The 57,295-nt window shown below is 66.0% G+C and carries 50 protein-coding genes (1 of these 50 cut by a window edge); 24 read left to right on the forward strand and 26 right to left on the reverse strand.

Annotated features, from left to right (window positions below):
* Positions 1-205: 205 nt before the first annotated feature.
* Positions 206-3,205: a TonB-dependent siderophore receptor gene (locus tag FHW97_RS20380; protein WP_171799632.1), complete on the reverse strand. Its 3,000-nt coding sequence runs from the start codon at positions 3,203-3,205 to the stop codon at positions 206-208.
* Positions 3,206-3,522: 317 nt separating this feature from the next.
* On the opposite strand from FHW97_RS20380, the gene FHW97_RS20385 reads away from it, so the two are divergent.
* Complete coding sequence (locus tag FHW97_RS20385) at positions 3,523-4,017, forward strand: gluconokinase (protein WP_082209292.1); 495 nt, start codon at positions 3,523-3,525, stop codon at positions 4,015-4,017.
* Between the two features lie 28 nt (positions 4,018-4,045).
* Here FHW97_RS20385 and FHW97_RS20390 read toward each other — a convergent pair whose 3' ends face one another.
* The 3 genes from FHW97_RS20390 to FHW97_RS20400 form a co-directional block, all read right to left on the reverse strand.
* Positions 4,046-7,072, reverse strand: a complete 3,027-nt coding sequence (locus FHW97_RS20390; protein ID WP_171799654.1) for a glycosyl hydrolase family 28-related protein — start codon at positions 7,070-7,072, stop codon at positions 4,046-4,048.
* Between the two features lie 114 nt (positions 7,073-7,186).
* Positions 7,187-7,864, reverse strand: a complete 678-nt coding sequence (locus tag FHW97_RS20395; RefSeq protein ID WP_062787197.1) for a FadR/GntR family transcriptional regulator — start codon at positions 7,862-7,864, stop codon at positions 7,187-7,189.
* 14 nt (positions 7,865-7,878) lie between these two features.
* Positions 7,879-9,222 carry a gluconate:H+ symporter gene (locus tag FHW97_RS20400; protein WP_171799633.1) on the reverse strand — a complete coding sequence of 448 codons (1,344 nt, stop codon included), beginning with the start codon at positions 9,220-9,222 and terminating at the stop codon, positions 7,879-7,881.
* A gap of 334 nt (positions 9,223-9,556) precedes the next feature.
* Between FHW97_RS20400 and FHW97_RS20405 the strand changes: the two genes are divergently transcribed.
* Positions 9,557-9,766 (forward strand): helix-turn-helix transcriptional regulator, encoded by a 210-nt coding sequence (locus FHW97_RS20405; protein ID WP_210427002.1) that lies wholly within the window; start codon positions 9,557-9,559, stop codon positions 9,764-9,766.
* Positions 9,767-9,961: 195 nt separating this feature from the next.
* Here FHW97_RS20405 and FHW97_RS20410 read toward each other — a convergent pair whose 3' ends face one another.
* On the reverse strand, positions 9,962-11,656 hold the full coding sequence (locus FHW97_RS20410; RefSeq protein WP_171799634.1) for an acyl-CoA dehydrogenase family protein: 1,695 nt from the start codon (positions 11,654-11,656) through the stop codon (positions 9,962-9,964).
* Positions 11,657-11,756: 100 nt separating this feature from the next.
* Between FHW97_RS20410 and FHW97_RS20415 the strand changes: the two genes are divergently transcribed.
* Entirely contained in the window at positions 11,757-12,395 is a 639-nt protein-coding gene (locus FHW97_RS20415) for a TetR/AcrR family transcriptional regulator (RefSeq protein WP_171799635.1), read from the forward strand.
* A gap of 28 nt (positions 12,396-12,423) precedes the next feature.
* On the opposite strand, the gene FHW97_RS20420 is transcribed toward FHW97_RS20415, so the two are convergent.
* On the reverse strand, positions 12,424-12,993 hold the full coding sequence (locus FHW97_RS20420) for a bacterioferritin (RefSeq protein ID WP_183533850.1): 570 nt from the start codon (positions 12,991-12,993) through the stop codon (positions 12,424-12,426).
* A 190-nt stretch (positions 12,994-13,183) separates the two neighbouring features.
* Between FHW97_RS20420 and FHW97_RS20425 the strand changes: the two genes are divergently transcribed.
* The 4 genes from FHW97_RS20425 to FHW97_RS20440 all read left to right on the forward strand — a co-directional run bounded on the left by FHW97_RS20425 (position 13,184) and on the right by FHW97_RS20440 (position 15,817).
* Positions 13,184-14,101: a heme o synthase gene (locus FHW97_RS20425; RefSeq protein WP_028657435.1), complete on the forward strand. Its 918-nt coding sequence runs from the start codon at positions 13,184-13,186 to the stop codon at positions 14,099-14,101.
* Positions 14,102-14,117: 16 nt separating this feature from the next.
* On the forward strand, positions 14,118-14,291 hold the full coding sequence (locus tag FHW97_RS20430) for a hypothetical protein (RefSeq protein WP_166643350.1): 174 nt from the start codon (positions 14,118-14,120) through the stop codon (positions 14,289-14,291).
* A gap of 39 nt (positions 14,292-14,330) precedes the next feature.
* Positions 14,331-14,885 (forward strand): cytochrome c oxidase assembly protein, encoded by a 555-nt coding sequence (locus tag FHW97_RS20435; RefSeq protein ID WP_022674740.1) that lies wholly within the window; start codon positions 14,331-14,333, stop codon positions 14,883-14,885.
* A gap of 107 nt (positions 14,886-14,992) precedes the next feature.
* On the forward strand, positions 14,993-15,817 hold the full coding sequence (locus tag FHW97_RS20440; RefSeq protein ID WP_022674741.1) for a cytochrome c oxidase subunit 3: 825 nt from the start codon (positions 14,993-14,995) through the stop codon (positions 15,815-15,817).
* Between the two features lie 107 nt (positions 15,818-15,924).
* Here the strand turns inward: FHW97_RS20440 and FHW97_RS20445 are convergent, their stop codons facing one another.
* Complete coding sequence (locus FHW97_RS20445) at positions 15,925-18,612, reverse strand: M1 family metallopeptidase (RefSeq protein WP_171799637.1); 2,688 nt, start codon at positions 18,610-18,612, stop codon at positions 15,925-15,927.
* Between the two features lie 202 nt (positions 18,613-18,814).
* On the opposite strand from FHW97_RS20445, the gene FHW97_RS20450 reads away from it, so the two are divergent.
* Positions 18,815-19,396, forward strand: a complete 582-nt coding sequence (locus FHW97_RS20450) for a hypothetical protein (RefSeq protein WP_022674743.1) — start codon at positions 18,815-18,817, stop codon at positions 19,394-19,396.
* Positions 19,397-19,635: 239 nt separating this feature from the next.
* On the opposite strand, the gene FHW97_RS20455 is transcribed toward FHW97_RS20450, so the two are convergent.
* Complete coding sequence (locus FHW97_RS20455; RefSeq protein WP_022674744.1) at positions 19,636-21,210, reverse strand: helicase HerA-like domain-containing protein; 1,575 nt, start codon at positions 21,208-21,210, stop codon at positions 19,636-19,638.
* Between the two features lie 106 nt (positions 21,211-21,316).
* On the opposite strand from FHW97_RS20455, the gene pabB reads away from it, so the two are divergent.
* From pabB to arfB, 4 genes are read left to right on the forward strand one after another with little or no spacing between them, the layout of a single operon-like run.
* A complete protein-coding gene (gene pabB / locus FHW97_RS20460; protein ID WP_054132373.1) occupies positions 21,317-23,158 on the forward strand; it encodes an aminodeoxychorismate synthase component I in 1,842 nt (613 codons plus the stop codon).
* 6 nt (positions 23,159-23,164) lie between these two features.
* Positions 23,165-24,340, forward strand: coding sequence for a pyridoxal phosphate-dependent aminotransferase (locus FHW97_RS20465; protein WP_022675179.1), 1,176 nt, complete (start codon positions 23,165-23,167; stop codon positions 24,338-24,340).
* A 54-nt stretch (positions 24,341-24,394) separates the two neighbouring features.
* Positions 24,395-25,048, forward strand: coding sequence for an RluA family pseudouridine synthase (locus FHW97_RS20470; RefSeq protein ID WP_022675180.1), 654 nt, complete (start codon positions 24,395-24,397; stop codon positions 25,046-25,048).
* A 32-nt stretch (positions 25,049-25,080) separates the two neighbouring features.
* A complete protein-coding gene (gene arfB / locus FHW97_RS20475; protein ID WP_043607770.1) occupies positions 25,081-25,464 on the forward strand; it encodes an alternative ribosome rescue aminoacyl-tRNA hydrolase ArfB in 384 nt (127 codons plus the stop codon).
* Between the two features lie 13 nt (positions 25,465-25,477).
* On the opposite strand, the gene fumC is transcribed toward arfB, so the two are convergent.
* From fumC to FHW97_RS20490, 3 genes are all read right to left on the reverse strand, one after another.
* Positions 25,478-26,857 (reverse strand): class II fumarate hydratase, encoded by a 1,380-nt coding sequence (fumC, locus tag FHW97_RS20480; protein WP_022675182.1) that lies wholly within the window; start codon positions 26,855-26,857, stop codon positions 25,478-25,480.
* 46 nt (positions 26,858-26,903) lie between these two features.
* Positions 26,904-27,164 (reverse strand): hypothetical protein, encoded by a 261-nt coding sequence (locus FHW97_RS20485; RefSeq protein ID WP_022675183.1) that lies wholly within the window; start codon positions 27,162-27,164, stop codon positions 26,904-26,906.
* A gap of 92 nt (positions 27,165-27,256) precedes the next feature.
* Complete coding sequence (locus tag FHW97_RS20490; RefSeq protein ID WP_171799638.1) at positions 27,257-27,562, reverse strand: hypothetical protein; 306 nt, start codon at positions 27,560-27,562, stop codon at positions 27,257-27,259.
* Between the two features lie 105 nt (positions 27,563-27,667).
* On the opposite strand from FHW97_RS20490, the gene FHW97_RS20495 reads away from it, so the two are divergent.
* From FHW97_RS20495 to FHW97_RS20520, 6 genes are all read left to right on the forward strand, one after another.
* The gene (locus tag FHW97_RS20495) at positions 27,668-28,870 is read left to right on the forward strand and encodes a cation:proton antiporter (protein WP_022675185.1); all 1,203 of its coding nucleotides are present in this window, start codon (positions 27,668-27,670) and stop codon (positions 28,868-28,870) included.
* Positions 28,871-28,894: 24 nt separating this feature from the next.
* Complete coding sequence (locus FHW97_RS20500) at positions 28,895-29,374, forward strand: DUF3592 domain-containing protein (protein WP_022675186.1); 480 nt, start codon at positions 28,895-28,897, stop codon at positions 29,372-29,374.
* A gap of 72 nt (positions 29,375-29,446) precedes the next feature.
* On the forward strand, positions 29,447-31,249 hold the full coding sequence (gene recQ, locus FHW97_RS20505) for a DNA helicase RecQ (RefSeq protein ID WP_171799655.1): 1,803 nt from the start codon (positions 29,447-29,449) through the stop codon (positions 31,247-31,249).
* 181 nt (positions 31,250-31,430) lie between these two features.
* Positions 31,431-32,369 (forward strand): hypothetical protein, encoded by a 939-nt coding sequence (locus FHW97_RS20510; protein ID WP_043608310.1) that lies wholly within the window; start codon positions 31,431-31,433, stop codon positions 32,367-32,369.
* Positions 32,370-32,406: 37 nt separating this feature from the next.
* Positions 32,407-32,766 (forward strand): hypothetical protein, encoded by a 360-nt coding sequence (locus FHW97_RS20515; protein ID WP_171799639.1) that lies wholly within the window; start codon positions 32,407-32,409, stop codon positions 32,764-32,766.
* Between the two features lie 69 nt (positions 32,767-32,835).
* On the forward strand, positions 32,836-33,135 hold the full coding sequence (locus FHW97_RS20520; protein WP_054132376.1) for a hypothetical protein: 300 nt from the start codon (positions 32,836-32,838) through the stop codon (positions 33,133-33,135).
* Between the two features lie 70 nt (positions 33,136-33,205).
* Here FHW97_RS20520 and ribA read toward each other — a convergent pair whose 3' ends face one another.
* From ribA to FHW97_RS20560, 8 genes are all read right to left on the reverse strand, one after another.
* Entirely contained in the window at positions 33,206-34,282 is a 1,077-nt protein-coding gene (gene ribA / locus FHW97_RS20525) for a GTP cyclohydrolase II (protein WP_171797624.1), read from the reverse strand.
* Entirely contained in the window at positions 34,279-35,070 is a 792-nt protein-coding gene (locus FHW97_RS20530) for an exodeoxyribonuclease III (RefSeq protein ID WP_022675645.1), read from the reverse strand. The genes ribA and FHW97_RS20530 overlap by 4 nt, the downstream gene beginning before the upstream one ends.
* Before the next feature lie 455 nt (positions 35,071-35,525).
* Complete coding sequence (locus tag FHW97_RS20535; protein WP_022675644.1) at positions 35,526-36,188, reverse strand: outer membrane lipoprotein carrier protein LolA; 663 nt, start codon at positions 36,186-36,188, stop codon at positions 35,526-35,528.
* A 135-nt stretch (positions 36,189-36,323) separates the two neighbouring features.
* Positions 36,324-36,491, reverse strand: coding sequence for a 50S ribosomal protein L33 (gene rpmG, locus FHW97_RS20540; RefSeq protein ID WP_011446825.1), 168 nt, complete (start codon positions 36,489-36,491; stop codon positions 36,324-36,326).
* 182 nt (positions 36,492-36,673) lie between these two features.
* Entirely contained in the window at positions 36,674-36,952 is a 279-nt protein-coding gene (locus tag FHW97_RS20545; protein ID WP_022675643.1) for a hypothetical protein, read from the reverse strand.
* Positions 36,953-36,990: 38 nt separating this feature from the next.
* Positions 36,991-37,257, reverse strand: a complete 267-nt coding sequence (locus FHW97_RS20550; protein WP_022675642.1) for a GlsB/YeaQ/YmgE family stress response membrane protein — start codon at positions 37,255-37,257, stop codon at positions 36,991-36,993.
* Between the two features lie 187 nt (positions 37,258-37,444).
* On the reverse strand, positions 37,445-38,260 hold the full coding sequence (locus FHW97_RS20555; protein ID WP_022675641.1) for an undecaprenyl-diphosphate phosphatase: 816 nt from the start codon (positions 38,258-38,260) through the stop codon (positions 37,445-37,447).
* A gap of 116 nt (positions 38,261-38,376) precedes the next feature.
* A complete protein-coding gene (locus FHW97_RS20560) occupies positions 38,377-40,098 on the reverse strand; it encodes an ABC transporter transmembrane domain-containing protein (protein WP_051146280.1) in 1,722 nt (573 codons plus the stop codon).
* Positions 40,099-40,486: 388 nt separating this feature from the next.
* On the opposite strand from FHW97_RS20560, the gene FHW97_RS20565 reads away from it, so the two are divergent.
* Positions 40,487-41,767, forward strand: coding sequence for a polyhydroxyalkanoate depolymerase (locus FHW97_RS20565; RefSeq protein WP_171799656.1), 1,281 nt, complete (start codon positions 40,487-40,489; stop codon positions 41,765-41,767).
* Between the two features lie 63 nt (positions 41,768-41,830).
* On the opposite strand, the gene FHW97_RS20570 is transcribed toward FHW97_RS20565, so the two are convergent.
* Positions 41,831-43,189: a putative O-glycosylation ligase, exosortase A system-associated gene (locus FHW97_RS20570; RefSeq protein WP_171799640.1), complete on the reverse strand. Its 1,359-nt coding sequence runs from the start codon at positions 43,187-43,189 to the stop codon at positions 41,831-41,833.
* A complete protein-coding gene (locus tag FHW97_RS20575; protein WP_171799631.1) occupies positions 43,182-43,388 on the reverse strand; it encodes a hypothetical protein in 207 nt (68 codons plus the stop codon). The genes FHW97_RS20570 and FHW97_RS20575 overlap by 8 nt, the downstream gene beginning before the upstream one ends.
* 107 nt (positions 43,389-43,495) lie before the next feature.
* Here FHW97_RS20575 and FHW97_RS20580 point away from each other — a divergent pair, with 107 nt between their 5' ends.
* The 4 genes from FHW97_RS20580 to FHW97_RS20595 all read left to right on the forward strand — a co-directional run bounded on the left by FHW97_RS20580 (position 43,496) and on the right by FHW97_RS20595 (position 52,565).
* Positions 43,496-44,764 carry a TIGR04063 family PEP-CTERM/XrtA system glycosyltransferase gene (locus FHW97_RS20580; protein ID WP_168353157.1) on the forward strand — a complete coding sequence of 423 codons (1,269 nt, stop codon included), beginning with the start codon at positions 43,496-43,498 and terminating at the stop codon, positions 44,762-44,764.
* A 94-nt stretch (positions 44,765-44,858) separates the two neighbouring features.
* Positions 44,859-46,274 (forward strand): hypothetical protein, encoded by a 1,416-nt coding sequence (locus tag FHW97_RS20585; protein WP_171799641.1) that lies wholly within the window; start codon positions 44,859-44,861, stop codon positions 46,272-46,274.
* Between the two features lie 203 nt (positions 46,275-46,477).
* Positions 46,478-51,118 (forward strand): glutamate synthase large subunit, encoded by a 4,641-nt coding sequence (gene gltB, locus FHW97_RS20590; RefSeq protein ID WP_062787086.1) that lies wholly within the window; start codon positions 46,478-46,480, stop codon positions 51,116-51,118.
* A 13-nt stretch (positions 51,119-51,131) separates the two neighbouring features.
* Positions 51,132-52,565: a glutamate synthase subunit beta gene (locus tag FHW97_RS20595; protein WP_171799642.1), complete on the forward strand. Its 1,434-nt coding sequence runs from the start codon at positions 51,132-51,134 to the stop codon at positions 52,563-52,565.
* Positions 52,566-52,620: 55 nt separating this feature from the next.
* Here the strand turns inward: FHW97_RS20595 and FHW97_RS20600 are convergent, their stop codons facing one another.
* Complete coding sequence (locus FHW97_RS20600) at positions 52,621-53,661, reverse strand: aromatic ring-hydroxylating dioxygenase subunit alpha (protein WP_022677462.1); 1,041 nt, start codon at positions 53,659-53,661, stop codon at positions 52,621-52,623.
* A gap of 71 nt (positions 53,662-53,732) precedes the next feature.
* Here FHW97_RS20600 and FHW97_RS20605 point away from each other — a divergent pair, with 71 nt between their 5' ends.
* Positions 53,733-54,290 (forward strand): TetR family transcriptional regulator, encoded by a 558-nt coding sequence (locus tag FHW97_RS20605; protein WP_171799643.1) that lies wholly within the window; start codon positions 53,733-53,735, stop codon positions 54,288-54,290.
* Positions 54,291-54,295: 5 nt separating this feature from the next.
* Here the strand turns inward: FHW97_RS20605 and FHW97_RS20610 are convergent, their stop codons facing one another.
* The 4 genes in view from FHW97_RS20610 to FHW97_RS20625 are tightly spaced (at most 43 nt apart) and all read right to left on the reverse strand, a layout consistent with a single transcriptional unit that may run on beyond the window.
* Positions 54,296-54,958: a M24 family metallopeptidase gene (locus tag FHW97_RS20610; protein ID WP_171799644.1), complete on the reverse strand. Its 663-nt coding sequence runs from the start codon at positions 54,956-54,958 to the stop codon at positions 54,296-54,298.
* Complete coding sequence (gene ung, locus FHW97_RS20615; protein WP_171799645.1) at positions 54,955-55,644, reverse strand: uracil-DNA glycosylase; 690 nt, start codon at positions 55,642-55,644, stop codon at positions 54,955-54,957. Before ung ends, FHW97_RS20610 begins: the two co-directional genes overlap by 4 nt.
* A gap of 43 nt (positions 55,645-55,687) precedes the next feature.
* On the reverse strand, positions 55,688-56,494 hold the full coding sequence (locus tag FHW97_RS20620) for a class I mannose-6-phosphate isomerase (protein ID WP_171799646.1): 807 nt from the start codon (positions 56,492-56,494) through the stop codon (positions 55,688-55,690).
* A protein-coding gene (locus FHW97_RS20625; protein WP_171799647.1) for a mannose-1-phosphate guanylyltransferase crosses the window boundary here: on the reverse strand, positions 56,491-57,295 show its 3' portion. 230 nt of this gene lie beyond the right edge of the window; the window shows 805 of its 1,035 coding nt (coding positions 231-1,035); the start codon falls outside the window, past its right edge — the gene reads right to left on this strand; the stop codon is at positions 56,491-56,493. Before FHW97_RS20625 ends, FHW97_RS20620 begins: the two co-directional genes overlap by 4 nt.

The raw sequence follows: 57,295 nt of genomic DNA on the forward strand, positions 1-57,295 counted from the left end.
GCTCAGACCCTCGCCAAGCTCGCCAGCAGTCATCCAGCCAACGCCGTCGGCGAACTCATGCCCTGGATCGCCGTGGCCTGAGAACGTCGCTTACCGCTCTCGACGACGCGGCTATCGCGTTCCTGATTGCCTAGGTCTGTAGGAGCACCGGACAAAAAGAACCGCCGGTCCCTGGGAGCGGGACCGGCGGCGAGGGAGGGTCTGGTCAGAAACTGGCGCGCACGCCGATACGATACATCCGGCCGATGACGTCGTAGAGCAGCGGGTTCACGTCGATCCCGGTGTTGGTCTGTGGCGACGCGGCTGGATCGTGGTTGAACAGATTGTCCACCTTGGCATAGGCCGTGATCGCCTTGGTCACGTTGTACGTGGCGCCCACGTCGAAATAAAACGCGCCGGGCATGCGGTTGTTGTCGATCGTGGGGTGCAGCGTGGCCTGCTGTGCGGTCTGCACCGGACAGTTGGTCTGGCACTCGATATATTCGTTGCTGATCTTGCCGGCGCTGAACCAGCGCTGGGTGAAGGTCAGGCTGAAGTTGTCGGTATCCCAGCTTTCGGTTGCCAGCACTTTCCACTTGGGCGTGGCCCCGGCGTTGACCCCGGCGCCTTGCGTGGGGATCGTGTTGGGCAGACCGATATCGGTGATATAGTTGCGCACATTGGTGGCTAGTGCGCGCAAGGTCAGGTTGCCAGGCAGCTTGAGGCTGTCGAGCCGGAACTGATAGCTTGCCTCGATATCGAAGCCGTCGGTGAAAATCGAGGCGAGGTTGAACGCCTGCACGTTGACATAGGGCGTGGCGGCATTGAGATCGAAGGCGCTGCACAGTTGCGTCACCCCGCCATAGCAGTAGTTCACTTCCTGCTGCGCGCTGAGTGAGGACACCACGCCTTTTACCTTGATGCGATAGTAATCGACCGAGAGGTTGAGGCCTGGCGCCCAGCCCGGGCGCGACAGCACGACCCCGGCCTCGGTATTGCGCGCGATTTCCGGCTTGAGTGCGGTGTTGCCGATCGTGTTCTGCTGCACGGTGACAGGCTGGTTGTTGTTGAACGGATTGGTCAGCCCCGGAACGGTAACCGTGATCGGCGCGGCATAAAGTTCGCTCAGGTTGGGTGCGCGCACGTCGCGCGAGGTGACCGCGCGCAGGCGGATGCCGTCCACCGGCGTTTGCCAGGTGCCGCCGATCTTCCACGTGTAGACCGTGCCCGAGGTGCTGTAGTGCGTGGCGCGACCCGCCAGGTTGAGATTGGCCTTGCCAGCGCCGGGCGTGTCGACCAGCGGCAGGTTCGCTTCGAGGAAGCCTTCATAGACCGAATACTTGCCGCTGCCGTCGTGATAGTTGCCCGCGTACCAGTTGTTGCCAGCGGTGTTGAGCAGCGGATCGGCCGGGTAATCGGCGGTGTTGGGATTGCTGGCGGTGACCCCGTTGCCATAGGGATCGCCTTTCACGCGGTAGTATTCGCGGCGCCATTCGCCGCCGAATGCCAGCGAAACCGGGCCGGCCCAGGTGGAAAAGGGCTGGTTGTTGAACGCGATGCTGGCCACGTCCTGGGTCTGGCGGGTGTGCTGGTGCGGGCCATGGGCAGGGGTGATATAGGCAAGCGTCGCCGCGCTGGGGGTGGCGCCGCCAATGATGTTGAGCGGTACGCAGCCACTGGCGCGTGCGGCCGGATCGGCGCAGGCGATGGTGCCGTCGTTCAGGCGCACCGCCTGGATCGCGGCGTTGTATCGGGCGTTGAGCGTGATGTTGCTCACCGTGATGTCGGTGATGTTCTCGCCATGCTCGACATAGGCGTCATAGTGCAAGTCGCTGCCCAGGAACGGGATCTTGCCCTTGGCTCCGGCGACGAAGCGATATTGCTCGCGCACCGGATTGACGTTGATGAACTTCGGCAGCACCGCGTTGCTGACGCCATACTTGAAGCTGGTGATGCCGTTGGCCGCGCACAGATCCTGGATCGAGGTGGGCACGAACGGGTTGGAGCATTGCAGGGTGAGCGAATTGGCCTTGGCCGCGCCCGGATTGGGTGTGTTGTTGGAGGTGACGCGCGCCACATTGACCGTGGCATAGACCTCGTTGTCATTATCAATATCGAAGCCGATGCGGCCATAGCCGTTGGTGCGGGTGATTTCCGATTGCAGGCTGGTGCCGTTGCCGACGTTGCCGGAAAGATCGCCGCCCACGCAGAAGCCGTTGTTGCAACCGGTCACGGTGCCGGCGGCGTTCTTGTCGGGCACGCCATTGGAGCCATAGACGAAATTGAACGGCTTGCCGCTCTGGTCGAAGGCGATGCCCTGGAGCGGGCCGGCCGTGATCAGGCCATACTTGGTGTATTGATAGGCCTGGGCATGCTTGCTGTTGCGGTATTGCGGCCTGCCATCGGTGTGCAGGCCGGTGTTGATCAAGGTTTCGGTCTCGTACCAGTCGCGCCCATTGGGGCCGGGGCCTTCGCCGAAACCATAGGCGGGAACGCCGTTTTCATGGCTGTATTCGCCGCTGACCACCACATGCAGGCGGCCATCCATGAAGGATTTCCCGGCTGCGGCCTGGAACGTGTAGTTGTAATCATCACCATAGGTGGTGATGCCGTTCTGCGCGTTGGCCTTGAAACCTTCGAAGTGCGTGTTGGTGACGAAGTTCACCACGCCGCCTACTGCGTCCGATCCATAGGATGCCGATGCGCCGCCAGTGACCACGTCCACCCGATCGACCAGCAATTGCGGGAACAGGCTGATATCAGGCACGCCGGTGACATTGGCGCCGACCACGCGCTGGCCGTCGAGCAGGGTAAGCGTGCGGATCGGCCCAAGGCCGCGCAGGCTGAACGAGCTGAGCCCCTGGGTGCCGCTGGACGTGCTGTTGGTGCCATAGGTGGCACCGGTGCTGCCCTGGAGCGAGGGCAACTGGGCGATGGTGGTGAAGATGTTGGGCTGCGCGCTCTTGGCGATCACCGCGGCGCTGAGCACTTGCGTGGGGGTCGGCGCGCTGAAGCCGCTGGAGGTGATGCGCGAACCGGTGACGACGATTTCCCCGGTGCTGGGGGCGGGCGCCGCTGCTGGGGCAGGGGTTTCGGGCAAGGCGGTCGGTGCGGCCTGTTGCGCGAGCACTGGGCAGGCCCAGGCCAGCGCCACGAGCGCGGTGCCCTTGGCCAGGACGGTGCGCAGCGGCCTGCTACTCGACGTGGCGGTTGGCGTGGTGGTCATCGAAATCTCCCCCATGGCTGGTCCCTTGGCCGGTGACGTTGCTTTGGCCAGGGCTGGTATCGCTAACAATCTTGTGCGTGGTCCTGGCGTTGGCAGCCGGGTTTCCGTGGTGAGGGCATAGGACCGCGGGGCGCCTGGCGCAGCCGCGACCATGGTCCTAATTGGGCGGGCGCCGGCGACGCGGTTAAGGACGCTGTTGACATGGCTGTCAGGCAACCCGCGCGGCGCACGCCATGCGGGGACGGCAAAGCAGGAAGGACAGAAGCGTGTCGGGCAAGATTGCAGGCCACAGCGTGGCGCCGCTGGCCATCGTGGTGATGGGCGTGAGCGGCAGCGGCAAATCGACACTGGGCGCGGCGCTGGCGGCGCGGCTGGACTGCCCATTCCTGGAAGGCGATGGATTCCATTCGGCGGCAAACGTCGCCAAGATGCGCGAGGGCATCGCCCTGACCGATGCAGACCGCTGGCCCTGGCTCGATCACCTGGGCGCGGCGATGGGCCAAGCGGTGCGGCAAGGCGGCGTGGTGGTCGCGGCCTGTTCTGCGCTGAAGCGCGCCTATCGCGAGCGGCTGGCTACCGCGACAGCCGAGCCGATCGCCTTTGCCCTGCTCGATGCGCCCTTGGCCGAACTGGCCCGGCGCATGGGCAACCGGCCCGGGCACTACATGCCGCCGAGCCTGCTCGATAGCCAGTTGGACACGCTGGAGCGACCCGGCGCGGATGAGCCGGCGCTTACTCTCGATTCCACGCAGGGCCAGGATCGGCTGGCCGATGCGATCCTGGCCTGGATCGCCCAGCGCCTCGCAGCTTAGTTGCAGGGCGCTTACAGGTTCCGTTCCCTCAGGGCCGTGCGGCAAAGAGGGCGTGGTGGGTGAGAATGTAGAGCGTGCGTCCGTCCTTGCCGCCAAACAGCAATTGCAGGGGGCGTTCGGGCACGTCGATCCGGTCGATCGGGCGGCCTGCTGCGTCGTAGACGAAGACTTGGCCATTGGCGATGTAGACGCGTCCGTCTGGCCCTGATGCCACACTTTCCCCGCCGCGATCGGCAAAGGGTTGCAGGTCTGTCACTGTGCCGCCGGCGCCCACGCGGGCGGAATAGGTCCGGTCTTCTGACTCGTTGCTCAGGAACACCCGCGCGTCGGGTCTGGCGGTGACTAGGCCATAGGCATCGAGCGAATCGGAAAAGCGCCAGCCGAGATGGTCAGCCGGGCCTTGCTGGAACACGCGATAGGCGGGGACGGCAAGGCTGCCATCGGGCGAGACATATTCCTGCGCCTTGGGCAGCGCCACATCGCGGGCGAACATCTCTGCCAGGGTGGTGAAGCGGTAGGTTGCGGGATCGAGCTGGCTGCGAAACTCACCGTTGACCCAGAGGTTGCCGGGCAGGGCGGTGAGCCGGTCGGGGGCCGGTGTGGTGGCGGCGGCGGTGGGCGGGATCACCGTCAGCGCCTGCGCCGATGTGCCGGGTTTGAACGCATAGACCGTGCCGTTGCGGCCGAGCGCGGAGAGCACGATCAGGTTGCCCGCCCGGTCCATTGTCAGATTGACCGGATCGAGCGGGGCGTCGCGTTCGGTGGTCAGCCCTTCGGTCTCGCTCCAGCCGTGAATGCGCTGCTGGAAATGATTGATGAAATAGAGCTTGCCCTGCGCATCGACCACGCCGCCGCTGGCGGAGAAGAATCCGTCGGCGAGCTTGGTCACCGGCACCCTGGTCGCTGCCGGCGCAACCGGATTGGCGGGCACGTCGAGCACGGCAAATTCGCGTTCGCGCACTTCCAGGCCATGCGTCACGTCGAGCAGCGCGTTTTCGAACGGAAACTTGCTGGCGCGCAGGAACGTGGCGCAGCCGTTTTCGTCGCAGGTGGCAAAGCCGCTTTCGGCGTTCACGTGCACGTTGCGCAGGCGGATGTCGGCCGAACGCTCGATCCGTACGGCGGCACGGGCGGGCTGGCGCGAGCGGGTGACGCGATAGGCGTGGAGATTGGCGATCAGGATATTGCGGGATTCGCGGATGTCGAACGAGACGGCATCGGGGCTTTCGCCGGCTTCCTCCTCGGTCTGTGGTGCCAGGAATTCCCAGTTGGCGACGCGGGTGAGGCCGAATTCAGTGCGGACATGGTGCTCGGCCGAAATCTGGTAGACATGGCCGGGCGTCTGCGTGTCGGACACGACCATGCCGGCCTGGGCATAAGTATTGGGCGTCCAGATATTGGCGAAAGTGCCGCCACCGCCCGCGTTGACCCACAGGCTGGGATACTGGCCGCCCCAGCGCCGGCGCGGGTCTTTGTCGGCGGTATGGGTGTCGTTGTAGGGATCGAAGCGGGTGCCATCGGCCGCCAGGGTGCCGTGGCCGCCCTGGAATTTCACGTCTTCGACCAGCGAGCCGGCGCCCGATTGCCACGACAGCGCGGTGGCGCGCGGGTTGATGCCGCCGGTGAACAGGCCCAGCCCAGTGACGATGGCCTCTCCCCCGGCAGGCGCCAGGACCAGCGCGCGCGGGGCGCCGACGCCCTGGAATGCGGGCGTGCCATCGGGCAGCACGATCTGGGTGAGATCGGGATGCAGGCCGATCAGCACGCTGTCGGGCCGCAGCGTCAGCGTATCGGTGACGACATAGCGGCCAATCGGGAAATAGAGCACGCGGTGCGTGGCGATCGCGCGTTGCAGGGCGGCGGTATCGTCGGTCCGGCCATCGCCGCTGGCGCCCAGTGTGCGCACGTTGGTCCATTGCGCCGGGCGGGGCAGCGCGCGGATCGCCGGGGCACGCGGCCGGGGCAAGGCGGCGAGCGCGGCCTGGTCCATGCGCGTTTCAACCGCGCCGGGCACACCCAGGCCGGGCAGGGTGATGCCGTGGGTGAAGCTCTTCACCCGATAAACCGGCGCGGCCCCGGCCACGGTCTTGCCGCTTTCGCGAAAGCGGGCGAAGACCGGGGTGTGGGTGGCCACGGCGTTGTCGAAGCCGATCTGGGTATAGGCGTTGCCTTCATTGGCGATGACCACCCCAGCCTGGCTGACGTTTTCAAAACGGACGTCCTTGCCCCACAGCCAGTCGCCATAGTCCTCGTCGATGGCGATCCCCACCGGCACGTTGCGCAGCGCGACGTTGACCAGGGTGAGTCCGGCCTCGTGCTCGCGAATGGCGGCCTCGCGCTGGCCGTCGAATGTGGCGTCGAGCAGCGTGAACGGCCAGGCGGGGGAGGTCTTTTCGCTGAGAATGCCATAGCGGCCGCCGTGGAAATGCACGTCCTGCGCCATGTTGCCCACCTGATAGGCGCCGGCGAGGCCTGAACCTACCGCAAAATCCATGTGCCGCAGATAGGCGTGCTGCGCGGCGTGGAAACGCACGCCTACTGCCGCCGGATTGCCCGCGCCGATGGCAATGTCGATATTGGCCATGGCTGAATAGAACGCATCGGAATTGGCGTCGGCGATCGCGGGATTGAACGGCACCGCGTCGGGCGGGGGGAACGGCACTTTGCCCTCGCCGGCAGTGGGGCTGCCCTTGGGACCGCGCCCGGTGAAGATCACCATGGTGGCCACACCCTGCTGGAAGCCCGGCGTGGCATCGCCGAGCATCAGCACCGGCCGGGTCTTGCCCGTGCCGATTAGGCGCAGGCCTGGCCAAAGGAACAGCGAGCGGGTGATGCGATAGCGCCCGCTGGGCAGGAATACCACGCCTTCGCCGCGCGCCCCGGCTTGGTCCAGCGCCTGCTGGATCGCGGCGCTGTCGTCGGCCTTGCCATCGCCCACCGCGCGCACCGTGATCGCCTGGGTATCGCCGGGCACCTGGTCGAACACCGATGGCGCCTTGGCCTGTGCCAGGGTTGGGGCGAGCGCGATGGCTGCCAGAATGCTTGATCCGATCATCCAGGCCTGCCGTGGCACCACGTTTCCTCTCCTCACACGATCGGGCCGGGATAGCGGCTGGCGCGCGCCGGGGCAGGCGCGACCATAGTCTTAAGTGTGTGGAATTTCAGGCGCTCAGGGCATCAGCCGCTTGCGCCCCTGCCACAGGTGCCAGCGCATCGCGAGCGCAGCAGCATCGCCATCCTGGGCGCGGATCGCGTCGACGACCAGCTCGTGCTCCTCAATCATGGCGTTGATCGCGGCGGGCGGGCGGGAGCGCGAGATATCGACCCCGGCGCGCAGGATGCGGTCGATCTCGTCATGCATGTGATCGAAGCTGGAGACGAAGATCGGGTTGGCGGTCGCTTCGAAAATGGCGCGGTGCAGTTCCATGTCTTCCACATGGGCCGGGCCACTCGCTTGCAGGGCGGCGCGCAGCGCGTCCATCGCGCGCTCGATCACCAGCATCTGTTCGGCCGAGCGGCGCTGCGCGGCCAGGCGTGCCGCTTCTGCCTCGAGCACCAGGCGCACCTCATAGCTGCCCATGGTGGCGGCCAGGTTCTGCATCGGCAGATGGCTGCCCAGCCTTTCGGACGGACGCCGCTTGACGAACGAGCCGGCGCCGCGCCGCGCTTCGGTAAAGCCGTCGGAGGCGAGGCGGACCAGCGCCTCGCGCACCACGGTGCGCGACATGCCGAACATTTCCGCCAGGCGCGTTTCGGAGGGCAGGCGGTCGCCGATCTGGAGATCGTCGGTGTTGATCAGTTCGACGATCCCGGCATAGGCGCGATCGGCCAGGCGTTCCTCGTGCATGGTCCTCCCCTTCTTCAGACGAGCCATCCGGCGGCCAGCACCAGCACCAGGCCTACCACCGAAATCAGCGTTTCCAGCACCGACCAGGTGCGGAACGTGTCGGGCGTGCTGGCGCCGAGATAGCTGCGCACCAGCCAGAACCCTGGATCGTTGACGTGGGAGAAGAACACCGAGCCAGCGCCGATGGCAAGCACGGTCAATTCCGGCGAGGCGCCGGTGGCGGCGACCACGCCGGGCATGATGCCGGCGGCAGTGATCGTGGCGACCGTGGCCGATCCGGTGGCCAGGCGGATGCACACCGCCACGGCCCAGGCCATCGGCAGTGCGGGAATGCCGCCGTGGGCGGCGAGGTGGGCCAGGAAATCGGCCAGGCCGGCCGAGACCAGCACCTGCTTGAGCGCGCCGCCCGCGCCGATCGCCAGGATGATCGCTCCGGCCGGGGCCATCGCTTCCTTCCAGATCGCGCTCTGGATCGCCGGGGCGCTGAACCCGCGGCCGAACAACAGCGGCAGGGCAACGAGATTGGCGAGCACCAGCGCGAGCACCGGATTGCTCGCGAGGCCGAGCCAGGCAAGATGCGGGGCCAGGGCTGGCGGCGCCACGGCGGCGATCTGCTCGGCGGCGATCAGTACCACCGGCAGCAGCACGCACAGCAGTGCGCGGCCCACGCCGGGCGCGGTGACGATTGGCGCGGCCGGCGTCATCACCGGGGCATCGGGCCGAACCCGGCGCGCGATCCACAGCGCGAACAGCGGGCCAGCCACGATCGCCGTGGGTACGCCGATCAGCAGGCCATAGAGCATCGTGCGCGGCAGGCTGGCGTGCAGTGCGTCCACGGCCAGCAGCGGGCCGGGATGGGGCGGCACCAGGGCATGCAGGGTGGAGAGGCCTGCCAACGCCGGGAGGAGCAGGCGCAGGCGTGTGGTGCCCGCATCTGCCGGCCCGGTCATCGCTGCGGCTGCCGCCGCCGCGATCGGTAGCAGCAGCACCACGCCGGTTTCGAAGAACAGCGGCAGGCCGATCAACAGCGCGACCGCCATGCTCAGCCAAGGGGCCGCTGCCGGCCGGCCATGGTGCAGCGCCATGCGGGCCAGCACGCCCGCCCCGTCTGACAATTGCAGCATGGCACCGAGCGAGAGGCCCAGCGCCACGACGAGGCCGGTACCGCCCAGCACGTCGCCTGCGCCTTTCTGCACGGCCTTGGCAGTTTCGGCGACGGGCATGCCGACCGCGATGCCCACGGCAAAGGCGCCGCAGAGCAGGGCGAGAAAGGGATGGAACCGCCCACGCGCGATCAGGGCGATGGCGAGGCCAATGCCGAGCAGCGCGGCCAGGACCAGGCGCAGATCGTCGCTCATCGCGCTGCCGCCGTCCGGGTGGTGGTGATTCGCCCCGACCTGCCTTGCCCCGATCCGTGATGGCCCATCCTGCTCTCCTCTCGCGCCACGGCGCTGCCTGCCTGCGCTGGTTCTGTGGAAAGTTGTATAACAGGTATGCGCCGATTTCAGCAATAAATCGTGTATTGACGGAATAACTCCGGCATAATATCAGAAAGCTGTCTAACTGATATTGGATTTCGCCATGCCGATCCGAGCATGGACGCACGGTAGATGCCGCAACGGTAGGCGATAGGGAGAGACAACGGTGACCGACTTTGCCCCTGCCAGTGTTCCGAACCAGCCGGCGCAGCGCCTGTCAGAGGCGCCCGCCGTCCGCCTGACTCCTACCCAGTTCAAAGTGATGCAGGGCGTGCGCTCGGGCCAGCTCAACAAACAGATCGCCTATGACCTGGGCATCGCGGAAAAGACCGTTAAGGCCCATATGACCGCGCTGATGCGCAAGCTCAACGTGCGCAACCGCACCCAGGTGGCGATCGCCGCCCAGTCGATCCTCGCCCAGTAAGTTTCCGCCTAATTAGTTTTCGGCAGCAGGTTTCGAGGCGTGTGGCAGCAAGGGAGCGTTTGCGGGAAAAGGCGGAATCGTCGGCAGCGCGTCTGATGTACGCCGACGCCGCCCAGGCAAATCCTGCCCTCAACCATCTCTCAACATCACGACACAACAGCCCCAGCCGAACAACGGCGTGGGGCTTTTTCACGTTCAGCCCAGATAGCCGCGATCGACATCATCGAATGCCGCCACCAAGGCGTGCCCGTGGGATGTGAGTGCCGCTTCGGCCAATGCCTGCGCCTGCGCCAGCAGCAGCCAATGGCGGCCCAGCGCGGCGAGGTGATCGTGCACCGGGCTACCCGACAGTGCCGCCAGCCGGGCGGCGATCCATCCTGTCGTGGCCAGGGATGCCAGTTGCAGGAACGGATAGGCGACGACCGTTGCCGTCGGCTTGTCGAGGCTCGATGCGACCTGCTCGAGCATGTCGAGCAGCGCCCCCAGGGTGGCATTACCGAGCCGGTCCGCATCACCGCGGGCCTTTGCCAGGAAGGCGCGATAGGCGCGGCCTTCATCGCCGAGCACGCGGCGCAGGGCGAGGTCGAGCGCCTGCATGCCGCTGGTGCCCTCGTAGATCGCCAGCACGCGGGCATCGCGCAGATAGCGTTCGGCTGGCCATTCGCGGGTGTAGCCGGCGCCGCCGAGAACCTGGATGGCGTCGTTGGCGCACAGGCTCGCTGCCTCGGCCGCGAAATTCTTGGTGATCGGCAGCAGCCAGGCCAGCACCAGTCCCGCTTCGGTGCGCGCCCCCTCGTCCTCTTCCCTTGCCTGGAGGTCTGACAGTGCCGCGGCGGTCAACACCAATCCGCGGGTGACTTCGGCACGCGCGGCAAGGCCCAGCAGCATGCGCTGCACATCACCGTGCTGGTCGATGGTGACCGGCGGGGCATCGGCCCTGCCGCCCTGCCGCCGCTCTGCAGCATAGCGCCAGGCGAGACTGGCTGCGGCACCCGACAGGCCCGCCCCTTGGCTGCCGACCGACAGCCGCATGCCGATGATCATTGTGAAAAGCTGCGCCAGACCGCGCCCCGGCGTGCCGATCAGGTGGCCCGTCGCCGCCTCGAACCCCAGGGCGCAGGTGGGCGAGCCGTGCAGGCCAAGCTTTTCCTCGATGCGCCGCACCACCACGGCATTGCGTTGGCCCGCGATATCGGATGGCACCAGAAACAGGCTGAGGCCTGCCGGACCATGCGCCCCCTCTGGTGTGCGCGCCAGCACCATGTGGGCGATGCGCGGGGTAAGGTCGTGATCGCCAAAGCTGATCCAGATCTTTTCACCCGTAATCCGCCAGGTGCCATCGGCATGGGGCACTGCGGCAGTGCGCAGTCGCGGCACGTCTGACCCGGCGTCGGGCTCGGAAATGCAGATCGTCGCGGCCCAGCTGCCATCGACCAGGCGCGGCGCCCATTCGGCGCACAGCGCCGGGTCGGCATAGCGTTCGATCACCTTTGTCGCGCAGCGCATCGGCGTGGGCAGCATGCCGAAGGCGGGCGAGGCGCGGTTGAGCAGTTCCTCGCACGCACTGTGCACAAGCATCGGCAGACCCGCGCCGCCCCATTGCGGTGCCCCTTCGATCGTGGTCCAGCCACCGGCAACAAAGGCCTGCCAGGCGTCGTGATGGCCCGGCGCCAGGCGCACGCGGCCCTGTTCCAGGCTGCAGCCGACCTGATCGGCCTGGGCGCTGAAAGGCTCGATCACACCCTCGGCCAGTTCGCCGGCGCTACCGATGATTTCCAGCAGCGTCGCTTCGTCCAACCCGGCATCGGGAAACAGTGCCTGCACCCGCGCGAATTCGGGCAGGGCGAGGATCTGGGCGACGATCGTGCCGGCGGCATCGGCGTAGGACATCTTGGGTTCCTCTCTCTATACGCTACCGTATGGTTTGAGGAGGGGCCGGGGTCAAGGCCGGTTCTGGACGGAACATGGCAAGGCGCCTAAGCCGCATGGCATGACGTCGTCCCCGTCCAATCCAGTGTCCGATCCCGCCGCAGCGCCAGCAGCGGCCGCGCCATTGGCACACAGCAAGCGTCTGGGCCGCGCCGACTGGATCGCCGCAGCGATCCAGGTGATGGCCGACAGCAGCGTGGAACAGGTCCGCGTGGAAAAGCTGGCGATCGACCTCAAGGCGTCGAAGGGCAGCTTCTATTGGCATTTCAAGGATCGCAATGCCTTGCTCGACGCCGTTCTGGAGGAATGGCAGGCACGATCGACGCTGATGGTGCAGGAGCGGCTGATGCGGGACGAGCCCGATGTGCCCACCCGGATCAGGCGACTGATGGAACTGCCGTTTCATTCCGGTGCCGCAGCGCGCGCGGCCGATCTGGAACTGGCCATCATGGGCTGGGCACGCCGATCAGCGGCAGCACGGGCCGCAGTTGGCGCGGTGGACGCGGCGCGCACGGCTTATCTGGTGGACCAGTTCGTGGAACTGGGTTGCGCGGTGGCGGACGCGCAATGGCGCGCGCACCAGGCCTACGCCCTCTTGCGCTATGTCGCGCAGCGCACCGATCTTGCGCTGGCCGATCGGCAGCAGATGATTGCCAAACTGCATGCCCGGCTGACGCAGGACTGCGCCGCCGGGCATTGATCGACACATTCAGGACAAGGCGGCGGGATTATTCCCCCTGCCAGCCTTCGAGCAGATCGCGGAATTCGTCGGCGTGGTTTTCTTCCTGCGCCAGAATCCCTTCCAGCATGATCCGCGTGGTGGGATCGCGATCACCGACATAGGCGATCAGTTCGCGATAGGCTTCCACCGCGATGCGTTCGGCGATGAGGTCTTCCTTGACCATGTCCTTGAGCGTCTTGCCCACCTGGTATTCGGCATGGCTGCGCTGGGTCAGCGTGGCAGGATCGAGATCGGGTTCGCCGCCCAGCTGGACGATGCGTTCGGCCAGCTTGTCGGCATGGGTGCGCTCTTCGTTGGCATGCTCGAGGAAATGCGCCTTGATCGGTTCCGAAACCAGGCCATCGGCAGTGTAATAGTGCCGCATATAGCGCAGCACGCAGACCCATTCGGTCGCCAGCGACTTGTTCAGCTGGGCGATGATCACCTCGCGGTCCTTGGGGAAGGACTGGGTGACCGGGCCCTGGTCGATATGCTTGCGGGCCTGGGCACGCAGGGTGGCGGTGTCGGTAAAGCTGGCGTCAGACTTGGCCGGCTTGGCGGCGGTGGCAGTGGCCATGGAACATGCTCCTGCAATGGGGGATGGCATGGATCGAGGTGGCCATGCCGTGACACCGGGCAAATGATCGGGCCGCCCTCCGGTTCCATTGCCCGACAGGGCGGGTGTGATCGCCGGGGATGATCGCGCGTGACGCTCGCTGTCCTTGAACACTTTCCCTCATGGCCCGGGCTGCTATAGCCGCGTCACGATGGACCTAGTAACGACTCCCCTGCGCATGCCCGCCGATTGGCGTGATTTCTTTGCTCTGACCAAGCCGCGCGTGATGACGCTGGTGATCTTTACCGGGCTGTGCGGCCTGCTCGCCGCGCCGGGAGAGATTCATCCGGTCTTGGGGTTTGCGGCGATTCTGTGCATTGCTGTGGGCGCCGGGGGCGCTGCCGCGCTCAACCAGTGGTGGGAGGCAGACCTCGACGCCGGGATGAAGCGCACCGCGCGCCGTCCGGTTCCGGCCGGGCGCATGGACCGCGAATCGGCACGCGATTTCGGCTTTGCGCTGTCGGGCGGATCGGTGGTGGTCATGGGCCTGGCGATCGGTTGGCTGGCGGCCGCGATCCTGGCGATCTCGATCTTCTATTATGCCTGGGTCTATACCGTGTGGCTCAAGCCGCGCACCCCGCAGAACATCGTGATCGGCGGTGGGGCCGGTGCCTTTCCGCCGCTGATCGGGTGGGTGGCCGTGACCGGGCACATCACCTGGATGCCGGTGGTGCTGTTCCTGATCATCTTCCTGTGGACGCCGCCGCACTTCTGGGCACTCGCCCTGTTCGTACAGACCGATTACGCCAAGGTCGGCATTCCGATGCTGCCGGTGGTGGCGGGTGAAAAGGCGACGCGCCGGCAGATCCTGTTCTATACCCTGGTGCTCGTGCCCGTGAGCCTGGTGCCATGGGCGCTGGGTGGCGCCGGGCTGGTCTATGGCGTGGCGGCGGCGCTGCTCGGCCTGGGTTTCCTGGTGCTGGCCATGCGGGTGGGCCTGCGCGACAGCGTGGCCAATGACAAGATGAAGCCGGAAAAGCGGCTGTTCGGCTATTCGGTGCTCTATCTGTTTGCATTGTTCGCCGCGCTGGTGCTGGATCGGTTTGCCGGGCTCCAGGGGTGGGCCTGAGCGGAGAGGAAACAACGTGGGCGACAAGCCGGAAAATATTGACCTGAAAGCCTTTCGTGCGCGACAGAAAGCGCGCAACCGCGCTTTGGGACTGGTACTGGGGGCTTTGGTGGTGCTGTTCTTTGCCATCACCGTCGTGAAACTGGGTGTGCAGGCCGCACACCGCAACGAAAGCGCGCAGCACGCCTGACCCGGACAATGCCGGGCGGGCGGATAAGGGAGAGATAGCGTGGCAGCGGCAATCGACAAAACCACCCGGGCCAACCGCAAGGTGGCGATCATCGCCGGCGCGGCGGCCTTGGGCATGCTGGGCATGGGCTATGCCGCCGTGCCGCTCTATCGCATGTTCTGCCAGGCCACGGGCTTTGCCGGCACGACCCAGCGCGCCACTGCAGCCCAGGCGGCCAAGGTCAAGCCTACGCTGCGCCCGATCACCATCCGCTTCGATGCCAATGTCGCGCCCGGCCTGCCGTGGACGTTCAAGCCCGAGCAGGTGACGCAGGATGGGCGAATCGGCGAGCGCAAGATCGCTTTCTTCACCGCCCGCAACAATTCCGACCAGCCCATCGTGGGCCGCGCGGTGTTCAACGTGACACCCGAGCAGACCGGCTCCTACTTCCACAAGATTCAGTGCTTTTGCTTCAATTATCAGAAGCTTATGCCGGGTCAGGAAGTGCGCATGCCGGTGGTCTACTACGTGGACCCGGCTATGTTGGATGACGCGAACACGCGCGATATCCCGGAAATCACGCTCAGCTATACGTTCAACAAGGCCGCAAATTGACTGGACCGGGCCAGATGTGCCCGATAGACATTGCAGCCACCACAAAAATGGCTCCCGTCGCTGTACGCACGAGGATGCTGGTTAAGCCTTGGGGGAAGTAGACGATCATGGCCGGCGCCAAGAACCACGATTATCACATCCTGCCGCCCGATATCTGGCCGTTCATGGGCGCTATGTCAGCCCTGGTGATGACCAGCGGCGGCGTTTTCTACATGCACAAGATGGCTGGCGGCACGCAGATCATGCTGCTGGGCCTGCTGGGCGTCTTGCTCACCATGTTTTCGTGGTGGGGCAAGGTAATCAAGGAAGCCCACGCCGGCGATCATACCCCGGTGGTGCAGTTGCACCAGCGCTATGGCATGATCCTGTTCATCGCTTCGGAAGTGATGTTCTTCGTCGGCTGGTTCTGGGCGTTCTTCGATTTCTCGCTGTTCCCCAGCAAGCTCAACACCGACGTGATCGGCGGCGTGTGGCCGCCCAAGGCGATCGAGGCGGTCATCAACGCGTTCGACCTGCCGCTGCTCAACACGCTGATCCTGCTGTGCTCGGGCACCACGCTGACCTGGGCCCATCACGCGCTGATCCATGGCGATCGCAAGGGCCTCAAGCTGGGCCTGACGGCCACGATCCTGCTCGGCCTGCTGTTCACCTCGATCCAGGCCTATGAATACGTCCATGCCCCGTTCGCCTTTGGCAAGAACACCTATGGTTCTGCCTTCTTCATGGCGACGGGTTTCCACGGCTTCCACGTGATCATCGGCACGATCTTCCTGATCGTGTGCTGGATCCGCGCCGAGCGGGGCGAGTTCACGCCGCGCCAGCATTTCGGCCTGGAGGCGGCGGCCTGGTACTGGCACTTCGTCGACGTGGTCTGGCTGTTCCTGTTCGTGGCCATCTACGTCTGGGGCAACTGGGGCGCGGTGGTCGAATAACCGCCCACGCCTGCCTATAGCCCACAAAAAGGGGCGCCTTCCGGGTCTGGAAGGCGCCCCTTTTTTGTGGGTGCCACCCCGGGATAGCCCAGGGTGGCGGCTCGGCGTTACTTCACTGCGGCCAGTTCGGCCGAGAGCGCGGCCGAGCGCTGCTCCTTGAGCACGGCGCAATCCTGCACCCGCTCGATCGCTCGGTCGAGTTCGAGCGCGCCCGAGTTGTTGGCAAAGTGCGGGCGCCAGGCGGCAATGGTCTTGGCCTTGTCCACCGAGCAGAATCCGCTCACCGCCTGGGGCAGGCTGCGCGCCAGGAAGATGCCGCCGCCGCTGGAGAGCAGAGTGTCGACGTGGGCATTGGCCCAGGCAAACGCATAGTCAGCTGTCTTGGGCGAGGCGATGGCCAGCGAAATGCCGGTCAGCTTTTCCGAAAGGCGCAGGCGCTTGTCGGAAAACTCTTCGATCAGCCACTTGGCCACGGCCGGATCGTTGCTGCGGCCCACGGCGCGCAGGGCGGCCGGGCGCAGCAGAGGATCTTCCGTCGACAGTGCCTTTTCCATCAGCACCTTGGCGCCTTCCAGGCCGCGCGGCTTGAGCCAGGCCTTAAACGCGCTGTTGTAGAAGGCGGGATCGAGCGCCCTGGCATCGCCGGCCAGCAGGCTGTCGACCGCCTTGGCCAGCTTGGCATTGAGCGCGGCATCCTCGGCCACTCCCGACATTTCCGCCACCAGGGCAACGCGGCGCTGCTGCTGATCGGGATCGTCACCCGCATGCGCGCCGGCGCGCGGATCGAAGCCCAGCTTGGCGAGCTGCGGACCACGCACTTCGGCCACCAGGCGGCGCAGGCCGTCGTGGGCAGCCGGGGACAACATGCCGCGATCGTCGAATGCTTCAAGCTGGCCGGTCGCACCATCGCTGGCGTAGCTGTCGGGATTGGCGGCAAAGCTGCGCGCGGCCGCCACCAGTTGCGCTGGCGTGGCACGCCCCGCCAGGAAGCTGGCTTCCAGGCTGTCGATCGCGGCCAGGGCTTCGCCGCCGGGCAGGGCGGAACCCTGCGCGATTAGGCTGTCCCACTGCGCCGCGGGCAGCTCGAAACGGTAATAGCCGGTGCCGCCCGCGTTGGGCATCAGCGCGCCGTTGCCGGCGATGGCAACCGTGCCGCTCTTGTCCACCAACAGCTGGCAGACGCGGGCATCGCCCTGGCGCAGGCACAGTGGCACGCCCCAGGTCTGGGCCAGGGCTTGCGCCGGGGCCTGGGTGCCGAGCCTGACATAGCGGCTTTGCGTCACGTTCCATTTGCCTTGCCCGGCTGGGGCAAACGTCACCAGCGGCACGCCCTGTTGGTCGGTAAAGCTTTGCATGGCCGGCAGAATGCGCGGATCACCGGCGGCATCGGCCATGGCGCCAAAGAAATCGGCGGTGCTGGCGTTGCCGTACTTGTGCTTGGCCATGTAGCCGCGGACGCCGTCGCGGAACTTGGTATCGCCCATGAACGCGGCGATCATCGATACCACGTGGCCACCCTTGCCATAGGTGATGGTGTCAAAGGCTGCGTCGATCTGGCTGTTGCGCTCGATCTTCTGGTGGATGGGCCGGCCGACGATCAGCGCGTCGGTGTTCATCGCGGCAAAGCCTTCTTCCAGCGCGCCGGCGCCGATGTTGAGATCGGGGCGCCATTCGTTGCCGATGCGGAAGCCCATCCAGTTGGCAAAGCTTTCGTTGAGCCAGATATCGTCCCACCAGGCCGGGCTGACCATATCGCCAAACCACTGATGCGCCAGCTCGTGCGCCACGACCATGCCGAAGTTGCGCTTTTGCGCGGTCGAGGCCTTGTCATCGAGCACGAGGAGCGAATCCTCGTAAAGATCGGCCCCGGCATTTTCCATGGCGCCCGGCATGATCGGCGCGGTGATCTGGTCCAGCTTGGGGAAGGGGAAGGCCTGGCCGAAATAGTTCTCCAGGTGGCTGACGATGCCCTTGGTGCCATCGCGGGCAAAGGCCAGCTTGTCGGCATTGGGCTTGGTCGAAATCACGCGCAGCGGCAGCGGGGTGACGCGCTGCGGCGTGGCCGGCACGGCGCCATCCACGCTCACGAACGGACCGGCCATCACCGCCACGAGGTAGCTGGGCAGCGGCAGGGTCGGGGCAAAGCGGTGCACGGTCTGGGTGCCGTGCGTTTCGGTCGCCACTTCGGGCGCGTTGCTTACCGCGCGCTGGCCCGCCGGCGTGGTGATGGTGACGGTATAGGGCGTCTTGAAGCCGGGCTGGTCGAACGAAGGGAACGCGCCGCGCGCATCGATCGATTCGAACTGGCTCCAGCTGTACCACTGGTTGTCCACGTGCACGCGGAACAGCCCGGTGGGGCCATCGTTGAAGCCGGCTTCATAATCGAACGCCAGCGTCGCGGCGCCCTTGGGCAGCGGCTGGGCAAAGGTGACCAGCGCCACGCCGGTGGGATCGGCCTGCTGGAACGTGCCGGCAATCGTCTTGCCACCCACCTTGGCGACAACCTGCTTCACCTTGAGATCGAGCCCGTGCATCCACACATAGCGGCCGCCCTGGTTCACGGTCACGTCGATCTCGGTATGGCCGGTAAAGCGCGGCTGGGCCGGATCGAGCGTGAAATCGAGGCGATAGGCGCGGGGCACCACGGCATTGCCGAGCTTGCCCACGGGCATCACGCCAGCGGCGGCGGGAATGGCCACGGCCTTGGCATCGGCGGAAGCAGCGGGGGCGGCAAGTGCCGGGGCGGCGGCAAGGGTGCCGGCCAGCATCGTGGCGGCAAGAAGCAGAGCGCGCATGGGATCCTTTCACGCGAAAAGAGGCTGGGCGCCTGCTTGCGCCCGGCTCGTTGCACGTGCAACCGGTTTCGACGAACCGCCGGGAATGATCTGCCAACGGCTTGGTGGTGTCTGAGTCAATGGCACGCTTTCCATTGCGTTGGCTGAAAGCCATTCCATCTACACCGCGAGATTTCCATCGACAGGCCGGTTCAAATCCGGAATGTCGGCAGACATGACGCAGTGGCGGCCCCAGTTCCAAGCAGCACTTGAAAAGCTGGCAGAAATCAGTTCGGCCATGGATGAGCTTGGACTAAATCCGCCAATCCTTGTGGGCGGCGGTGCGGTGGAGCTTTATACTCAAGGTGCCATCAACACTGGTGATTTCGATCTCGTCACCTCCCAGCAATCCGCGCTTGAAAGTGTTATGGTCGAACATGGGTTTGTGCGGCCCCGAGGCGCCGGTCGGTTGACGCGGGGGTGGATCCATCCTTCTCTCAAACTGGGATTTGAAGTGGTGGGAAGCCGTTTGCTCGACGGACATGCCGACACCAGCCTGCTGCAGTTAATCGAAGTGGGAGCCCACGGGACTGTTGCGGTAATTTCCATTGAAGACCTGATCGCCGATCGCATGGGCCAATATGCTTCCGGCGCTGCGCACGATATGATTGGTCAGGCTCAGGCGCTGTTCACCCTTTCTGAAGGGCTCGACACGGATTATATGGAGCGCCGAATTCGCGAAGAGACGATCGACACATATGGCGTTCAAGACCTTAAAGCCGACGCGCGGGACGATCAGTCTTGACGCACTGGGCGAACGTATAGCCGCACGGCGGAGTGTTGTCGGTGATGTCGCTGTGCCGCGCAACGCTGGCAACCGGCGCACGCCGTCAAAGCAAGCCTTGCTCGATGCTATTGCCGAGACAGGCGCAGATTGGTGATTGCGTGCGGTGAACGTCTATTGGGATGACGTTTACTGACAGGCAAGTGCAGCGGCTGGGCATGTTGGCTCAGACCCGTGGCGATCCAGCCGCTGCTGGCATCTTACCGCAACAACCCACCCAGAAGCCCGCGCGCGAAGCGGCCCAAGGCTTCGCCGCCCAGGCTCGTCGCGATCGAGCCAACCATTGCAGTAACCCCGCTGGCCACCGGCGCGGCGCGGGATTTCTTGCCGGCGATCTGGGCGGCGACCATCGCACCGGCCGATGAGGCGACAGCGCCCATCGCGGCCTTGCCCGCACGGCCCCACAGTGTGGGGGACTGGCGCGGCTGGGCACGCTGGGCGTCTGCGCCCTGTTCCTGCACGGTTTGTGCCGCGGCGGCGGCGTCTGCTGCTTTTTGTGCCAGCACTTCGGCCGCGCTCTCGCGGTTGACGGCGGTATCGTACTTGCCGCCGAACGGGCTGGCGGACTGGATGGCAGCACGCTCGGCCGGGCTGACCGGCCCCAGGCGCGAGCGCGGCGGGGCGATCAGGGTGCGTGCGACCATGCCCGGCGCGCCATCGGCGTCGAGCATCGAGACCAGCGCTTCACCCACTTTGAGCTCGGTAATCGCCTGGCCCACGTCAAGATCGGGGTTGATGCGAAAGGTTTCAGCCGCGGCGCGGATCGCCTTCTGATCGCGCGGGGTGAACGCGCGCAGCGCATGCTGCACGCGGTTGCCCAACTGGCCCGCCACCTTTTCGGGAATATCGATCGGGTTCTGCGTGACGAAATAGACCCCCACGCCCTTGGAGCGGACGAGGCGGACGACCTGCTCCACCTTGTCCATCAGCGCATCGGGTGCATCGTCGAACAACAGGTGGGCTTCATCGAAGAAGAACACCAGGCACGGCTTTTCCGGGTCGCCCACTTCGGGCAGCGCCTCGAACAGTTCCGACAGTAGCCACAGCAGGAACGTGGCATAGAGCTTGGGGCTCTGCATCAGCTTGTCGGCGGCGAGCACGTTGACCATGCCGCGGCCCTGTTCGTCCACCTGCAGGAAATCGTGGATCTCAAAGGCCGGCTCGCCAAAGAAGCGATCGGCACCCTGGCTTTCCAGGCCGAGCAGCTGGCGCTGGATCGCCCCGACGCTGGCCTTGGTCACGTTGCCATACTTGGTGGCCAGCGCGCCAGCGTTTTCGGCGCAGGCGGCCAGCACGGCCTGCAGGTCGGCCAGGTCCACCAGCAGCAGGCCGTTGTCGTCGGCATAGCGGAAAGCGATGGTCAGCACGCCTTCCTGGGTTTCATTAAGGCCCATCAATCGTGCGAGCAGCAGCGGCCCCATTTCGGAAATCGTGGTGCGGATGGGGTGGCCCTGCTCGCCATACAGATCCCAGAACACCGCCGGATTGTCGGCATAGGCATAGTCGGCAATGCCCAGGTCCTTGGCGCGCTGTTCCAGCGAGGCGGCGTGCTTGAACGTGGGGCTGCCAGGCATGGCGATGCCGGAAAGATCGCCTTTCACGTCGGCCAGGAACACCGGCACCCCGGCGCGGCTGAATTGTTCGGCCATGCCTTGCAAGGTCACAGTTTTGCCGGTGCCGGTGGCCCCGGCGACCAGGCCATGGCGGTTGGCCCGGCCCAGCAACAGCACTTCGCGTTCGCCCTTCGCGCCCAGGCCCAGGAAAATCTCGTCCATCCGCCGCACTCTCTCTCGATTTGTTGCCTTGCTGTGTAGGATGAGCCGCGATTGCCCGCGAGGGCTTTTTGCATCCGCATCGGCTTGTCGCTATGCGCGTGGGGTCATGACACGCGCCCCCTTTCTTTTGCTCGATGATGCCCGCCAAGGCGATCACGGCTCGGCCCGCCTCTATGAAGCGCCGCTGGAGATCGTGGTGGCGCGCCGGCCCGAAGAGGTGGACGCGGCCCTGGCGCGGATCGGCGCAACGCCGGGATGGTGGGCCGGCGCGCTGGCCTATGAAGCCGGGCTGGCACTGGAAGAGCGGCTGCTGCCGCGCGCGGCGGCGCGCAGCGGCAGTGCCGGGCCGCTGGTGTGGTTTGCCCGCTTTGCGCAGATGACGCCGATGGCCAGCGCAGACGTGGCAGCCTGGCTGGCGCGCGAAAGCGCCGGGCAGGGCAGCGGCGGCCGGCTGGGTCCGCTAGGCCCGACGCATTCAACCGGCGGCTATGCCCGCGCCTTTGCCCAGGTGCAGGAAGCGATCCGCAGCGGCGATATCTATCAGGCCAACCTGACGTTCCAGCTGGCCGGTTCCTGGCAGGGTGATCCGCTGGCGATCTATGCCGCGCTGCGTGGTGATGCGCTGGCCGGGCATGGCGCCGTCTTGTGGGATGGATCGCACTGGCATCTCTCGGTCTCGCCCGAGCTGTTTTTCGAATGGCGCGGCGATCGTGTGACCGTGCGCCCGATGAAAGGCACGGCGCCGCGCGGCGCCACTCCGCAGGAAGATGCCGCGCTCAAGGCCGCGCTCGCTGCCAATCCCAAGGATCGCGCTGAAAACCTGATGATCGTTGACCTGATGCGCAACGATCTGTCGCGCGTGGCCGTGCCCGGCACGGTCAAGGTGCGCGATGCCTTTGCCGTGGAAAGCTATCCCACCGTGCACCAGATGGTCACCACAGTGACCGCGCAGATGCAGCCCGGCGTGGCCGTGGCCGATGTGTTGCGCGCCATCTTTCCCTGCGGATCGATCACCGGCGCGCCCAAGATTCGCGCGATGGAGTGGATCGACATAGCCGAACGCGATGCGCGGGGACTCTATTGCGGGTCGATCGGCTTTGTCGATGTGCCCGACACTGCGGCGCCTGATCGCGGTGATGCGCCGGGGGCTGGCAGCGCGGCGTTCAATGTGGCAATCCGCACCGTGCGCCTGGTGCCAGACCATCCCGGCGCGGCCGGCGGGCGGGCGACCATGGGGGTCGGCTCGGCCGTGGTCGCGGATTCCGTCATGATGGGCGAATGGCGCGAATGCGTGGTAAAGGGGAATTTCTTGCGCCTGAACGCCGGCAGTGCCGATCTGATCGAGACCATGGCCTTTGATCCGACGGCGGGGATCCCGCTGCTGGAGCGGCATCTCGAGCGGATGAAGCAAAGTGCGCAGGCATTGGGCTTTGCGTTCGATCGCCATGCCTTGCGCAACGCCATCCATGCGCTGTGTTTCGATCTCGATGCCCCGGCCAAGGTGCGCCTGGTGGTGGCGCGCAGCGGCGCCCATGCGCTGGAGGCAGCGCCGCTGCCGCCTGCCTTTGCTGGGCCGGTTACCTGCGCCGTGCTGCCCCTGCCGGTCAGCACCGGCGACTGGCGCCTGCGCCACAAGACCACCGATCGCGGCTTTTACGAGGCCGGCCTCAAGGCGGCGCGTGGTGTTGGCGCGAAGGAAGCCCTGTTGCGCCGCGACGATGGGCTGATCACCGAAGGCTGCTTTACCTCCGTGTTCGTGGAGCGCGACGGCGTGCTCGTCACCCCGCCGGCCGATCTGGGCCTGCTGCCCGGTGTGCTGCGCGCGCAATTGCTGGAAGAAGGCCGCGCGGTGGAGGGCGAGGTTCGCCTGGAAGACCTGGCGCAGGGCTTTTTCCTGGGCAATGCGTTGCGCGGCCTGATGCCAGCGCGCCTCCTGGGCCAGGGCTGAGCCATCATGGACAGCCACGCCACCAGCGCCGCGCTGGGCCGCATCGCGCCTTCGCGCACCAATGCGATGACCGACCGCGCGATCGAACTGCGCGCCGCCGGGCGTGACATCATCTCGCTGTCGGTGGGGGAACCCGATTTCCCCACGCCGCCCCATGTGATCGCGGCGGCCAAGGCGGCGCTCGATACCGGGCAGACCCGCTATACCGCCGTGCCTGGCACCCTGGCCTTGCGTGAAGCAGCCGCTCTGCATTTCCAACGCGACCTTGGCCTTGCCGTGCCACCAAGCCAGGTGATCGTGACGGCAGGTGGCAAGCAGGCGATCTTCGAGGCGCTGCTTGCCACGCTCAATCCGGGTGATGAGGTGCTGATTCCCTCGCCTTGGTGGGTCAGCTATCCCGAAATCGTGCGCTTTGCCGGGGCCAGCGTGGTCGATCTGCCGACGCAGGCCAGCAGCGGGTTTCGCATCACGCCCGACCAACTCGCCAGCGCGATCACGCCCGCCACACGCTGGCTGCTGCTCAACAGCCCGGGCAATCCCACCGGGGCCACCTATCCGGCGGCGGAACTGCGCGCGCTGGGCGACGTGCTGCGCCGTTTCCCGCGCGTGCTGGTGCTGTCTGACGATATCTATGCCCCGCTGCGCTATGGCGGCGGGGCGCATGCCACGCTGGCAGTGGAATGCCCCGATCTGGCCGACCGCGTGTTGACGGTGTCGGGCGTTTCGAAAAGCCATGCGATGACCGGCTTTCGCATCGGGGTTTCGGCCGGGCCGGAATGGCTGATCAAGGCCATGGCCAAGCTGCAATCGCACAATTCGGGCAATCCCTGTTCGATCGCCCAGGCCGCCGCCACGGCGGCATTGGCCGGCCCGCAAGAATTTCTGGCCGATTGGCGCGAGCGTTTCCGCGCCCGGCGCGACAAGGTCGTCGCCGCGATCAACGCCATCCCCGGCCTGTCGACGCCAGTGCCCGATGGCGCGTTCTACTGCATGATCGATGCCGCGCCCTTGATGGAGCGCTTTGGTGATGACGAGGCGCTGGCCCTGCATCTGCTGGAACATGGCGTGGCGGTGGTGGCGGCCTCGGCGTTTGGCGGTGCGCAGGGCTTCCGCATCTCGTTTGCCGCCGATGATGCCGTGCTGGATGAAGCGCTGCGGCGCATTGCGGCGGCGCTGGCCTGAGGATTTACGCCCGCCGCGCTTGCCCGCCGGCGATTTCGCGCGCAAGGGGTGGGCATGATCGAAATCCCCATCCTGTTCGAAGACGGCGAAGCGCTGGTCATCGACAAGCCGGCCGGCCTGCCGCTCGACCGGCCGCGTGCCGGCGGCATCTCGCTGGAAGACCGTCTCGATGAATTGAAGCTCGGCTTCCAGCGCCTGCCCGCGCCGGTCCACCGGCTCGACCGCGACACCTCGGGCTGCCTGTTGCTCGCGCGCAATCCCAAGGCGCTCAAGCGCTTTTCCGCCGCGTTCGAAGCGCGCCAGGTGGAAAAGGTCTATTGGGGCGTGGTGGCTGGCGATGTCGAAGGAACGGCTGGCACCATCGCGCTCAATCTGTCCAAGATTTCCAGCGCCGCTGCCGGCTGGCGCATGATCGCGGCCAAGAAGGGCAAGCCCGCCGTCACCCACTGGCGCGTGCTGGCCCGGCTGCCGGGCCGCACCCTGGTGGAATTCCGCCTTGAAACCGGCCGCACCCACCAGGTCCGCGTCCATGCGCTGACTGGCCTGGGTGCCCCGCTGCTGGGCGATCCGGTCTATGGCGATGGCAAGGGCGCGGCCCGCACTCTGCTCCACGCCACGCGCCTGGTCATGCCGCGCGAGGGCAAGGAGGCCATCGTGGCCGAAGCGCCGATCCCGGCCGATATTGCGGGCTTGGGCTTCACGCTGTGACCGACACTCCCGAGGCGATCGTGGCCCGTGCCATGGGCCTTGTGGAGGAAAGCTTCATCGCGGCTGCCGGGCCGGGCGGACAGAATGTCAACAAGGTGGCCACGGCGGTGCAACTGCGCATTAACGTGTTCGCCTTGCGCCTGGCCCCGCCGGTGTTTCACCGGCTCAAGGAACTGGCCGGCAGCAAGTTTACCGCTGGCGGCGAGATCGTGCTGACCGCGCGCCGCTTTCGCACGCAGGAAGCCAACCGCGAAGATGCCCGCGTCCGGCTGGCCGACCTGCTGCGCGACGCGTGCAAGCTGCCGGAAAAGCGCGCCAAGTCGCGCCTCAATCGCGTAGGCAAGGTGCAGCGCCTGCAAGGCAAGAAGATCCGCGGCGCGGTCAAGGCCGGCCGCGGCAAAGTCCGCCTGGATTAGGCGGACCGATCCTTCACACCATGTCCTGCGGCCGTACCAGGCGGTCGAACATGGCTGCGTCCACCAGGCCCAGCGCCAGCCCGGCCTCGCGCAAGGTCAGTCCCGCCGCATGGGCGTGCTTGGCGATCTTGGCGGCATTGTCATAGCCGATTTCGGGGGCCAGCGCCGTTACCAGCATCAGCGAGCGATCGACCAGTTCGGCAATGCGGCGCGTGTTGGGCTCGATCCCGTCGACACAGCGCACGGCAAAGCTTTCCATGCCCACGGCAAGCAAGTGAACCGAGCGCAGCACCGCCGCGCCGATCATCGGCTTGAACACGTTAAGTTCCAGATGCCCCTGCAGGCCGCCCAGCGTCACCGCCTGATGGTTGCCGATCACTTGCGCGGCCACCATGGTCAGCATCTCGCACTGCGTGGGATTGACCTTGCCGGGCATGATCGAACTGCCCGGTTCGTTGGCCGGCAGGTCAAGCTCGCCCAGGCCAGACCGCGGGCCTGACCCCAAGAGCCGGATATCGTTGGCAATCTTGGTCAGCGCCACGGCGAGCGTCGCCAGGGTGGCGGAAAACTGCACCAGGGCATCGTTGCTGGCTAGCGCTTCGAACCGGTTTGGCGCCGGGACAAAGGCATGGCCGGTAAGGTCGGCCAACTGAGCGGCCATCGCCTCGGCAAAGCCCTCTGGCGCATTGAGTCCGGTGCCCACCGCCGTGCCGCCCTGGGCGAGGCGCAGCAGGTGCTCCTCGGCATGGCGCAAGCGCTGATGGGCATCGCGCAATTGCTGGACATAGCCGGAAAATTCCTGCCCCAGCGTCAGCGGCGTGGCATCCTGCAGATGGGTGCGCCCGATCTTGACGATCCCGGCCCATTCGCGCGCTGCCGTGTCGAGCGATCCGGTCAGCAGGTCGAGGGCCGGGAGCAGTTCGCGGTTGAGCGCAACCACCGCTGCCACGTGTAGCGCGGTGGGAAAGCTGTCGTTCGACGATTGCCCGCGGTTCACATGGTCGTTGGGGTGCACCGGGCTCTTGCCGCCGCGCGTGCCGGCCAGTTCCTCGTTGGCGCGGCCGGCAATCACCTCGTTGACGTTCATGTTGCTCTGGGTGCCACTGCCGGTCTGCCAGATCACCAGCGGGAACTGGTCATCGTGATGGCCGACCACCACTTCGGCGGCGGCCTTTTCGATGGCATCGGCGAGCCGGGCATCGAGCCCATGGGCGCGGTTGACGCGGGCGGCAGCCTGCTTGACCAGGGCCAGGGCGTGGACGATGCCGATCGGCATGCGCTCGCCCGCGCCGAACGGGAAATTCTCGATCGAGCGCTGGGTCTGCGCGCCCCAATAGGCGGTATTGGGCACCGGGATCGTGCCGATGCTGTCGCTTTCGATGCGGGTGGTCATGCCGGGGTCCTTTCGCGGCGCCGGGGCGGCGTGGACCCCGGTGGTGTCAAAGTGGGCGGTGGGTTGTGGCGGCCTGGGCGCGGCGCTGGAGAAAGCGGGCTTCGACCGTGGGGCCGGCCTGTTCGGCCAGAAGGGACAGCGCGGCATGCAGGCCGCGCTCGGCCAGGCGATCCACCGCCTGGTCGGGCGCAATGCCCAACTCGCGCGCCAGATCGCGGATCGCGCGTGCCATCTCGATGAATTCCAGTTCGCTCTCGCGTGCCGCGCGCCATTCCGCCGAAGGGGAAAAGCTGTGGTGCATATCCATGCCGTTGCTCCTGCCGTTGTTGCCGGACAGAGGCTAGCAGTTGCCGGACGGGCAGGGCTTTAAGGGAGGGCATAGGCATAATGCGGAGGGGCTTAACCCAGCCGCACGGGCGAGGGATCGCCATGGAGCGCGATCAGGTCTGCGCGTGCCCTGGCCCTGGCCCGCAGGAATGCGCCCTCCACCGCGTCGGCGCTCTGCCCCGCCTGCCGCGCGATCATGGTTAGTGCGCTGGCAAGACCCTGCTCGACCATGGCGTCAAGCAAGGGGCGCGGATGCAGCGCGCGGTCGGCCGCCATCGCCTTGAGCGCGCGCACCGTTTCGGCAAATTCGAACGCGGTGAGGCGTGCGGATTCGTATTCCTCCTTGCGCTGCAGTGCGTTTCGCAGATCAAACACCATGGCGGTCGCTCCTCTTGCACCCACACGATACTGTGCCAGATGGAGCCCGCCTTGACCCACGGCAAGTGTGCCGGGGCATTTTGGGGGTAGGAGCGGGGCATAGCCATGGGCACCAGTGAAATCTTCCTGATCGCGTTGACGATCATCCTGGCGGTGCCATGGCTGGTCTGGCGCGTGTTCAACCGTGATGATCATGCGCCGCTGGTGGTGGTGCAGATCGTGGGCGGCATCCTGCTCGGGCCGGGCGTGCTCGGCGCGCTTTATCCCGGCTATTACGCGTTCGTGTTCAATCCGCAGGTGATCGGCGCTCTCAACGGCGTGGCCTGGTGGGCGGTCAGCCTGTTCGTGTTCATCGCCGGGGTGGAACTCGATCTGGCCGATGCCTGGGGCAATGCCCGCGAAACCCTGATCACCGCCAGTTGCGCGCTGCTTACCCCGCTGCTGCTGGGCGCGGTGGCGGCGGCCGCGCTGCTCACCGTGCCGGGCTGGCTTGGCCCCAAGGGCACCTGGGGGCAGGGTGTTGCCGGCATCGGCATGGCCTGTGCCGTTACTGCGCTGCCGATCCTGGTGCTGCTGATGGAAAAGCTCGGCATCTTCCGCACGGCGCTGGGCCAGCGCCTGCTGCGCTATGCCAGCATGGACGATGTGGCGATCTGGGGCGTGCTGGCGCTGATCCTGCTGGATTGGCAGCGCATCGGGCGCCAGGGCCTGTTCCTGGTGGTGTTTGCCGTGGCGGCCTGGGGCGTGCGCCGGCTGATGGACCGTGTGCGTGAGGATGATCGCTGGCATATCGCACTGGTCTGGCTGGCGGCGGTGGGTTTTGCCGCCGATTGGTCGGGGCTGCATTTCATGGTGGGCGCGTTCCTGGCCGGTGCGGTGCTTGACGCGCGCTGGTTCGAGCAGGGGCGGCGCGACGCGTTCCGCCATTTCCTGCTGCTGGCGGTGATGCCGGTGTTCTTCCTGTCCACCGGCCTGCGCACGCAATGGGGCCAGGTCGGCGGGCTGGGCCTGGCCGCGGTGCTGGGCGCGGCGGTGTTGCTGCTCGTGGCTTCGGTGGCCGGCAAGCTGATCGGCGTGCACCTCGCTGGCCGCATCCTGGGCTGGAAAAAGGGCGAGGCCAGCGTGATCGGCTGGATGCTCCAGACCAAGGCGCTGATCATGATCATCTTCGTCAACGTCCTGCTCGACAAGAAGATCATCACGCCCGAAGCGTTTACGGCGCTGCTGCTGATGGCGGTGTTGAGCACGATGCTGACCATGCCGATCGTCCGGCCCAAACTCAAAGGGCTGGCGGCAGCAAATTCTTGACGGATTGCCGCTAGGACAGGGGCCATGGCCGATTTCCTTGTCCTGGCGGCACTGGCGTGCTGGCTGTTCTTCGTATTCTGCGTGTGGCGGGCGCTGTGCCTGTTCGGCACCTGGTGTCCTGCGCCGGCAATGGTCTGGCGCAGCGACTATAGCGAGGGCCAGCAGTCCGAGGATTTCTGGTCTTTGGGGATGACGATGTTCACCTCGCGCGGATGGAACTGGCGCGATGGCGACGATACCCGCTATATCGAGGACGAAATCCGCTTTCGCGACCAGGACGGGATCGAGCGGCGCGCCCTGGTGCATCGCTGGGTCCACCGCGGGTGGAAGCCAGCGGGCGCCTATACCGTGTGGTATGATCCGGCCGATCCCACGCGCGCCACTGTGCTCGGCCCGTTCACATGGGGCGCCTGGGGCCTGCTTTCGCTGGTGCTGCTGTTCGTGGTGGTGCAGATGATCAGGACGATCGGCCTGCCGCCGATGCTGGCGGGCCTGTTGGGCTAGCCCTTCTGCGTTAGGCGCTTGGGCTAGCCGGGTGCGCCCCTATCTGCCATAGGCGGCGGCGTGACTGCCGTTATGCCCGATCTTTCGCCCGATCTTGATGCCGCGCGCCAGCGCCTGGCGCAGGTTTTCGGCTTTTCCGGCTTTCGCGGGGTGCAGGACCAGGTGGTGGGCCGCGTGCTCGGCGGGCGATCCACCCTGGCGGTCATGCCCACCGGGGCGGGCAAGTCGCTTACCTATCAATTGCCAGCGGTGATGCTGCCGGGCACCTGCGTGGTGGTTTCGCCGCTGATCGCACTGATGCACGACCAGTTGCGCTCGGCCACCGCCAACGGCATCCGCGCCGCCGCGCTGACCAGCGTGGACACCGACCGCGAATGGACGATCGAGCGGTTCCGCAATGGCGAGCTCGACCTGCTCTATGTCGCGCCGGAACGCGCCAGCCAGTCCCATTTCCGCGAGCTGCTGGGCAAGGCGCCGCTGGCGCTGTTCGCGATAGACGAGGCGCACTGCGTTTCGGAATGGGGCCACGATTTTCGCCCCGATTACCGCCTGCTGCGCCCGATGATGGACGCGTTTCCCGATGTGCCGCGGCTGGCGCTGACGGCCACGGCCGATCGCCACACCCGCGCCGATATCCTCGAACAACTCGGCATTCCCCACGATGGCCTGATCGTGGCCGGGTTCGATCGCCCCAACATCCAGTATCGCATCGCCCCGCGCGACAATCCGCTACGCCAGTTGACCCGCTTCATTGCCGAAAATCCCGGCCCCGGTGTGGTCTATGCCCCCACCCGCGCACAGGTGGAAAAGCTGGCCGAGCAACTGGGCGAAACCGGCCGCAGCGTGCTGCCCTATCACGCCGGGCTGCCGGCTGAAACGCGCGCGGCCAACCAGGAAGCTTTCGTCACCAGCGAAGACATGGTGATCGTGGCAACGGTGGCCTTCGGCATGGGCATCGACAAGCCCGACGTGCGCTTTGTCGCCCATGCCGGCCTGCCCAAGTCGATCGAGGGCTATTACCAGGAAACCGGCCGTGCCGGGCGCGATGGCGATCCCTCGGTGGCGCTGCTGCTGTGGGGGGCAGACGATTTCGCGCGCGCGCGCCAGCGCCTGGCTGAAGTGGACGAGACCCGCCGCCAGGGCGAGCGCACCCGCCTGGATGCGCTGGCTGGCCTGGTCGAAACCCCGGCCTGCCGCCGCGCCGTGCTGCTGCGCCACTTTGGCGAAGATCCGCCGGCCTCGTGCGGCAATTGCGACAATTGCCTCGATCCGCCAGGGCTGACCGATGCCACCGAGCTGGCGCAGAAGCTGCTGTCGGCAGTCTATCGCACCGGGCAAAGCTATGGCCTGGGCCACCTCGAAAAGGTGCTTACCGGCGTGGCCGATGAACGCGTGACCGCGCGCGGCCACGATCAGCTTTCGGTGTTCGGCATCGTTCCGGCCGATCAGGCGCCCTTGCTCAAGGCGCTGGCGCGTGCACTCCAGGCGCGCGGCAGCCTGTTGCCGACCGAACATGGCGGCCTGGCGCTGGGCGGCGATGCGCGTGAAATCCTCAAAGGGCAGGCGCGGGTCGACGTGGTGCTGCCGCCGCTGCGCGAACGTGGCGGCGGCCGGCGCCGGGGCAAGGCCGGCAGTGGTGCCGCGCTCAATCCCGTGGGTGATCCGCTGTTCGATGCACTGCGCGCGCTCCGCCGGGAAATCGCGCAGGAAGCCAATGTGCCGCCCTATGTGGTGTTTCACGATGCCGTCCTGCGCGAAATGGCAGCGGCGCGGCCCACGTCGCTGGCTGAAATGGCGGCGATCGGCGGCGTCGGCGCACGCAAGCGCGATGCCTATGGTGATCGCTTCCTCGCCGTGATTCGCGCGCACCTCTAGTTGGGACCATCGGCCTGATGGCAGGGTGTGCCCCGCTTCGGCACAGCGGGCGCTGGAACCTAAATGGACGGTCAACCATTTTTCGCTAGGCTGCCTGCAATTGGTGGGGAGCCGAGTGAACGCCATGTTGACCGAAATACAAACCCGCCTGAGCCGGCACCGCACGTTGCGGCAGCGTCTGATGCTCCTGTCCGTGGCCGTTCTCGCCGCGATCCCTGCTGGTGCCCTGCTGGCGCAGTCAGCGCCCGGTGGCGCTCCATTCACTGTGGTCGAAACCGGCAAGGGGTATGACCATCTGCAGGATGCGATCAATTCGCTGGGCGAGGGCGACGGCACCATCCGCATCGCGCCCGGCACCTGGCACGATTGCGGCGTGCAGCCCCATGGCAATGTGACGTATGTCGCGGCCGTCCCCGGCCAGGCGATCTTCGATGGCAAGGTGTGCGAGGAAAAGGCCGCGCTCGTCATGCGCGGGCAATCGATGCGCGTGGAAGGACTGGTGTTCCAGAACATGCGTGCGTTTGATGCCAATGGCGCGGGTATCCGGCTCGAACGCGGTGACCTGACCGTGCGCGAGGCCTGGTTCCGCGATAGCGAGCAAGGCATTCTTTCCGCCAACTTCCCCGCTGGCCACGTGGTGATCGAACAATCGACCTTTACCCGGCTAGGCCGCTGCGATCGTGGGCTGTCCTGCGCGCATTCGCTCTATTTCGGTGACGAGGCCAGCGTCGTGATCCGCCGCAGCCGCTTCGAGCAGGGCACCGGCGGCCATTACGTGAAAAGCCATGCCGGCCGCATCGAAGTGACCGATTCGAGCTTTGACGATAGCCGCGGGCACACCACCAACTACATGATCGACCTGTCGATCGGCGCCACGGGCCTGATTTCAGGCAACTGGTTCGTCCAGGGACGCGACAAGGAAAACTACAGCACGTTCATTGCCAACGCCGCAGAAGGGCATGAGCACAGCGCCGATGGCCTGACTATCACCGGCAACACCGCGCGGTTGGTGCCCGGCCTGTCGCGCCCGACAGTGTTTGTGGCAGACTGGTCTGGTGACCGGATCACCGTGGGCAACAATGCGCTTGGCCCCGGCATCGCCCGGTTCGAGCGGCGCTGACCTTGCCCTGCGGCGTCACGTTCCCTAGGTTGCCCGCGTGTTGAACCGGTTGCCCTTGCATCTGGCCGGCCGCCTGTGGGCGGCACTGCTGGTCCTGACGATTGCCCTGAGCGCCTTGGCGCCCGGGGCAGCGCCGGTTGCGCTGCGCAGTGGTTCGGCCTTTTCGGTCGATACCGTGGAAGTGGCCGTGGCCCCGGCCCGGCCGCAGGTGGCCGTGGCACGCATGGTGGCGTTGCCACCCGTGCCGCTCCTGCTGGCGATCGCCGTGGTGCTGCCACTGCTGGTGGTGCCGATGCTGGCCCGCCAAGCCCAGGCGACGCCACCTGCCACCGGGCCGCCATTGCCCACTGCGCCGCTGCGCGCGCCTGGAACCCCGCGGGCCCCCCCGCACGCCTGACAAAAACCATGATCGCCCTGCGCTCTCGGTGGCGCGGGCCTGTACCGTTTTTGCCAGGATACCAGAGAAATGACCATTCAGACCCAGAGCGCCACGGCGCTCGCCCGCCGTGCGCATGTCGAAGCCCTGCTTGCCGCCTATCCCGATGTCACGCCCGAGGAACACGGCATGCTCGTCCACTACTTCAAGCGCGAGGCCAATGCCCTCGATGTGGGGATGATCGCCAGTAACGACACGATCGGGCGCGGCTATGCCCGCTTTCGCGCCGATCACCTCGATCGCTTTACGCTGGCCGATCTGGCCAAGGGCATTGCCGGTACCGCGGTGTTTGTGTTGTGCGTTGGGCTGGTGATGTTCCGCGCGTTCTGATCAACACGAAAAGCCCCCTCTTCTTTAGAGGAGGGGGTTGGGGGTGGTGGAAACCCAGCCCACCGAGCCGTTACTTCAGCAAGTGCCCGGTGCGATCGCGCTTGGTTTCGAGATAGCGCGCGTTGTGCGGGTTGGCCGGCAACTGGTGGGCGACCCGTTCCAGCACGGTTACGCCCAGCGCTTCAAGCGCCGCGACCTTGGCCGGGTTGTTGGTCATCAGGCGGATCTGCCGTGCCCCGATCAGGTCCAGCATCCGCGCCGCCACCGGAAAATCGCGTGCTTCAGAAGGCAGGCCCAGGCGTTCGTTGGCATCGACCGTGTCAAAGCCCTGGTCCTGCAACTGATAGGCGCGCAGCTTGTTGATCAGGCCGATGCCGCGGCCTTCCTGGCGCAGATAGAGCAGCACGCCCCAGCCACCCTGCGTCGTTTCGGCGGCCATCCGTGCCAGGGCGGCCTGCAACTGCGGGCCGCAATCGCATTTCAGACTGCCAAGGATATCACCGGTCAGGCATTCGCTGTGCAGCCGCACCAGCGGCGGCACGGCATTGTCCTGTTGCCCCACGATCAAGGCGACATGCTCGCGCAGATCGTCACGGGCGCGAAAGGCGATGATCTCTGCCTCTTCGCAAGCATCGACCGGCAGGCGCGCGCGCGCCTGGATCGTGAGATTGAGCGGGTCCTTGAATTGCGCCAGATCGGCCGCGGCCACGGTTTCGGCCACGTCGATCCCGCTGCCGACCAGGAATGCGGGTAGGATGCCGGCGAGCCGCGCCAGTTCCATCGCGGCTTCGGCGCCGGCCAGCGACGCGATCGGGCTGGCGCGAAATGGCCCGCGCAACGGGCTGGCGAGATCGTGTGCCGGATCGGCCAGATCGCGTGCGTTCGCCAGTGTGAACGGTTCGGCTGCGTGAATTAGTACCGGCGCATGGGGCACGGCGGCGTGGCGCTGGTTCGCCAGCTTGAGCGTGGCGGCGCGTGCGGCCGAAATCAGCATCTGCGCGGCATAGAGCCCGGGCTGGGCAAAGCCGGTTTCGGCCGGCAGCAGATCCAGCGCGCCGGCCGCATCCGTTACGCGGATCGCCCAGCCGTGGCGCAGGGCATCAAGCGCCCGTGCCACCCGGCGCGTGGCAGCCGCCGGCGTGGTCAAAGGGCAAACTCGGTGATCAGCGGCACGTGGTCGGAAGGCTGGTCCCAGCGACGGGTCTCTTCCACGAAGCGGTGCGAGAGCGATTGCGGCGCCAGGTCTGGCGAGGCCCACATATGATCGAGCCGACGGCCCTGGTCCTTTTGCCGCCAATAGGAGCGATAGGACCACCAGGAATAGTTGCGTTCCGGCGCGGGAATGTGCTTGCGGCCCAGGTCTACCCAACCATGGGCATCGGCAAAGCGCTGCAGCGTTTCCACCTCGATCGGCGTGTGGCTCACCACCTTGAGCAGCGCCTTGTGGTCGTAGACATCCTGCGGCAGCGGGGCGATGTTGAAATCACCGACGATCAGCGTGGGGCGATCGATCTTGTCGGCCCAGCGCGTCATCCGCTCCAGGAAATCGAGCTTCTGGCCGAACTTGGGATTGAGCGCGCGGTCGGCGATATCGCCACCGGCCGGGATATAGACGTTTTCCAGAATCAGGCCCTGGCCGGCGCCGAGCAGTTCCACGCCGACATGGCGCGCCTCGCCATTGTCCTGCCAATCGTGCCGGCTGAACTCGCGCAGCGGCAGGCGGCTGACCGTGGCCACGCCGTGATAGCCCTTCTGTCCGTGGATCGCGCGATGGGTATAGCCCAGGCTTTCGAACACCTCGTGCGGGAACAGGTGCTCTGCCACCTTGATCTCTTGCAGGCACAGCACATCGGGCTGTTCCGCTTCCAGAAAACGCACGACCTGATCGGCGCGCAGGCGGACGGAATTGATATTCCAGGTGGCGATCGAAACCATGGCAGCGCTTTACGATCGCCCGCCCACCCCGGCAAGGCGGATAAACATCCCCTGGTCCAAGGGGTTTTTTGTGGCGTTGCGGGGATGGCCGGGCGAGCGAGAATGGCGCCCGGCGAGAACCGGCGCGCAGCGACCTTCAAAGGTCGTGAGCACCGGAAGCGCAGCCGGGTGCCGTTCGCAGCCGCCCGGACGCCCCGCAACACCACAAAAAAGGAAAACCCTCGGACCGGGGGCAATGGTCCGAGGGTTCCATGTGCGTTCGTCACGCGGTCGACGAGAGGTTGAAGTCAGATCGGGCAACAGGGGGGAAACCCGTCTTGTCCGTCTCGTCTGAAACCGTTCTAGGGGCGGGCCGCTTGCTGCCCGATGAACGGAAGGGTCTGGTTGTTCGCAAAGTGTCGCAGAGGGTCTGGTAACGATGATGAACCGTTCGCCCGCTGCGGCCAGCGGGTGCATCAATGGCGGATTTGCGGGCGCGGGTCGTTGAAGCGGAAGGTGTTGGCCGGGACCGGCACGCCATATTGCTGGTTCGACAGGCGAATCGTGGTGCGCTGGTTCTGCGAATCGAGCGCCACCCAGCTATCGAGCTGCAGCCCGCCCGGCGCGCCGGGCTTGCGGACCATGATCATGGTCATCGTGCCATATTCGGGATGGCGCGGATCCTTGATTTCCAGGCTGACAACGTCGGGGTTGGTGGTGGGCAGCAGGCGGGCATAGCGCGCCACGTCCTTGTCCGGGTTGAGCAGCGCGCCCAGCGGGCTGTTGCGAATCGGCCAGCGCGACACCTGCCGCACTTCATAGTCGATCACGGTCAGCGCCGCGCCATCCGACACGATCAGTAGCGGCACGCCCGGCTGGTACTGAAAGCGGATCTTGCCGGGGCGCTGCAGCGTGACCGTGCCGGTCAGACGCTGGCCGTTGCGATCGGTCTGCACGAAATCGGCGCGCATCGTCGAAATCGCGCGCAGTGCGGCAACAGCGCGGTCGACATCGTTGGCAGGGGCTGCTGCCGGCGCAGCGGGGGCGGCCAGCGCGGTGGGCACGCCCGGCGAAACGAAAAGTGCGGCAGCCAGGCCGGCAATCGGCCCGGCGCGCAGGATCTTGGTCAAGCTGTTCATCGCCACTCCTTGAGGCAGTCGCATTGAACTGCCCGTGAACCTTTCGGTTCCGAATCGCCCCGGCGGCAGCCGAAAACACAAAAGGCCGGAGACAAGCCCCGGCCTTGTGCATGTTCTGGCAGGAAAGCCTTCAGATCACTTGATCTTGGCTTCCTTGAATTCCACGTGCTTGCGCACCACCGGATCGTACTTGCGGAAAGTCATCTTTTCGGTGGTGTTGCGCGGATTCTTCTTGGTGACGTAGAAGAAGCCGGTGTCTGCGGTCGAAACCAGACGAATCTTGACGGTAGTTGGCTTTGCCATGGGCTTGTCCTAAAATCCTTCTAGGCGTCAGCGCGCCGCTTGCTCAAACAAAACGGGCGGCGCGCGCCGCCCTGACAGGGGGCCGCCATTGCGGGAGGCGGCCGTGAAAGTCAAGCCTTGTAGAAAGGAAACGGGGCGCCAAGGCTGATGCCTGGCGCCCCGTTTCCTTTGTCCGCGGGAGATCAGTGGGCCTTTTCGGCCTTTTCCGCGTTTTCCTTGATCGCCGAAGCTTCGTCCTTGCCTTCGGCGCGAACGGCATCGGCCTTGCTGTTCATCTTGTCAGCGGCAGCGCCGGTAGCGTCGGCGGCCTGCGAATCGATGGCGTCGGCAGCAGCGTCCGACTGGGCAGCAACGGCGTCAGCCGTCTTGTCGGCAGCCTTTTCCTGCTTGCTTTCGCACGCAGCGAGGCTGAGGCCGAGCGCGGCGACGGGCAGAACGAGGGCGTACTTGGCGAACTTCATAACGGGCTCTCCCTGTTAGTTTGGCCGGAATGGCCGGCTCAGCGCACCGAACCGCGGCGCACGAGATTGACAATGGCCAGAAGGATCAGCGCGCCGAGGAACGAGACCACCAGGCTGCCGGCCGAGATGCCGTTGGTGATGCTGCCGCCGCCGAGCAGCGGGCCAAGCAGGAAGCCGCCGAGCATGGCGCCGACGATGCCGACGACGATGTTCAGGAAAACACCCTGCTGGGCGTCAGTGCGCATGACGATGCTGGCAAGCCAGCCCAGAACGCCGCCAACGATCAAGAGAACGATAAGGCCCATGACGGTTTACCCCTTTGTTGTTGCCACGAGTGGCTGTCTGGGTGGGATAATTCGCCACGCGGGGGTTGGTTCCGCATTTGCGACAGAACGTTGCGTGATGCTCTTGAAGGCCGTGAAAAACCCCGCCGCCCGGGTGGGCTGCGGGGTTATCGGCAATGTCATTGGCAGGGGCAGAAATGCGCGTTTTTTAGACGCCGAGCAACCACACCAGTGCGCCGGCACCGATCACGATGCGGTACCAGGCAAAGGGCGCAAAGCCGTGGCGGCCGATATAGGTGACGAATAACTTGATCACCACCAGCGAGACGAGGAACGAGACCACGCCGCCCACGGCGATATCGCCCCATCCCACGCTGGCCGCGCCGCTGGTCAGTTCGTGGCGATTGTCCCACAGCTGCTTGGCGGTGGCGCCGAACATTGTCGGAACGGCCAGGAAGAAGCTGAATTCTGCCGCCGTCTTGCGGTTGATGCCCATGGACAGCGCGCCCATGATGGTGGACGCCGAACGCGACATGCCCGGGATCATGGCCAGGCACTGCATCACCCCCACGGCCAGCGCCTTGGGTAGCGGCAGCTTGCTGACCGGCTGGTATTCGCCCTGCCGCGAGAGCCGCTCGATCACCAGGATCAGCACGCCGCCCACGACCAGCGCGGCGGCGACCACTGCCGGGGTCTCCATCAGCACGTCGATCTTTTTCTTGAGCAGCACGCCCAGGATCGCCGAGGGGATGAATGCCACCAGCACGTTGCGCACGAAGTGCAGCGAATCGGGATCGGCCCGCAGCGCCCCCTTGGCGACATCGACGAAAGTGCGCCAATAGAGCACCACCACCGCCAGGATCGCCGGCAGCTGGATCACCACGTTGAACACTTCCCATTCCTTGGCGTTGAAGCCGAGGAGTTCGGTGGCGAGGATCAGGTGCCCGGTGGAGGAAACGGGAAGGAACTCGGTGAGGCCTTCGACGATGCCGAGAATGACGGCAGTAATGGTGTGGCTGTCCATGGGCACCCGACTTGCCGCAGTGCAGCACTGCTTTCAAGCCGTTCCATGCATTGCCCACATGGCAAATCGGTAACCTTGGCGCCGGCAGCGGTACGAAAGAGCCGTGGCGCTGGCGCTCAGGCCCCTTCGAACTGCATGCGGGCAAGCCGGGCATAGAGCCCGTCGGCGGCCATCAGGCTGGCGTGGTTGCCTTGTTCCACGATCCTGCCGCCATCCATCACGACGATGCGATCGGCCGCGCGCACGGTGGCAAGGCGGTGGGCGATGACCAGCGTGGTGCGCCCCTGCATCAGGTGATCGAGCGCATCCTGCACCAGGCGTTCGCTTTCGGCGTCAAGCGCGCTGGTCGCTTCGTCGAGCAGCAGGATCGGCGCATCGCGCAGCAGCGCGCGGGCAATGGCCATCCGCTGGCGCTGCCCGCCTGACAGGCGCGCACCGCTTTCGCCCAGGAACGTGTCGAGCCCCTCGGGCAGGGCTTTCAGAAATTCCTCGGCATTGGCGGCGCGGGCCGCCGCCCAGATCGCCTCGTCGGTGGCGTCCCACGCGCCATAGCGCAGGTTGTCGCGCGCGCTGGCGGCAAACAGCACTGCTTCCTGCGGCACCAGGGCCATACGTGCGCGGATTTCCGAAGGATCGGCCTGGGGCAGCGGCACGCCATCGATGCGCACCACGCCGCCCTGCGGATCGTAAAACCGCTGCGCCAGCAGGAACAGCGTGGATTTGCCAGCGCCCGAGGGGCCGACGATCGCCACCGTTTCACCCGGCTCCACCGTCAGCGAGAAATCGGCCAAGGCGGAAATCTCGGGCCGGCTGGGATAGCGGAAGGCCACGTTCTGGAACGCCAGCGCGCCGCGCGGCGGGCTCGGCAGCGTGATCGGTCGCGCCGGCGGGGCGATATCGGGCTGTTCGAGCAGCAGTTCGTTGAGCCGGCCAGCCGCACCCGCGCCGCGCAGCAGATCGCCATAGACCTCGGTCAGGGCGCCACACGATCCGGCGACGATGCCGCCGGTCAGCACGAAGGCGGCGATCGTGCCGCCGGTCAGCGATCCGTTGGATACGCCCAGCGCGCCCTGCCACATCAGGGCGGTGATTCCTCCCATGACCAGGAAAATCACCACCGCGGTCATCACTGCGCGGATCAGGATGCGGCGGCGCGCGGTATCGAACGTGCGCTCCACCGCGCCGGCAAAGCGCGCGCGTTCGCGGCCTTCCTGGCCGAACGATTGCACGATGCGGATCGCGCCCAGCACTTCGGCGGTCATCGCGCCGATATCGGCGACGCGATCCTGGCTCGATCGCGAAACCTTGCGCAGGCGGCTGCCGAACCAAGCGATCGGAAAGATCACCACCGGAATGCCGATGACCAGCCCGGCGGTCAGCTTGGGCGCCAGGAAGAACAGGTAGATCAGCCCGCCCAGCGCGGTGATGGTGTTGCGCAGCGCGATTGAAACGGTAGTGCCCACAACCTGCTCGATGATCGCCGTGTCCGACGTCATCCGTGAAGAGATTTCCTTGGGGCTGTTCGTCTCGAAAAAGGCCGGCGGCAGGCGCAGCAGATTGGATTGCACACGGGCGCGGATATCGGCCACGACCCGCTCCCCCAGCCACGATACGTAGTAAAAGCGGATGGCGGTGGCAAAACCGAGCACCACCACGATCAGCAGCAGGGTGTGGAACGCCTGGTCGATCACGCCGGGTTGGGCGTGGGGGCCAAAGGCTTGGTCGACGATGCCCTTGAAGCGGGCGGGAATGGCAATGGTCGCGGTCGAGGTGGTGACCAGCGCGATCAGCGCGGCGGCGACCTGGCCAGGATATTTGATCGCCTCGCGCCAGATCATGCGCAGCGGGGTGAGGCGGCGCGGCGCGGGCGGCACGGTGAGGGTTTCATCCGCGTCCGCCGGCGCGCCTAGGGCCGGTGCGGGCGCCTGCCCAACGGCAGGGTTGGAGCCGGGGGCGGGCATGTCCGGCGCGGGCCGTTCCTGGGGAACCTCTTCCATGGGGCGGACCTAGCCGATGGCGCGCCAGACCGGAAGGGGCCTTGCGTGCACCAGGCCATGTTCCCATCTGTTGTGGACTGATTACCGCGCGCCCTGTCCATGATGCTGCATTGCAGCCAGCGCGATTCGCAGGCACTATCGCGGCAAGGGACGCATGATTGCCGCGCTGCGCCACGCCATGCCGGCGGGCCGCGCGCGGCGGGCAGCGGATAGAAAGGCAAGTATCCACGTGCTGTACAAGGCTTATGAAATCCAGCGGTCGCTGATGAATGCGAGCAGTGCCTGGGCCTCGATGATGGCCGACCTGCTCAATGATCCGCGGCTGCCCTTTTCCGCCTATGGCCCCAACCAGACCATGGCTTCCGCGCTCGACGTGTTTGCTCACGCCACCGCGCCGCGGGGCAAGCCGGCGTTCGGGATCCGCACCATCCAGGTCGATGGCCAGGTGCACGCGGTGCACGAAACCACCGTGGTGCATCGCCCGTTCGGCGATCTCAAGCGCTTTACCCATGATGGCCTCGGCGCCGATGCGCCGCGCTTGCTGCTGGTGGCGCCGATGAGCGGGCACTATGCCACGCTGCTGCGCGGGACGGTGGAACGCCTGCTGGAACGGGCCGAGGTCTACATTACCGACTGGGCCGACGCAAAATATGTGCCGCTGGCCGAAGGACACTTCAATCTCGACGACTACATCGACTATCTTATCGGCTTTTTCGAGCATATCGGCCCGGGCACGCACATGATGGCAGTGTGCCAGCCTTCGGTGCCGGCCTTTGCCGCCACGGCGGTGCTGGCCGCGCAGAAGCATCCCTGCCGCCCACTGACGCTGACGATGATGGGCGGCCCGATCGACACGCGCGAGAGCCCCACGGCGGTCAACGATCATGCCGTGACCAAGCCTTACGTCTGGTTCAAGCACAACGTCATCACCACCGTGCCGGAAAACTATCCCGGCGCCGGACGGCAGGTCTATCCCGGCTTCGTCCAGCTCACCAGCTTCATGTCGATGAACCTGGGCAGCCACATGATGAGCCATTACAAGCTGTTCCAGCACATGGTGCAGGGCGCGGAAGAAAGCGCCGAGGCGACCAAGACGTTCTACGATGAATATCGCTCGGTCTGCGATCTGCCGGCCGAATTCTATCTCCAGACGGTGGACGTGGTGTTTCAGCGCCACGCGCTGCCGCAGGGCGAATTCATCCATCGCGGCCAGCCGGTTGACCTGGGCGCGATCACCGATACCGCGATCCTGTGCATCGAGGGGGAGCGCGACGATATTTCCGGCATCGGCCAGACCCGCGCCGCGCTCAACGTCACGCCCAACCTGCCGGCCGACATGAAGCAGTACCTGCTGGCGCCCGAAGTGGGCCACTATGGCATTTTCAACGGCTCGCGCTGGCGTAAGAGCATTGCCCCGGTGATCGAGGCATGGATGGCCCGCTTTGCCACGCGCGACGATGCCGCCGACGGCAAGCCGCGCCGTGGGCGCAAGCTGGCCGCCGTAAATTGAACTGAGCCGTTCTGCACCGCCGGCGCTTCTGTCGCGTCGGCGGTGTTTTCGTGGGGCTGGGCCTCAGGCCTGGGCAGGGATCGCCCGGCGCTGTACGAACGGCACCGGCGCGGCCCTTCGCACCCGGCCGATATAGGCCGAAAGCCCGCATTGCAGCCCCACCAGCATGTAGCAGAACGGCTGGAACGCGATGCCGACGAAGGTCGAGCCGACGAGGTAGCAGATCTGCGCCTGTTGCAGCGCATCGGCCAGCGGCGAAACCCAGGCAAATCCTTCGGGCGGGTCCTTGCGATAGCGCCGCCGGATCAGTTCCATCTGGAACACGCCCATCAGGTGCAGCAGCAGCCACAGGGCAAGGCCGGGGTAGCCCTGCTCGCCCAGCATCTCGAAATAGGCCGAGTGATAGGCGCGGCCCTTTTCCTCGATATGGTCGGTCTCGATCGCGGCGTTGTTGGCGCCGGCATAGTCAGCCTTGACCGTGTCATAGCTCACGCTGTTCTGGCGAAAGGCGTCGAAGCCGCCGCCGAACGGGTGAGTCTTGGCAAATTCGATGGTCCATTTCCACACCGCCACGCGGGTGGAAGCAGATTGGTCGGCCTGGTGATTCTTGATCGTGCCCATGCGCTCGGTAAAGCTCGACGGCAGCAGCGGCACCGCGATCAGCGCCCCGGCACAGACGATGCTGATATAGAGCATGCGCCGCCGGGTGGAGCGCAGCATCATCACCGCCAGCACTGCCGCGCAGATCAGCCCGGTGCGCGCCTGGGTGCCCACCGGCATGAGCAGGCAGGAAAAGCAGATGCCGGCGGCAAACAGCTTGGCCTTCCAGTCCGGCTTGAAGATGGTGCCGTGATTGGCCAGCCATAGCGCCAGGGGAATGACGCACATCGCCACGGTGGAAATGATCGAGCCTTCATAGAGGCCGGTATTGTCGTTCACCAGCAGGCGCAGTTCGCCATAGCCGCCGCCCGAGCTGAGCGTCTTGATCCCCCCGCCGATGACGATCACCCCCACCGAGAGCACCATGGTCAGCGTCAGCGCCTCGATGCGCAGGCGGGTGCGCAGGGTCAGCGGCAGGAACAGCGCGAAGATCAGCGCTTTCCACACCCAGTCCCACTTCGCCGCCGCCTCTCCCGGGAAATCGGCGGTGCGGGTGGTGAGGCCGCAATAGACTAGCAGCAGGAGCAGCACGAACTGGCGCGGCGAGATGCGTATGCCGTTCTTGTCTTCGGCCACGATCCAGCCCAGCAGGGCGCAGGAAAACGCGATCAGCGAGATCGGGATGTGCGTAAGGAAACCCCAGCTGACCTTCTGCGGCGCGACGATATCGATATAGGCATAGGCCATCACGAACAGGAACGGCCGCTTGAGCCCGGCGCCCAGGAACGCCAGGCAGAACGCCGTGAAGAACAGGTCAAGCATCGCGCCCGGTCCTGTCGGGGGTGTTCGCATTGGCCTGGGCACCGTCGCTATCGGGGCGTGGGCTGGGGCGCCGCCCCATCAGCGGCTGGCGGCGATTGGGCAGGGCGGGGTCATCGTCCAGATCGGCGCGGTGGACGAGCTTCCAGATCATCAGCGCCATCAGGATATGCGGCACGAAGATGGTAATCTTGTCGATCATCGTTGCGCGCCGCCTGCCATAGCCGCCGGGAATAGTGCCGCAGGGTTGACGCCGCGTTAAGCGAAGAATTTGCAGCGCGTTAAGGCTTGCTGTGCCAAGCATCGGGGATGGCCCGGATTCTCCACGTCCTCGATCACTCCCTGCCGCTACACAGCGGCTATACCTTTCGCACGCGCGCGATCCTCAAGGCGCAGGAAGGCCATGGGCTGGAAGTGCGCGGGCTGACTGGCCTGCGCCACGGTGTCTCCCCGACTGAACCCCGGCCCGAACCTGCGCCGGGCAGCGCACCGGGCGATGACCTGGAAATCCATGACGGCCTGCGCTTTCACCGCACCCCCGGCGTGGCCTCTGGCCCGCCGGGGGTGCGCGAATGGCGCGAGGCCGGGGCGCTGGCGGATCGCATCGTCGACCTGGCGCGCCAGTGGCGGCCCGACGTGTTGCATGCCCACAGCCCGGCGCTGTGCGGGCTGGCCGCGGTGCGCGCCGGCCGCCGCCTGGGGCTGCCGGTGGTCTATGAAATCCGCGCGTTCTGGGAAGACGCTGCCGTGGGCAATGGCACTGGCCGCGAGGGATCGGCGCGCTATTGGCTCACCCGGCAACTGGAAAACCGCGTCGTGGCGGGCGCCGATGCCGTCGTCACCATCTGCCAGGGCCTGAAGGATGATCTGGTGGCACGCGGCGTGGCCCCGGCCAAGATCACGATCATGCCAAACGGCGTCGACCTTGCTCTGTTCGGCACCCCGCCCGCGCCCGATGCCGCCTTGCGCGCGCAGCTCGGGCTGGGGGAAGGGCCGGTGATCGGCTTCCTTGGCAGCTTCTACCCCTATGAGGGTCTCGACGACATGATCGCCGCCATGCCGGCGATCGTGGCCGCAGTGCCCGGCGCGCGGCTGTTGCTGGTGGGCGGCGGGCCAGCGGCAGATGCCCTGCGCGCCCAGGCTGCGGCCAGCCCGGCTGCCCATGCCATCCATTTCGTCGGTCGCGTGCCGCATCACGAGGTGGACCGCTATTACGCGTTGGCCGACGTGGTGTGCTATCCGCGCAAGGCCATGCGCCTGACCGACCTGGTTACGCCATTGAAGCCGCTGGAGGCGATGGCCCAGGGCAAGCTGGTGGCGGCGAGCAACGTGGGTGGGCATCGCGAACTGATCGCTGACGGGCAGACCGGCACGCTGTTTGCGCCCGACGATCCGGCCGCGCTGGCCCAGGCCATGGTGGCGCTGTTCGCCCGCCGCGCGCAATGGGACGCGCAGCGCGCCGTGGCCCGCCGCTTTGTGGAAACCGCGCACGATTGGGCCGCCAACGCGGCGCGTTATCTTCCCGTTTACCAAGGCCTGATAGCCCAAGGGCTAGACACGCCTGGCCTGGCTGCCTGAATTGTCAGGATATTGGCTTTGGCGCAGGCTTGGGCAAAGACCGATTCGCGCCGGTTCGATGCGCAGGTGGTTGTACAAACGGGGGTAAGCACAGGTGACCAAGACCAAGCGCAAGGCCAAGGCCAAGCCGATCACCGCCCATCGCCTGTTTCCCGCCCTTGCCGCGCTGTGGTTTGCCGCGCTGTTCGGCTTGGCCAGCTTTGCCGTTCCGGTCGAACTGCTGCAGCGCGTGGTCGTTGCCAGCGGGCTGCCCCATCTCGTTGCGGCTGCCGCGCCGCCGCTCGGTTTTACCGCGCGCGCGCTGGTGGCCTCGCTGCTGACCGGTCTGGGCGGCGTCATCGGCCTGGCGCTGGGCCTGCGTCTGAGCGCCCGCCACCGGGTGGCGATCGATCCCGCCACTTGGGCCGAAGTGCAGGATGATGCGCCGGTCGCGCCTCGGGTGCGCGCGCGCGATGCCCATCCCGACGCCCCGCCGCGCCGCCCCCTGGTGGTGAGCGCGGACATGATCGATGAATCCGAAACCGCGATCCTGATCGATGAGCCCGCCAGCACGCTGCCGCGCCTGCGCCCCCTGGCGGCCGATGATGCGCTGTCGGCCGAGCTGGCCCCGGCGGCCTTCGATCCCTTTGCGATCTACGAGAACGAGGAAGAACCGGCCGACCTGTTCGTGCCGCCCGCGTTCCTGACGGTAGCCCGCGAGCAAGCGGCGCCCCGCGAAGAAGCCGTGGAAGCGCCGACTGAAATGCCGATCGTCGCTGAGGCAGAGGCGGACGCCGTGCCTGCGGCACAACCTGAAGTCGAAACGGCAGCCGCAGCTGAAGCCGAAGCCGAAGCGCAGGCAGAACCGGATGCTGTGAAAGAAGCGGACGTTGCAGCGCACGATCCCGCCCCGGTGGCGATGGCATCGCCCGCGCTGACGCCGTTGCTCTTTGCCAAGGCGCGTGACGCGATGGGGGAAAATGGGCCTTCGCCGGTCGCCCAGGCCGATCTCGATGGTCTGGGGCTGGTGCAACTGGTCGAGCGGCTGGCGCTGGCGATTGCCGACCACCGCCGCGCGCTCGACAGCGTCGCCGACGATCTGGCCGGGCTGGACGGCCGCGACGTGCGCGCCATGCCGCGCCCGTCGCGCCTCGGTGCGGCAGATGCTGACAGCACCGACCGGGGCCAGCCCGAAGGCGCGGTGCGCGAAGAACGCTATTCCTCGCTGCTCGACATGGCCGCGGCCGTCCGGCGGAGCGATCCGGCGCGCCATTTCCTCTCTGGCCGCGGTGCTGCATCGCCGCAGCCGGTTGTGATCTTCCCCGGCCAGGGCCGCGCCCAGCGTCCGGACGGTGATGAGGTGGCGAGCGCTGCTCCGGCGCCGTTCGAGCGGCCCTATCTGGCTGCCGTTCCCACCCGTTTTCAAGCGGTTGAGGACGAGGCCGAGGATGCCCCGCGCGATGCCGCCAGCACCGAACAGGCCCTGCGCGATGCCCTCGCCACGCTGCAACGGATGACTGCCCAACGCTGATGCTGTGATCGCATCGCCCTGCTGCGCTGCGACATTTCGGCATCGCATCCGTATTTCCCGGCACGGTTTCCCGTTTGGGTGGTCCTGACCGGTTGCAAAATAACTTTCCAACAGTCATGGGGGACTCTCGCGCAATTTTTGACGCATTCCGGCGTCGTGATTCGTGCGAGCTGTCTTTTTTGGGTGTAGGGACGATCAACGCGATGGGATTTCCGCCGGTTCAGGGCCTGTATGATCCGCGTAACGAGCATGACGCATGTGGCATGGGCTTTATTGCCCACATCAAAGGCGTCAAAAGCCACGCGATTATTGGCCAAGCCCTGGAGATTCTCCGCAATCTCGACCACCGCGGTGCCGTGGGCGCCGATCCGCTGCTGGGCGATGGCGCCGGCCTGCTGATCCAGCTGCCCGACCAGCTGTTCCGCAAGTGGGCGGCTGGCGAAGGCAAGGAACTGCCGCAGCCGGGCGACTATGCCGTGGCGATGTGCTTCCTGCCGCAGGATGAAGCCGCGCGCACGTTCGTGATCGAAAAGTTCGAGAAGTTCATCGCCAAGGAAGGCCAGGAACTGATCGGCTGGCGCGATGTGCCGACCACGCTCGATGGCCTGGGCAAGACCGTGATCGCCTCGATGCCGGTGATCCGCCAGTGCTTCATCAAGCGCGGCGAAAACTGCGCTGACCAGGACGCGTTCGAACGCAAGCTGCTGGCGATCCGCAAGCAGACGCAGAACCCGCTGGCGGCCATGGCCGAAAAGCATGGCCTGCCCGGCGTGACCGAGCTGTACATGCCCAGCTTCTCCTCGCGTACGATCGTGTACAAGGGGCTGCTGCTCGCTGGCCAGGTCGGCTCGTTCTATGACGATCTGCGCAACCCGGACTGCGTTTCGGCACTCGGCCTGGTGCACCAGCGCTTTTCCACCAACACCTTCCCCAGCTGGAAGCTGGCGCATCCGTTCCGCTTCGTGGCGCACAACGGTGAAATCAACACCGTGCGCGGCAACGTCAACTGGATGAACGCCCGCCGCCGCACCATGGAATCCGAGCTGCTCGGCCCGGATCTCGACAAGATGTGGCCGCTGATCCCGCATGGCCAGTCCGACACCGCCAGCCTCGACAACGCGCTCGAGCTGCTGGTCGCGGGTGGCTATGGCATAGCCCATGCGATGATGATGCTGATGCCCGAAGCCTGGGCCGGCAATGCGCTGATGGATGCCAAGCGCCGCGCGTTCTATGAATACCACGCTGCGCTGATGGAGCCGTGGGACGGCCCGGCGGCGGTGGCTTTCACCGACGGTCGCCAGATCGGTGCCACGCTCGATCGCAATGGCCTGCGTCCCGCGCGCTTCTCGATCACGCGTGACGATCTCGTCTGCATGGCCTCGGAAAGCGGCGTGCTGCCGTTCCGCGAGGAAGATATCGTGCGCAAGTGGCGCCTCCAGCCCGGCCGCATGCTGCTGATCGATCTGGAGCAGGGCCGCATCGTCGAGGACGACGAGCTCAAGGCCGAGCTGTCTGCCGCCGAGCCCTACGAGGAATGGCTGGGCGCGGCCCAGTACAAGCTCAAGGAACTCGAAGTGGTCGAGCCGGAAGTGGTGGCGCTGCCCGCGTCGACCGACAGCCTGCTCGATCGCCAGCAGGCCTTTGGCTACACCCAGGAAGACGTCACCAAGTTCCTGGAGCCTATGGCGGCCGTGGGCGAAGACCCGATCGGTTCGATGGGCACCGACACGCCGATTGCCGTGCTGTCCAAGCGCTCGCGCCTGCTTTACGACTATTTCAAGCAGAACTTCGCCCAGGTCACCAACCCGCCGATCGACCCGATCCGCGAGGAGCTGGTGATGAGCCTCGTCTCGATGATCGGCCCGCGCCCCAATCTGCTCGGCCACGATGCCGGCAGCCACAAGCGCCTGGAAGTGGATCAGCCGATCCTCACCAACGAGGACGTGGCCAAGATCCGCTCGGTCGAAGCCGCGCTCGATGGCGCGTTCCGCACCGCCACGATCGACACCACCTGGGACGCGGCCTCGGGCGCCGATGGCCTGGCCATGGCGATCAAGGAAATGTGCTGGGCGGCGACCGAAGCGGTGCTGGCCGACAAGAACATCCTGATCCTGTCGGACCGCGCGCAAGGCGCTGATCGCATCGCCATGCCGGCCCTGCTTGCGACCGCCGCCGTGCACCATCACCTGGTGCGCCAGGGCCTGCGCATGCAGACCGGGCTGGTCGTGGAAACCGGCGAAGCGCGCGAAGTGCATCACTTCTGCGTGCTCGCCGGCTACGGCGCCGAGGCGGTGAACCCTTATCTGGCGTTCGAAACGCTCGAGGCGATCCGCGTCGACAAGGGCCTGCCGCTCACGCCCTATGATGTTCAGAAGAACTACATCAAGGCGATCGGCAAGGGCATCCTCAAGGTCATGTCCAAGATGGGCATCTCGACCTACCAGTCCTATTGCGGCGCGCAGATCTTCGACGCCGTCGGCCTATCGTCGGGCTTCATCGACCAGTACTTCACTGGCACCGCCACCTCGATCGAGGGCGTCGGTCTCAAGGAAGTGGCCGAGGAAACCGTGCGCCGCCATGCCACGGCCTATGGCGACAACCCGATCTACAAGAAGATGCTCGACGTGGGCGGCATGTACCAGCTGCGCCTGCGCGGCGAAGAGCATGCCTGGACGGCCGGCAACATCGCCAGCCTGCAGCACGCCGTGCGCGGCAACATTCCTGAAAAGTACAAGGAATTTGCCCAGACGATCAACGACCAGTCGGAACGGATGCTCACCATCCGTGGCCTGATGGAGCTCAAGCCGGCCGACAAGCCGCTCAGCCTCGATGAGGTCGAGCCGGCCAGCGAGATCGTCAAGCGCTTTGCCACTGGCGCGATGAGCTTCGGCTCGATCAGCCGCGAGGCGCATACCACGCTGGCGATCGCGATGAACCGCATCGGCGGCAAGTCAAACACGGGTGAGGGCGGGGAAGAACCCGATCGCTTCAAGCCACTGGCCAACGGCGATTCGATGCGCTCGGCGATCAAGCAGGTCGCTTCGGGCCGCTTTGGCGTCACCGCAGAATACCTCGTCAATGCCGACGACATCCAGATCAAGATGGCCCAGGGCGCCAAGCCCGGTGAAGGTGGCCAGCTGCCGGGTGACAAGGTCGACAAGGTGATCGGCAAGACCCGCCACTCGACGCCGGGTGTTGGCCTGATCTCGCCGCCGCCGCACCACGACATCTATTCGATCGAAGACCTTGCCCAGCTGATTCACGATCTCAAGAACGTGAACACCAAGGCGCGCGTCTCGGTAAAGCTGGTGTCGGAAGTGGGCGTGGGCACCGTGGCTGCGGGCGTGTCCAAGGCGCGTGCCGACCATGTCACGATCTCGGGCTATGAAGGCGGGACCGGCGCTTCGCCGCTGACCTCGCTGACGCATGCCGGCAGCCCGTGGGAAATCGGCCTGGCGGAAACCCAGCAGACCCTGCTGCTCAACAACCTGCGCAGCCGCATCTGCGTGCAGGCCGATGGCGGCCTGCGCACGGGCCGCGACGTGGCGATCGCCGCGTTGCTCGGCGCCGACGAGTTCGGCTTTGCCACCGCGCCGCTGATCGCGGCCGGGTGCATCATGATGCGCAAGTGCCACCTCAACACCTGCCCGGTGGGCGTGGCCACGCAGGACCCGGTGCTGCGCGCGCGCTTCACCGGCCAGCCCGAGCACGTGATCAACTACTTCTTCTTCGTTGCCGAAGAGCTGCGCGCGATCATGGCCGAGATGGGCTTCCGCACCATTGCCGAGATGGTCGGCCGGGTTGACCGGCTCGATACCCGCAAGGTCGTCGCCAACTGGAAGGCCCAGGGCGTCGATCTCACGCGCCTGCTGCACAAGGTGGAGCCGGTGGCAGGGACCAGCCTCAACTGGACCGGTCATCAGGATCACGGCCTTGATGCCGCGCTCGACAACGATCTGATCGCGGCGGCCGCACCGGCGCTGGAAGCGGGCGAGGCGGTGCGCATCGAACGCCCGGTGATTAACGTCAACCGCACCGTGGGCGCGATGCTCTCGGGCGAAGTGGCGCGGCGCTATGGCCACGCCGGCCTGCCCGACAACACGATCAACATCGCGTTCAAGGGCGTGGCGGGCCAGTCGTTCGCCGCATTCCTCGCCCATGGTGTCACGCTCGATCTGGTCGGTGATGCCAACGACTATGTCGGCAAGGGCCTGTCGGGTGGCCGGGTGATCGTGCGCCAGCCGGCGCATGTCGACCGCGAGGCAGCCGAGAACATCATCGTCGGCAACACCGTGCTCTATGGTGCGATTGCCGGGGAAGCGTTCTTCAACGGCGTGGGCGGCGAACGCTTTGCCGTGCGCAATTCGGGCGCCCTCGCGGTGGTCGAAGGCACAGGCGACCATGGCTGCGAATACATGACCGGGGGCGTCGTCGTCGTGCTGGGCAAGACCGGCCGCAACTTTGCCGCCGGGATGTCTGGCGGCGTGGCCTATGTCTATGACATGGACGGTAACTTTGCCTCGCTCGTCAACGGTGCCATGGTCGACGTGCTGCCGGTTTCGGCTGACCGCGACGAAGACGACGGTGCCGGCCGCCCGCAACAGCGTGGAGTGGACGTCAACGACTTCGGCATGGGTGACATGCTGCGCCATGATGCCGATCGTCTGCGCGTGCTGATCGAGCGCCACCTGCTTCATACCGGGTCCAAGCGGGCCCGCGCGATCCTCGACAACTGGGATCAGGAAGTGGTGCGTTTCGTCAAGGTCATGCCGCGCGACTATGCGCGTGCGCTCCGCCAGCTTGAGGCTGAACGCCTTGAAGCCGCGTCGGTCGCTGCGGAATAAGGAATAGAATACAATGGGTAAGGCAACCGGCTTTCTCGAACTCGATCGCAAGGACCGGGGCTATGACGCCCCGGCCGAGCGCCTCAAGCACTATCGCGAGTTCATCGTTCCCCATGACGAAGCCTCGCTCAAGGGCCAGGCCTCGCGCTGCATGAACTGCGGCATTCCCTATTGTCACAACGGCTGTCCGGTGAACAACCAGATCCCGGACTGGAACCACCTGGTCTACGAAAGCGACTGGCGCGAGGCGCTGGACAACCTGCACTCGACCAACAATTTCCCCGAATTTACCGGCCGCGTCTGCCCCGCCCCGTGCGAGGCCGCCTGCACGCTCAACATTGTCGACCAGCCGGTCACCATCAAGTCGATCGAATGCGCCATCGTCGACAAGGGCTGGAAGGAAGGCTGGATCGAGCCGCAGGTGCCGGCGAAGAAGACCGGCAAGTCGGTGGCAGTGGTCGGCTCGGGCCCGGCCGGCATGGCCGCCGCGCAGCAGTTGGCGCGCGCTGGCCATTCGGTGACCGTGTTCGAAAAGTCGGATCGCGTTGGCGGCCTGCTTCGCTACGGCATTCCCGACTTCAAGATGGAAAAGCACCTGATCAACCGTCGTCTCGTACAGATGATGGCCGAAGGCGTGGATTTCCGCACCTCGGTGGAAGTGGGCGTGACCGTGTCGGTCGACTCGCTCAAGGAAAACTTCGATGCCGTGGTGCTGTCTGGTGGCGCCGAAGATCCCCGGCCGATCGGCATCCCCGGCTTCGAACTGCCGGGCGTGCGCTTTGCCATGGAATTCCTGACGCAGCAGAACAAGCGCGTGGCCGGTGACGATGAAATCCGCGCCGCGCCGCGTGGTTCGCTCACTGCCACGGGCAAGCACGTTGTGGTGATCGGCGGCGGTGACACCGGCTCTGACTGCGTTGGCACGTCGAACCGCCAGGGCGCCCTCTCGGTGACCCAGCTCGAAATCATGCCGCGTCCGCCCGAAAAGGAAGACAAGGCGCTGACCTGGCCGAACTGGCCGCTCAAGCTGCGCACCTCGTCCAGCCACGAAGAAGGCGTGACCCGCGAATTCGCCGTGCTGACCAAGCGCGTGGTGGGCCAGAATGACGTGACCGGCCTGGAATGCGTGCGCGTCGTATGGGTCGACGGCAAGATGCAGGAAGTGCCGGGCAGCGAATTCGTGATCAAGGCCGATCTCATCCTGCTCGCCATGGGCTTTGTCGGCCCGCGCAAGCAGGGCCTCCTCGAACAGGCTGGCGTGGAACTTGATCCGCGCGGCAACGTCAAGGGCAACACGGTCGATTACAAGACCAGCGTGGACGGCATCTTCGCTTGCGGCGACATGCGCCGTGGCCAGAGCCTGGTGGTCTGGGCGATCCGCGAAGGTCGCCAGTGCGCCCGCGCCGTGGACGAAGCGCTGATGGGCGTGACCGAGCTGCCGCGCTGAACGGCCGCAGCAGCATCGAACCAAAGGAAGGGCGCCCGCAACGGGCGCCCTTTGCTTATGCGATAGCCGCTTGTTCGGCGGCAGCCATCTTTTCGACCAGGCGGTTGAACAAGGTGATGCCGCGATCATGCACGGTGGGCATGACCCGGGGATGCGCGGTTTGCGCGATGACCCGGTGCTGCGCCTCGATCATGGTCTTGTCTTCGGCAAAGGCTTGGCCAGCCATTTCCATCAGCCGATCGCGCAAGGCTTCATCGCCAAAGCGGCGATGGGGACCCCAGGAAAAGAAATAGCGGGCGGTGGTCTCGGTCATCGGTGTCACGGCCTGGCTGGTGAACGTGATGCCGCCGGTTGCCAGGGCATCGTCGGGTTGGCCGTAGCCGCAGGCCTTTGCCGTACCCAGTGGGAAGGTTCCGCCGGTCATCAGCAGCACCCCCGGCAGCAGAAAATCATAGGTCATGTAGCTGTCGATCGGCGTTGCCGAACTGCGCGCCGATGATCCCAACGAGTTTTCGATCCAGCGCTCGTAGCGTACGCCGCGCGATATCGGGGTAATGCGCGCAGGCGAGTTGGCAAATTCGGGTCCGGAGCCGAAACTTTGCGTATGCACGAACGACAAGTGGCTGAAATCGAGCAGATTGTCGTTGATGAGCCGGGCCGGCGCGGCATAGTCCAACTGTCCATGGCCCAGCACATAGTCGGGATGATCGAGGCCGACCGCCGGCGGAATCAAGGTGTGATCTGCCTGGACCGGGTCACCTGGCCAGATCCACACCCAGCTATGGCGCTCGACAACGGGATAGGCCTTGACCCGCGCCTGGGCCGGTATCGCGTCCTGGCCCGGTATGGCGATGACCTGCCCTGCGCCGTTGAACAGCAGGCCGTGATACATGCAGCGCAGATTGGCGCCTTCGCAGCGCCCGAGGGATAGCGGCGCCATACGGTGCACGCAGCGGTCCTCCAAGGCGAAGAGCTGCCCCGTCGCATCGCGCCACAGCACGATCCGCTCGTCCAGAATGGTCAGGGCCTGCGGAACCTGCACGCCGATATCCTGGCTCCACGCTGCGACATACCAGGCGTTGCGCACATAAGGCATGGCTCTCTCCCCTTGATTCTGCTGTCTGATCTTGGTTGACTTAACAGTGTTAAGGAGTCAACCCGGCAAGCATGAAGACCCCAGCACAAGGCAGCCTCGATCGTGCCCACCTCGTGACGACGGCGTTTGTCCTCCTGGAGGACGAGGGGCTGGATCGGCTGAGCATGCGGCGATTGGCGGCGCGCCTGGGCGTTCAGGCGCCCGCGCTCTATTGGCATGTGCGAGACAAGGGCGAACTGCTCGGGTTGATGGCGAGCGCGATCTATGCCGCCGGCTATGCCGGCGTCGGTGATGTGCAGGGAGACTGGCGCGCCTGGCTACGCGCTTTCGGGGCAGCACTGCGCGGCAGCCTGGCGGCGCATCGCGATGGCGTGCACCTGTGCGCCGGGGCGCATCCGGTAGCGCAGGGATCTGTTGAGGAGCAGGCCCGCCGCATCGCCGCCCCAGTGGTGGCGCTGGGCCTCACGCAGGAGCAGGCCCTGGCCTATCAGGCTGCGGTGATTTCGTTCACGCTGGGCTGGGCGACCTTCGAAGCCAATGGTCCGATGCGCGATCATCTGCACGCGATGATGGATTTTCCCGCTGCGTTCACGACCGGGCTCGATGCCCTGGTGCGCGGCCTGGGTTGAGCCATCTAGACCAACAGGTCTTCGTAGAACGCCCCGAACGCCCGGGTGGGGTGGCGGATCTGGATTTCCAGGATCCACAGGCCAGCGGTGGGCAGGCTGTCAAGATTGCCGAGCTTGCCCGCTAGGCGTGAGGGGTGGGGGTAATCGGCCACGCGGTGGCCGCGCACGTCGAGGTTGAGTTGCCACCCCATGGCCGCCGCTTCTTCCGCTGCCCGTGCATAGAGCGCGGTGCCGCGGATCGCGCCGTGATTCCAGATGGCGGCCACGCGGTGCCACAGGTCGCGCGCGGCCGCGGCGCAGGCGTGCATGTCCGGGTCTTCGCCCACCGCATAGCTGGCGCCGACATCGGCCTCATGGCCCAGGAGAACGGGGCCGATGTCGATGAAAAAGATGTCGTCCTGGCCAAGTGCGAGGTCTTCGCCGCCACGGTCGCTGAAGACGCGCAAGGTGTTGGCACCAAAACGCACCATCATCGGGTGCCAGGCCTCGCCCATGCCCAGTTCGCCAAGAACGGCTTGGCCGATCGCTCTTGCCTCGCTCTCGCGCAGGCCAGGGTGCATGGCCGAGGCAATCCGCTCCACGGCGGTCCAGGCCAGGGCCTGGGCCTGCCGCATCGCCGGCAGCGACCAATTGGGCCCAACCGAATCGGCGCCGGTCGGGGCATTCATGGATCGACCCGCCAGTCGATCGGCGCCTGTCCGTGGCTCTCCAGGAAGGCGTTGGTCTTGCTGAAATGGCGGCAGCCGAAGAATCCGGCATGGGCCGACAGCGGGCTGGGATGCGGCGCCTTGAGCACGAGATGCGCACCAGAGGCGAGGCCGGGCACGCGCGCGGCCTTTTTCTGGGCGTGGCTGCCCCACAGCAGGAACACGATGGGATCAGGCCGCGCTGCCACGGCGGCAACCGCCGCATCGGTGAATTCTTCCCACCCCTTGCCCTGGTGCGATCCGGCTTGGCCTGCCTCCACCGTCAATGCGTTGTTGAGCAGTAGAACACCCTGCCGGGCCCAGTGAGTGAGATTGCCATGGGCCGGCCGGGGCAGGCCCAGATCGCTTTCCAGTTCCTTGTAGATGTTGACCAGGCTGGGCGGCACTTTCAGCCCGCGCTGCACCGAGAAGGCCAGCCCCATCGCCTGGCCCGGGCCATGGTAAGGATCCTGCCCCAGGATCACCACTTTCACGGCCGGAAGCGGCGTCAACTCCAGCGCGGCAAGTCGCTCGCCCCGTGGCGGATAGATTGTCTTGCCTGCGGCTTCCTCTGCTTTCAGGAAACCGCCGAGGGCCCGTAAGGGGCGGCTGGCCAGGACAGGATCAAGGGCCGCAGCCCAGCTATCAGGAACCGAAGAAGCGCTCATGCCCCGGGCCTATCACGGACAAGGCGATGCGCGCTATCTTCAATCAGGTGGCGGGACGCACGATGATGGCCTGGCCCTGGGGATCGAACGTCAGTGCATCGATGCTTGCTGCCGAAGCGCAGTCGCCTGGATTCAGCACGTCGTCGCCCAGCGTGACGCTGCCGCTGCGCGGGATGACCAACAATGGGCCGGCATATTCGGCACGCAGCGCCGCGTCGGGTACGCCCTGCAGCCGGTGCGCTGTGAAATAGGCGCCACGCGCCAGTTCCACAGTGCCGGTATCGGGAATGTGCCGGTGCAGTGCGGGATCGAGCGGTTCGCCACGCGACACAGCGATGCCGGCATCGAGATGCAATTCGCGCGGGCGGCCATAGTCATAGAGGCGATAGGTAATGTCGCTGTTCTGCTGGATCTCGATCACGCTCACGCCGGCGCCAATCGCGTGCACCGTGTTGGCCGGGATATAGAAGAAATCGCCCGGCTTGACCGGGTGCCACACCAGCATGTCCTCGATGCTGCCATCGAGCGCTGCCGCACGCATGGTGTCATGGTCGACATGGCCCTTGAAGCCGACGCCCAGTGTGGCCCCGGGTTCAGCAGCGATGACCAGCCAGCATTCTTCCTTGCCCCGGTCCTTTTCGCCCGCAGCTGCCGCTTGCGCATCGCTCGGGTGAACCTGGACCGAAAGCTTCTCGCTGGTGAAGATGTACTTCACCAGCAGGTTGGGAGCATCGGCCGGCGGTTCGAACCAAATCTCGCCGATGCGCTTGCCTTCGGGCGCGGAGAACGGGGCGGGAAGAACATCCTTGCCCCAGGGCTTTTCAACTTCGCGGATCGGCAGCTTGCTCATTGGTTGGCGGCCCCTTGCAGTTTGCCGACAAGTTGCGCGCCTTCGGGCGTGCACACCAGGATTTCGTCGCCATCGACGACTACGATGAGATTGCTGGCACCGACCACCGACACGCGCGGGCCATCGGTGTGAACCAGCACATTGCTGCAGTTCTTCAATTCGACCCGGCCCTTGGTGGCATTGCCCACGTCGTCCTTGTCGAGCGCTTCGTGCAGTGCCTGCCAGTTGCCGATATCGGACCAGGCCATCGTTGCCGGCACCATGGCGGCGCGGTCGGTCTTTTCCATCACGGCATAGTCCACCGATTCGCCCGCGATCTTGGCAAACTCGGCCGGATCAGGATGGAAGGCGTTGCCGTCGGCACGGCCCTTGTCCACCGCCGCGCGCACCGCACCGGCAATATCGGGGCGGTGCTTGTCGAGTTCGTGGAGGAAATGGCCGGCGCGGAAGGCAAAGATGCCACCGTTCCAAGCATAACCACCATCCGCGAGGAAGGCTTGAGCGCGTTCAAGATCCGGCTTTTCGACAAAGCGTTCCACCTTGCGGCCGCCGCTGCCTTCGATCGGATCGCCTTGCTTGAGATAGCCAAAACCCGTTTCCGGGGTGGTGGCGGCAATGCCGAAGGATACCAGCCAGTCGTCGGCGGCCAGCTTGGCCGCAGCCTTGGCCGAAGCCTGAAAGGCATCGCAATCGCCGATATGGTGATCGCTTGGGCAGACCAGCATGATCGCATCGCCCGGCAGGCGCAGCGCAGCGAGCGCGATGGCCGCTGCGGTGTTCTTGCCTTCCGGTTCCACGATG

The sequence above is a fragment of the Novosphingobium sp. SG754 genome (assembly GCF_013149315.1).
Taxonomy (GTDB): domain Bacteria; phylum Pseudomonadota; class Alphaproteobacteria; order Sphingomonadales; family Sphingomonadaceae; genus Novosphingobium; species Novosphingobium capsulatum.

Bases quoted from the DNA above. Each gene is read 5' to 3' on its own strand.
- FHW97_RS20445 (WP_171799637.1), bottom strand. From the start codon at position 18,612: ATGCGCGCTCTGCTTCTTGCCGCCACGATGCTGGCCGGCACCCTTGCC.
- pabB (WP_054132373.1), top strand. From the start codon at position 21,317: ATGACACGCGCCCCCTTTCTTTTGCTCGATGATGCCCGCCAAGGCGAT.
- FHW97_RS20415 (WP_171799635.1), top strand. From the start codon at position 11,757: ATGACGTCGTCCCCGTCCAATCCAGTGTCCGATCCCGCCGCAGCGCCA.
- FHW97_RS20620 (WP_171799646.1), bottom strand. From the start codon at position 56,494: ATGAGCAAGCTGCCGATCCGCGAAGTTGAAAAGCCCTGGGGCAAGGAT.
- FHW97_RS20450 (WP_022674743.1), top strand. From the start codon at position 18,815: ATGTCGGCAGACATGACGCAGTGGCGGCCCCAGTTCCAAGCAGCACTT.
- gltB (WP_062787086.1), top strand. From the start codon at position 46,478: ATGGGATTTCCGCCGGTTCAGGGCCTGTATGATCCGCGTAACGAGCAT.
- FHW97_RS20380 (WP_171799632.1), bottom strand. From the start codon at position 3,205: ATGACCACCACGCCAACCGCCACGTCGAGTAGCAGGCCGCTGCGCACC.
- FHW97_RS20395 (WP_062787197.1), bottom strand. From the start codon at position 7,864: ATGCACGAGGAACGCCTGGCCGATCGCGCCTATGCCGGGATCGTCGAA.
- FHW97_RS20550 (WP_022675642.1), bottom strand. From the start codon at position 37,257: ATGGGCCTTATCGTTCTCTTGATCGTTGGCGGCGTTCTGGGCTGGCTT.
- FHW97_RS20420 (WP_183533850.1), bottom strand. From the start codon at position 12,993: ATGGCCACTGCCACCGCCGCCAAGCCGGCCAAGTCTGACGCCAGCTTT.
- FHW97_RS20545 (WP_022675643.1), bottom strand. From the start codon at position 36,952: ATGAAGTTCGCCAAGTACGCCCTCGTTCTGCCCGTCGCCGCGCTCGGC.
- FHW97_RS20490 (WP_171799638.1), bottom strand. From the start codon at position 27,562: ATGGTGTTTGATCTGCGAAACGCACTGCAGCGCAAGGAGGAATACGAA.
- FHW97_RS20410 (WP_171799634.1), bottom strand. From the start codon at position 11,656: ATGTCCTACGCCGATGCCGCCGGCACGATCGTCGCCCAGATCCTCGCC.
- ung (WP_171799645.1), bottom strand. From the start codon at position 55,644: ATGAGCGCTTCTTCGGTTCCTGATAGCTGGGCTGCGGCCCTTGATCCT.
- FHW97_RS20485 (WP_022675183.1), bottom strand. From the start codon at position 27,164: ATGGATATGCACCACAGCTTTTCCCCTTCGGCGGAATGGCGCGCGGCA.
- FHW97_RS20510 (WP_043608310.1), top strand. From the start codon at position 31,431: ATGCTCCTGTCCGTGGCCGTTCTCGCCGCGATCCCTGCTGGTGCCCTG.
- FHW97_RS20610 (WP_171799644.1), bottom strand. From the start codon at position 54,958: ATGAATGCCCCGACCGGCGCCGATTCGGTTGGGCCCAATTGGTCGCTG.
- FHW97_RS20560 (WP_051146280.1), bottom strand. From the start codon at position 40,098: ATGATCTGGCGCGAGGCGATCAAATATCCTGGCCAGGTCGCCGCCGCG.
- FHW97_RS20595 (WP_171799642.1), top strand. From the start codon at position 51,132: ATGGGTAAGGCAACCGGCTTTCTCGAACTCGATCGCAAGGACCGGGGC.
- FHW97_RS20600 (WP_022677462.1), bottom strand. From the start codon at position 53,661: ATGCCTTATGTGCGCAACGCCTGGTATGTCGCAGCGTGGAGCCAGGAT.
- FHW97_RS20575 (WP_171799631.1), bottom strand. From the start codon at position 43,388: ATGATCGACAAGATTACCATCTTCGTGCCGCATATCCTGATGGCGCTG.
- FHW97_RS20555 (WP_022675641.1), bottom strand. From the start codon at position 38,260: ATGGACAGCCACACCATTACTGCCGTCATTCTCGGCATCGTCGAAGGC.
- fumC (WP_022675182.1), bottom strand. From the start codon at position 26,857: ATGACCACCCGCATCGAAAGCGACAGCATCGGCACGATCCCGGTGCCC.
- arfB (WP_043607770.1), top strand. From the start codon at position 25,081: ATGGGCCTTGTGGAGGAAAGCTTCATCGCGGCTGCCGGGCCGGGCGGA.
- FHW97_RS20495 (WP_022675185.1), top strand. From the start codon at position 27,668: ATGGGCACCAGTGAAATCTTCCTGATCGCGTTGACGATCATCCTGGCG.
- FHW97_RS20470 (WP_022675180.1), top strand. From the start codon at position 24,395: ATGATCGAAATCCCCATCCTGTTCGAAGACGGCGAAGCGCTGGTCATC.
- recQ (WP_171799655.1), top strand. From the start codon at position 29,447: ATGCCCGATCTTTCGCCCGATCTTGATGCCGCGCGCCAGCGCCTGGCG.
- FHW97_RS20520 (WP_054132376.1), top strand. From the start codon at position 32,836: ATGACCATTCAGACCCAGAGCGCCACGGCGCTCGCCCGCCGTGCGCAT.
- FHW97_RS20390 (WP_171799654.1), bottom strand. From the start codon at position 7,072: ATGATCGGATCAAGCATTCTGGCAGCCATCGCGCTCGCCCCAACCCTG.
- rpmG (WP_011446825.1), bottom strand. From the start codon at position 36,491: ATGGCAAAGCCAACTACCGTCAAGATTCGTCTGGTTTCGACCGCAGAC.
- FHW97_RS20400 (WP_171799633.1), bottom strand. From the start codon at position 9,222: ATGAGCGACGATCTGCGCCTGGTCCTGGCCGCGCTGCTCGGCATTGGC.
- FHW97_RS20425 (WP_028657435.1), top strand. From the start codon at position 13,184: ATGGACCTAGTAACGACTCCCCTGCGCATGCCCGCCGATTGGCGTGAT.
- FHW97_RS20500 (WP_022675186.1), top strand. From the start codon at position 28,895: ATGGCCGATTTCCTTGTCCTGGCGGCACTGGCGTGCTGGCTGTTCTTC.
- FHW97_RS20570 (WP_171799640.1), bottom strand. From the start codon at position 43,189: ATGCTTGACCTGTTCTTCACGGCGTTCTGCCTGGCGTTCCTGGGCGCC.
- FHW97_RS20535 (WP_022675644.1), bottom strand. From the start codon at position 36,188: ATGAACAGCTTGACCAAGATCCTGCGCGCCGGGCCGATTGCCGGCCTG.
- FHW97_RS20605 (WP_171799643.1), top strand. From the start codon at position 53,733: ATGAAGACCCCAGCACAAGGCAGCCTCGATCGTGCCCACCTCGTGACG.
- FHW97_RS20530 (WP_022675645.1), bottom strand. From the start codon at position 35,070: ATGGTTTCGATCGCCACCTGGAATATCAATTCCGTCCGCCTGCGCGCC.
- FHW97_RS20455 (WP_022674744.1), bottom strand. From the start codon at position 21,210: ATGGACGAGATTTTCCTGGGCCTGGGCGCGAAGGGCGAACGCGAAGTG.
- FHW97_RS20385 (WP_082209292.1), top strand. From the start codon at position 3,523: ATGGGCGTGAGCGGCAGCGGCAAATCGACACTGGGCGCGGCGCTGGCG.
- FHW97_RS20465 (WP_022675179.1), top strand. From the start codon at position 23,165: ATGGACAGCCACGCCACCAGCGCCGCGCTGGGCCGCATCGCGCCTTCG.
- FHW97_RS20440 (WP_022674741.1), top strand. From the start codon at position 14,993: ATGGCCGGCGCCAAGAACCACGATTATCACATCCTGCCGCCCGATATC.
- FHW97_RS20580 (WP_168353157.1), top strand. From the start codon at position 43,496: ATGGCCCGGATTCTCCACGTCCTCGATCACTCCCTGCCGCTACACAGC.